The organism is Bacillus sp. TCT6, assembly GCF_056033845.1.
This window is the reverse complement of the sequence record NZ_JBVYHX010000001.1, coordinates 218015-265000: the sequence shown is the minus strand read 5'-3', so window position 1 is coordinate 265000 and position 46986 is coordinate 218015. Positions and strand designations below refer to the sequence as shown.

Annotated in this window: 48 protein-coding genes and 1 pseudogene (1 of these 49 running past the window's edge); 16 read left to right on the top strand and 33 right to left on the bottom strand. The window is 35.5% G+C overall.

From position 1 onward, the window contains the following. Nucleotides 1-151 precede the first annotated feature (151 nt). Nucleotides 152-508: a YgzB family protein gene (locus AC0ONG_RS01210; RefSeq protein WP_000025067.1), complete on the top strand. Its 357-nt coding sequence runs from the start codon at nt 152-154 to the stop codon at nt 506-508. A gap of 106 nt (nt 509-614) precedes the next feature. Here AC0ONG_RS01210 and AC0ONG_RS01205 read toward each other — a convergent pair whose 3' ends face one another. The 7 genes from AC0ONG_RS01205 to AC0ONG_RS01175 form a co-directional block, all read right to left on the bottom strand. Further along, nucleotides 615-1034: a GNAT family N-acetyltransferase gene (locus tag AC0ONG_RS01205; protein WP_000759743.1), complete on the bottom strand. Its 420-nt coding sequence runs from the start codon at nt 1032-1034 to the stop codon at nt 615-617. A 170-nt stretch (nt 1035-1204) separates the two neighbouring features. Continuing rightward, nucleotides 1205-1633 carry a peroxide-responsive transcriptional repressor PerR gene (perR, locus tag AC0ONG_RS01200; protein WP_000237831.1) on the bottom strand — a complete coding sequence of 143 codons (429 nt, stop codon included), beginning with the start codon at nt 1631-1633 and terminating at the stop codon, nt 1205-1207. A gap of 299 nt (nt 1634-1932) precedes the next feature. Next, a complete protein-coding gene (bcp, locus tag AC0ONG_RS01195) occupies nt 1933-2388 on the bottom strand; it encodes a thioredoxin-dependent thiol peroxidase (protein WP_000633712.1) in 456 nt (151 codons plus the stop codon). 44 nt (nt 2389-2432) lie between these two features. Further along, on the bottom strand, nt 2433-2837 hold the full coding sequence (locus AC0ONG_RS01190; protein WP_000964360.1) for a potassium channel family protein: 405 nt from the start codon (nt 2835-2837) through the stop codon (nt 2433-2435). Nucleotides 2838-2909: 72 nt separating this feature from the next. Further along, nucleotides 2910-3695, bottom strand: a complete 786-nt coding sequence (locus AC0ONG_RS01185; RefSeq protein ID WP_000639350.1) for an ABC transporter permease — start codon at nt 3693-3695, stop codon at nt 2910-2912. A gap of 4 nt (nt 3696-3699) precedes the next feature. Further along, nucleotides 3700-4491 carry an ABC transporter permease gene (locus AC0ONG_RS01180; RefSeq protein WP_000521515.1) on the bottom strand — a complete coding sequence of 264 codons (792 nt, stop codon included), beginning with the start codon at nt 4489-4491 and terminating at the stop codon, nt 3700-3702. After that, nucleotides 4484-5497 carry an ABC transporter ATP-binding protein gene (locus tag AC0ONG_RS01175; RefSeq protein ID WP_474203507.1) on the bottom strand — a complete coding sequence of 338 codons (1014 nt, stop codon included), beginning with the start codon at nt 5495-5497 and terminating at the stop codon, nt 4484-4486. Before AC0ONG_RS01175 ends, AC0ONG_RS01180 begins: the two co-directional genes overlap by 8 nt. A 121-nt stretch (nt 5498-5618) precedes the next feature. Here AC0ONG_RS01175 and hemL point away from each other — a divergent pair, with 121 nt between their 5' ends. The 3 genes from hemL to AC0ONG_RS01160 all read left to right on the top strand — a co-directional run bounded on the left by hemL (nt 5619) and on the right by AC0ONG_RS01160 (nt 13003). After that, on the top strand, nt 5619-6923 hold the full coding sequence (hemL, locus tag AC0ONG_RS01170) for a glutamate-1-semialdehyde-2,1-aminomutase (protein WP_000260533.1): 1305 nt from the start codon (nt 5619-5621) through the stop codon (nt 6921-6923). 198 nt (nt 6924-7121) lie between these two features. Then, a complete protein-coding gene (locus tag AC0ONG_RS01165) occupies nt 7122-11558 on the top strand; it encodes a glutamate synthase-related protein (RefSeq protein ID WP_098437571.1) in 4437 nt (1478 codons plus the stop codon). 356 nt (nt 11559-11914) lie between these two features. Then, complete coding sequence (locus AC0ONG_RS01160) at nt 11915-13003, top strand: aromatic acid exporter family protein (RefSeq protein ID WP_000765787.1); 1089 nt, start codon at nt 11915-11917, stop codon at nt 13001-13003. A 14-nt stretch (nt 13004-13017) separates the two neighbouring features. Here the strand turns inward: AC0ONG_RS01160 and AC0ONG_RS01155 are convergent, their stop codons facing one another. The 4 genes from AC0ONG_RS01155 to AC0ONG_RS01140 form a co-directional block, all read right to left on the bottom strand. Next, complete coding sequence (locus AC0ONG_RS01155) at nt 13018-14778, bottom strand: ABC transporter ATP-binding protein (protein ID WP_001161591.1); 1761 nt, start codon at nt 14776-14778, stop codon at nt 13018-13020. 55 nt (nt 14779-14833) lie between these two features. Next, on the bottom strand, nt 14834-15364 hold the full coding sequence (gene ntdP, locus AC0ONG_RS01150) for a nucleoside tri-diphosphate phosphatase (RefSeq protein WP_000506625.1): 531 nt from the start codon (nt 15362-15364) through the stop codon (nt 14834-14836). A 385-nt stretch (nt 15365-15749) separates the two neighbouring features. Further along, nucleotides 15750-16010, bottom strand: coding sequence for a YgaB family protein (locus tag AC0ONG_RS01145; protein ID WP_000997574.1), 261 nt, complete (start codon nt 16008-16010; stop codon nt 15750-15752). Between the two features lie 187 nt (nt 16011-16197). After that, the gene (locus AC0ONG_RS01140) at nt 16198-16479 is read right to left on the bottom strand and encodes a gamma-type small acid-soluble spore protein (RefSeq protein ID WP_000039034.1); all 282 of its coding nucleotides are present in this window, start codon (nt 16477-16479) and stop codon (nt 16198-16200) included. Nucleotides 16480-16604: 125 nt separating this feature from the next. Between AC0ONG_RS01140 and AC0ONG_RS01135 the strand changes: the two genes are divergently transcribed. Beyond that, on the top strand, nt 16605-16829 hold the full coding sequence (locus tag AC0ONG_RS01135) for a hypothetical protein (RefSeq protein WP_000275441.1): 225 nt from the start codon (nt 16605-16607) through the stop codon (nt 16827-16829). 34 nt (nt 16830-16863) lie between these two features. Here the strand turns inward: AC0ONG_RS01135 and mutY are convergent, their stop codons facing one another. Continuing rightward, a complete protein-coding gene (mutY, locus tag AC0ONG_RS01130) occupies nt 16864-17961 on the bottom strand; it encodes an A/G-specific adenine glycosylase (protein ID WP_000171380.1) in 1098 nt (365 codons plus the stop codon). A gap of 149 nt (nt 17962-18110) precedes the next feature. Between mutY and AC0ONG_RS01125 the strand changes: the two genes are divergently transcribed. Then, on the top strand, nt 18111-19091 hold the full coding sequence (locus AC0ONG_RS01125; RefSeq protein WP_000379114.1) for a metal-dependent hydrolase: 981 nt from the start codon (nt 18111-18113) through the stop codon (nt 19089-19091). 24 nt (nt 19092-19115) lie between these two features. On the opposite strand, the gene AC0ONG_RS01120 is transcribed toward AC0ONG_RS01125, so the two are convergent. Next, on the bottom strand, nt 19116-19382 hold the full coding sequence (locus AC0ONG_RS01120) for a YfhJ family protein (protein ID WP_000998159.1): 267 nt from the start codon (nt 19380-19382) through the stop codon (nt 19116-19118). Between the two features lie 122 nt (nt 19383-19504). Here AC0ONG_RS01120 and AC0ONG_RS01115 point away from each other — a divergent pair, with 122 nt between their 5' ends. Together AC0ONG_RS01115 and AC0ONG_RS01110 are read left to right on the top strand one after the other, a co-directional pair. After that, nucleotides 19505-19663: a small, acid-soluble spore protein K gene (locus AC0ONG_RS01115; RefSeq protein ID WP_000517891.1), complete on the top strand. Its 159-nt coding sequence runs from the start codon at nt 19505-19507 to the stop codon at nt 19661-19663. A gap of 46 nt (nt 19664-19709) precedes the next feature. Continuing rightward, on the top strand, nt 19710-19862 hold the full coding sequence (locus AC0ONG_RS01110) for a YpzG family protein (RefSeq protein WP_000122093.1): 153 nt from the start codon (nt 19710-19712) through the stop codon (nt 19860-19862). A 64-nt stretch (nt 19863-19926) separates the two neighbouring features. Here the strand turns inward: AC0ONG_RS01110 and AC0ONG_RS01105 are convergent, their stop codons facing one another. Further along, on the bottom strand, nt 19927-20244 hold the full coding sequence (locus tag AC0ONG_RS01105; RefSeq protein WP_001057028.1) for a YfhH family protein: 318 nt from the start codon (nt 20242-20244) through the stop codon (nt 19927-19929). A gap of 13 nt (nt 20245-20257) precedes the next feature. After that, nucleotides 20258-21070: a recombination regulator RecX gene (gene recX / locus AC0ONG_RS01100; RefSeq protein WP_000268512.1), complete on the bottom strand. Its 813-nt coding sequence runs from the start codon at nt 21068-21070 to the stop codon at nt 20258-20260. 81 nt (nt 21071-21151) lie between these two features. Between recX and AC0ONG_RS01095 the strand changes: the two genes are divergently transcribed. The 4 genes from AC0ONG_RS01095 to AC0ONG_RS01080 all read left to right on the top strand — a co-directional run bounded on the left by AC0ONG_RS01095 (nt 21152) and on the right by AC0ONG_RS01080 (nt 24355). Then, nucleotides 21152-22057, top strand: a complete 906-nt coding sequence (locus tag AC0ONG_RS01095; RefSeq protein WP_000684386.1) for a TIGR01777 family oxidoreductase — start codon at nt 21152-21154, stop codon at nt 22055-22057. A 139-nt stretch (nt 22058-22196) separates the two neighbouring features. Further along, on the top strand, nt 22197-23327 hold the full coding sequence (locus AC0ONG_RS01090; RefSeq protein ID WP_000698293.1) for an amidohydrolase: 1131 nt from the start codon (nt 22197-22199) through the stop codon (nt 23325-23327). Nucleotides 23328-23568: 241 nt separating this feature from the next. After that, the gene (locus tag AC0ONG_RS01085) at nt 23569-24126 is read left to right on the top strand and encodes a GNAT family N-acetyltransferase (protein WP_000914737.1); all 558 of its coding nucleotides are present in this window, start codon (nt 23569-23571) and stop codon (nt 24124-24126) included. A 109-nt stretch (nt 24127-24235) separates the two neighbouring features. Then, on the top strand, nt 24236-24355 hold the full coding sequence (locus AC0ONG_RS01080; RefSeq protein ID WP_000358482.1) for a YfhE family protein: 120 nt from the start codon (nt 24236-24238) through the stop codon (nt 24353-24355). Between the two features lie 368 nt (nt 24356-24723). Here AC0ONG_RS01080 and AC0ONG_RS01075 read toward each other — a convergent pair whose 3' ends face one another. The 13 genes and pseudogenes from AC0ONG_RS01075 to AC0ONG_RS01015 form a co-directional block, all read right to left on the bottom strand. Next, nucleotides 24724-25890, bottom strand: a complete 1167-nt coding sequence (locus AC0ONG_RS01075; protein WP_000594686.1) for a diglucosyl diacylglycerol synthase — start codon at nt 25888-25890, stop codon at nt 24724-24726. A gap of 413 nt (nt 25891-26303) precedes the next feature. Further along, nucleotides 26304-27035, bottom strand: a complete 732-nt coding sequence (gene pflA / locus AC0ONG_RS01070) for a pyruvate formate-lyase-activating protein (RefSeq protein ID WP_000238468.1) — start codon at nt 27033-27035, stop codon at nt 26304-26306. A gap of 69 nt (nt 27036-27104) precedes the next feature. Then, nucleotides 27105-29354, bottom strand: coding sequence for a formate C-acetyltransferase (gene pflB / locus AC0ONG_RS01065; protein ID WP_000195467.1), 2250 nt, complete (start codon nt 29352-29354; stop codon nt 27105-27107). A gap of 152 nt (nt 29355-29506) precedes the next feature. After that, nucleotides 29507-29727 (bottom strand): annotated as a pseudogene (locus AC0ONG_RS01060) (hypothetical protein). After that, the gene (locus AC0ONG_RS01055) at nt 29696-31240 is read right to left on the bottom strand and encodes a glycosyltransferase family 2 protein (protein WP_012614731.1); all 1545 of its coding nucleotides are present in this window, start codon (nt 31238-31240) and stop codon (nt 29696-29698) included. The pseudogene AC0ONG_RS01060 and the gene AC0ONG_RS01055 overlap by 32 nt, the downstream one beginning before the upstream one ends. Continuing rightward, nucleotides 31233-32198, bottom strand: a complete 966-nt coding sequence (locus tag AC0ONG_RS01050) for an NAD-dependent epimerase/dehydratase family protein (RefSeq protein ID WP_000037052.1) — start codon at nt 32196-32198, stop codon at nt 31233-31235. Before AC0ONG_RS01050 ends, AC0ONG_RS01055 begins: the two co-directional genes overlap by 8 nt. Then, nucleotides 32195-33439, bottom strand: coding sequence for a nucleotide sugar dehydrogenase (locus AC0ONG_RS01045; RefSeq protein ID WP_000994266.1), 1245 nt, complete (start codon nt 33437-33439; stop codon nt 32195-32197). The genes AC0ONG_RS01050 and AC0ONG_RS01045 overlap by 4 nt, the downstream gene beginning before the upstream one ends. Continuing rightward, nucleotides 33429-34976, bottom strand: coding sequence for a glycosyltransferase family 2 protein (locus AC0ONG_RS01040; RefSeq protein WP_012614730.1), 1548 nt, complete (start codon nt 34974-34976; stop codon nt 33429-33431). Before AC0ONG_RS01040 ends, AC0ONG_RS01045 begins: the two co-directional genes overlap by 11 nt. A gap of 13 nt (nt 34977-34989) precedes the next feature. Continuing rightward, nucleotides 34990-35184, bottom strand: a complete 195-nt coding sequence (locus tag AC0ONG_RS01035) for an LSm family protein (RefSeq protein WP_000899475.1) — start codon at nt 35182-35184, stop codon at nt 34990-34992. A gap of 16 nt (nt 35185-35200) precedes the next feature. Continuing rightward, on the bottom strand, nt 35201-35602 hold the full coding sequence (locus AC0ONG_RS01030) for an LSm family protein (RefSeq protein WP_000335512.1): 402 nt from the start codon (nt 35600-35602) through the stop codon (nt 35201-35203). A 155-nt stretch (nt 35603-35757) separates the two neighbouring features. Beyond that, nucleotides 35758-37002: a serine hydrolase domain-containing protein gene (locus AC0ONG_RS01025; RefSeq protein WP_000371815.1), complete on the bottom strand. Its 1245-nt coding sequence runs from the start codon at nt 37000-37002 to the stop codon at nt 35758-35760. Nucleotides 37003-37253: 251 nt separating this feature from the next. Further along, a complete protein-coding gene (gene nagE / locus AC0ONG_RS01020; protein ID WP_000938888.1) occupies nt 37254-38747 on the bottom strand; it encodes an N-acetylglucosamine-specific PTS transporter subunit IIBC in 1494 nt (497 codons plus the stop codon). Nucleotides 38748-38889: 142 nt separating this feature from the next. Beyond that, the gene (locus AC0ONG_RS01015) at nt 38890-39003 is read right to left on the bottom strand and encodes a hypothetical protein (protein WP_003276512.1); all 114 of its coding nucleotides are present in this window, start codon (nt 39001-39003) and stop codon (nt 38890-38892) included. A 69-nt stretch (nt 39004-39072) separates the two neighbouring features. On the opposite strand from AC0ONG_RS01015, the gene glsA reads away from it, so the two are divergent. Next, on the top strand, nt 39073-40002 hold the full coding sequence (glsA, locus tag AC0ONG_RS01010; protein WP_001149844.1) for a glutaminase A: 930 nt from the start codon (nt 39073-39075) through the stop codon (nt 40000-40002). Between the two features lie 158 nt (nt 40003-40160). Then, the gene (locus tag AC0ONG_RS01005) at nt 40161-40502 is read left to right on the top strand and encodes a DUF3969 family protein (protein WP_000766603.1); all 342 of its coding nucleotides are present in this window, start codon (nt 40161-40163) and stop codon (nt 40500-40502) included. A gap of 23 nt (nt 40503-40525) precedes the next feature. On the opposite strand, the gene AC0ONG_RS01000 is transcribed toward AC0ONG_RS01005, so the two are convergent. Both AC0ONG_RS01000 and ytaF read right to left on the bottom strand, forming a co-directional pair. Next, nucleotides 40526-40684, bottom strand: coding sequence for a hypothetical protein (locus AC0ONG_RS01000; RefSeq protein ID WP_000532409.1), 159 nt, complete (start codon nt 40682-40684; stop codon nt 40526-40528). Between the two features lie 114 nt (nt 40685-40798). Next, nucleotides 40799-41410, bottom strand: a complete 612-nt coding sequence (ytaF, locus tag AC0ONG_RS00995; RefSeq protein ID WP_000100730.1) for a sporulation membrane protein YtaF — start codon at nt 41408-41410, stop codon at nt 40799-40801. Between the two features lie 130 nt (nt 41411-41540). Between ytaF and AC0ONG_RS00990 the strand changes: the two genes are divergently transcribed. Then, complete coding sequence (locus tag AC0ONG_RS00990; RefSeq protein WP_001262777.1) at nt 41541-42194, top strand: DUF1232 domain-containing protein; 654 nt, start codon at nt 41541-41543, stop codon at nt 42192-42194. A gap of 99 nt (nt 42195-42293) precedes the next feature. On the opposite strand, the gene AC0ONG_RS00985 is transcribed toward AC0ONG_RS00990, so the two are convergent. The 3 genes from AC0ONG_RS00985 to AC0ONG_RS00975 form a co-directional block, all read right to left on the bottom strand. After that, nucleotides 42294-43568: an acetylornithine deacetylase gene (locus tag AC0ONG_RS00985; protein ID WP_001067752.1), complete on the bottom strand. Its 1275-nt coding sequence runs from the start codon at nt 43566-43568 to the stop codon at nt 42294-42296. Nucleotides 43569-43663: 95 nt separating this feature from the next. Beyond that, entirely contained in the window at nt 43664-45085 is a 1422-nt protein-coding gene (locus AC0ONG_RS00980; RefSeq protein ID WP_000969252.1) for an amino acid permease, read from the bottom strand. 105 nt (nt 45086-45190) lie between these two features. Continuing rightward, nucleotides 45191-45445, bottom strand: coding sequence for a biotin/lipoyl attachment domain-containing protein (locus tag AC0ONG_RS00975; protein ID WP_000859489.1), 255 nt, complete (start codon nt 45443-45445; stop codon nt 45191-45193). A 292-nt stretch (nt 45446-45737) separates the two neighbouring features. Here AC0ONG_RS00975 and AC0ONG_RS00970 point away from each other — a divergent pair, with 292 nt between their 5' ends. Beyond that, nucleotides 45738-46986: the 5' portion of a sigma-54 interaction domain-containing protein gene (locus AC0ONG_RS00970; protein WP_001258425.1), read on the top strand. 155 nt of this gene lie beyond the right edge of the window; the window shows 1249 of its 1404 coding nt (coding positions 1-1249); its start codon is at nt 45738-45740; its stop codon lies off the right edge, out of view.

Genomic DNA, 46986 nt, shown 5'->3' with positions numbered 1-46986 from the left:
ACTTAAAAATTGCTGTAAAAATCATTATAGCACCCATTCATTCTTCATCGCTCCCCTCCTATCCATTTCATATCTTATCCCTTTATCAATTTACACGAGAGTGAAAATTCTAAATTTTATGTTATATTATTATTATAGGAGTGTGGTGAGAATGAGCATTAAGTATTCAAACAAAATCAATAAAATCCGGACCTTTGCATTAAGTTTAGTATTTATCGGCCTCTTCATTGCATACTTAGGTGTCTTTTTCCGCGAAAACATTATTGTTATGACAACGTTTATGATGGTTGGCTTTTTAGCTGTTATCGCTAGCACTGTCGTTTACTTTTGGATTGGTATGTTATCTACTAAGACTATCCAAATTATTTGTCCAAGCTGTGATAAGCCAACAAAAATGCTCGGCCGTGTCGATGCATGTATGCACTGCAATCAACCTTTAACACTAGATCGAGATCTAGAAGGAAAAGAATTTGATGAAAAGTATAATAAGAAGAGTTATAAATCATAAGTATCAAGGGAAATACGAGTTTGCAACACTACAAACGTTTCAACTCATTAAAAAGTTGATTTCTTAAGAAATCAACTTTTTAATTGTTTTATTAAATTTATTACACCTATTTTTTCGAAATAACAGTAAACATCCCTGTCATGTTAGGCGAATAATCTTTAAAATCATATTTTTCGTAGAATGACGTTTTACCTTGCGACGCAAACAAACCAATGAATGCTTTATCTGGAGCATTCTGATTTAAGTATTCTACTAAAGTATTCATTATTTTCTTTCCAATACCATTCTTTTGATACTCTGGATGAACCACTATATCTTGAATATAGAAATAGATAGCCCCATCACCAACAATTCTCCCCATGCCGATGATTTGATTATTATCCTTGACTGTTATACAGTAAATCGAATTTTGAAGTGATATTTCCGCCACCTCAAAGTTCATATAATTAGTCCATCCCACAGAATCACATAAATATTTATATTCTTCCAATGTTGGAATGTCACTTTTAATCTCATATTTCTTCAAAATGTCCCCTCCAAGAATTCATTTCCACCAATACAAAGTAAATTCGACAAACTTTTATCTAACCCTTCTTACTAACTTAGCACTGTAAATCCCGATTAACCTCACGCTAATCCTTATATAATAAAGAAAGAGGCTGACGTATAGCCGTCAGCCTCTTTCTTTATTATATATTACGCCTTATGACACTCTGGACAAACGCCATAAATTTCTAAGCGATGACTATTAATAACGAAGCCTGTCGTTTTTGCAGCTTCCTCTTCAAGTTGTTCCAAACCTCCATAAGGAAAATCAACAATCTTACCACATTTTTCACAAATCACATGATAATGTTGACTTGTAACATAATCAAATCTACTTGAAGCGTCTCCATAAGTTAATTCCTTTACAAGTCCAACCTCTTTAAATACACGTAAGTTATTATAGACAGTTGCAACACTCATATTTGGAAACTTACCTTCTAATGCTTTATAAATGTCATCCGCTGTTGGGTGCGTCATTGATTCCACAAGGTACTCTAAAATAGCATGACGCTGTGGAGTAATGCGTACACCCGTATTTTTCAGCATTTCTAGCGCTTCTTTTAATTCTTCTTTGACCACCGTCATGCACCCCGATTCTATACGGATTATTATTTTATAATTCTTATAAAGAGTGTACTCCTTTTCTTATAAATCGTCAATATTTCTACTATAAGTATGTGGTTTATTTTTATATTCAGAGCTTGTTTTTATGTATCTTTCCCTTTTTCTTCATATATTACATAGAAAAAAGTGCGACATAATCGCACTTGGAATACTATCATCTGAGGAGGTATGCCCTACACTTCCACTTTATGTAAGGCAGTAAAATATGTATAGACACTTGCCTTGTTTCTGCATATTTTATCTCCACTATAGATTTATTTTATATAAGAAAGAACATCCTCAACATGTCCTTTCACTTTCACTTTACGCCACTCTTTTACAAGTTCACCGTCTTTATTAATAAGGAATGTAGAACGCTCGATTCCCATATACTCTTTCCCAAAGTTCTTTTTCAGCTTCCAAACATCATATAACTCTGCTACTTTATGATCTTCATCTACTAAAAGTGTAAATGGCAATTCATGTTTCTCAATGAATTTCAAATGTCTATTCGCTGAATCAGGACTTACTCCAAGAATAACCGTATCCTTCTCTTGAAATACTCCATACGCATCACGAAAATCACATGCTTCAGTTGTACATCCTGGCGTCATATCTTTCGGGTAAAAATAGAGAACTACATTTTTACCGCGGAAATCAGCTAGGCTAACTTCTTCTCCGTTACTTCCCTCTAATGTGAATTCTGGTGCCATTTCTCCTACTGTAATCATAGTTATCACTCCTACTCTTTTCCTTTACTATAACAAATGCTTCCTTATTTTTCATTGTCTATTACAGACCTCATCACAAAAGCAAAAGGGAGTGTATATCCAATTAGCGCTTCTGCAATTGCAATCCATCGCCCAATTCCAATCGGAGATATGTCACCATATCCAACAGACAATAAAGTAACTGCGCTAAAATATAAACAAACTTCAACGAGTTGAAAAGAATGAGCGTTCAAACTTTCTCCGTCCTCTTTCAAAACTGCGAAACCCATTTCCTCTAATACAACGTAACTTAATCCAAACGCGATCAGTACTGTTGTATAGATTAAAAATAATGTGGCCAAATTATACAGCGAAAAAAAACGCGTTGAATCTGAATAGGAACTCCATAATAATTGGACACTTTTCAAAATAGCGATTGCTGCAAGTAATAGAATAAATCCCCATAACATGTCCTCCACCTCATTTTATATGTATGAGACGACCATTGGATTTATCCCTTAGAAACAAACAAGCTTCTATAATTAATTCCCAGCACCACGGTACCTTTTTACCCCTTGATTCCAAAGAGTGATTGCAATCGTAAAACAGATAACACCAACAATTGGCGTCGCGAATGCATAACTATTCCATTCTGTTTTTCTTAAAAAGTATGCAGCTGGATATACTCCAACAAACGCAAACGGTAAAACAAACGTTAAAATGAAACGAATTACACGATTATAAATATTAACAGGATAGCGCCCGTAATTACCTATGTTATACATAAGGGGCATAATTGAACTTTTCGCATCTGACCAAAAACCAAGGCTCGCAAGCGTAACAAATATCCCTCCATATACAAGTGCGCCTCCTCCTACCATCAATATAAATAAGAAGAAATCATACCAGTAAAAAGATAATTGTAACTCTACAGCTGCATATCCCATTACAATCATTCCTGTAATGGCCCCAATTAAAGACTCAAGTTCCATTCTTTCTAATATAATTTGAAACAAGCTATGAATCGGTCTCGTTAATATACGATCCATCTCCCCTTTAATAATGTAACGATCATTAAAGTCCCATATGTTAAAGAAAGCTGAGAAAATGGCAAACGGCACTAAAAAGAAACCATAAATAAAGATTACTTCTTCTCTACTCCAGCCTTTTAATGCTTGTGTATGCCCAAACACAACTAGAATAAAGATTAAATTAACAGCCTGTAGTGATAAATCAGAAAGTAATCCAACGATAAAATCGCCCCGATACTCCAATTTTGTTTTTATATATTGGCTTGCATATTGCAAAAATAGTTTTATATATATCATCTCATCATCCCCCTTGTACAATTAGACGTTTTCTCGCCGTTCTCCACATAAGTACAATTGGAATAATAAGGACAATCGCCCAAATTACTTGGAATAATAATGCCTCATACAATTTATTTCCTTGTATACCTTCTGAAAAAATCATACTCGGAATATAACTAATGGCTTGAAACGGTAAAAACATCATTGCCTTTTGGGCCCATAACGGATAAAAACTAATCGGTAATAATAGACCAGAAAATAAATCAATAACAACGCGTTTTGCATACATAATTCCACTATTATTAAATAGGAAGAACGTGAGCATTCCCGTCATTAAATTAATTTGTGTATTAATAATAAAACTAAATATTAGAGACAAGAAGAAATATAACCACGTTTGAAAATTCGTTGTAATTTGCAATGAAAATAATAACGTAACGATAACCATACCTGGAATTGAAAAAAATGCAAAACGAAATATCCCTTCACCAAGACCTTGCATCACTTTCATCCCTAAATAATTATATGGACGAATCAGTTCTACCGCTACACGTCCTTCTTGAATCTCCATCGCAATTTCCCTATCTATATTATTAAAATAAAAGGCACGTGCCATCCACGCAATTGCGATATACGTAGTCATTTGCGAAATAGATAAACTTTCAATGTTCTCTTTTCCGCTATAAATTGCTTGCCATAAAAAATAATACGCACCGATATTAATCGTATAAATTAAAATCCCGCTATAATAATTTGTGCGATACGCAAGCATCATTAAAAAGCGAATTCGAATCATTTCAATATACTTACCCATGTTTAATACCTTCTTCATAAATGTTACGAATAATTTCCTCTGTAGACACTTCATTAATTTTTAAATCTTTAATTTGAAAGGCTTGTACTACTTTAGAAATAAGCATTGAAATAATAACTTCTTCATTCGGTATTTTTGCAACCCACGCGTTTTCCTCTTTCGCTTTCGACCAAACGACATGACTATCTGGCATAACCATTGATAAAGCCTGATAGGAAACTGGTGCAATAAACTGAAAATGTATTTCCTTCTCTGCTCCCCACTGCGTACGAAGATTATTTAAAGAACCGTCATACATAATATTTCCTTCATCCAGCATGATAACACGCTCACATAATGCTTCAATATCAGTAATATCATGGGTTGTTAATAAAATTGTTGTTTTATAACGTTCATTCATTTCTTTTAAAAATTCACGTATTTTCAATTTCACAAGTACATCTAGCCCAATTGTTGGTTCATCTAAAAATAATAACGGTGGGTTATGAATTAATGCTGCCGCTAATTCACAACGCATTCTTTGACCTAGAGATAACTTTCGAACTGGCTTATCTAATAAAGGATCAATATCTAAGGTTTCAATCACGTGTTCCATATGCTCTTTATACTGAGCGTCTGATACACCGTACACTTTTTTTAATAAACGAAAAGATTCTTGTACAGCAATATCCCACCAAAGTTGTGAACGTTGACCGAAAACAACACCAATGGTTCTTACAAATTCTTCTCTCTGCTTATGTGGGTTCATCCCATTTACTAAAATCTCTCCTGATGTCGGAGTCAAAATCCCCGTAAGCATTTTAATTGTTGTTGATTTACCAGCACCGTTCTCACCGATATAACCAACCATCTCACCTTGTTTTACAGTAAAAGATACATCATTTACTGCTGGTACTATTTTATAATTACGATTTAATAAATCGCGAAATGCACCCTTTAAACCCGGACGACTTGAATAGGCTGTAAATTCTTTACGTAACCCTTGTACCTCAATTACCGATTTCATAATCGGACCCCCCTCCTAAATGTCACAACGAATAGTTTACCCAACTGCCTTCTCTATCACAAACAATACGTCTTTTCGAAAAACATGTTAGAATAATACATAGATTTTTGTAAGGAGATGAATGGTAGTGAAATTCACAAAATCAGAAGCATTACATAAAGAAGCTTTAGAACATATCGTTGGCGGCGTTAATAGTCCTTCTCGTTCTTTTAAAGCAGTTGGCGGTGGCGCTCCTGTTGCTATGGAACGTGGAAAAGGTGCTTATTTCTGGGATGTAGACGGAAATAAATATATCGATTATTTAGCAGCATACGGTCCTATTATTACTGGACATGCTCACCCGCACATCACAAAAGCAATTACAACAGCTGCTGAAAATGGTGTACTTTACGGAACACCAACAGCGCTAGAAGTAAAATTTGCAAAAATGTTAAAAGAGGCAATGCCTGCTTTAGATAAAGTACGCTTTGTAAACTCTGGTACTGAAGCAGTAATGACGACAATTCGTGTTGCTCGTGCTTACACAGGCCGCACAAAAATCATGAAATTTGCTGGTTGTTACCACGGTCATTCTGATTTAGTACTTGTAGCAGCTGGATCTGGTCCTTCTACACTAGGAACACCTGACTCAGCCGGCGTACCACAAAGTATCGCTCAAGAAGTTATTACTGTTCCATTTAATAATGTAGAAACTTTAAAAGAAGCGTTAGATAAATGGGGACATGAAGTAGCGGCTATTCTTGTAGAACCGATTGTTGGAAACTTCGGTATTGTAGAGCCAAAACCTGGATTCCTTGAGAAAGTGAATGAACTTGTTCATGAAGCTGGCGCACTAGTAATTTATGATGAAGTTATTACCGCTTTCCGCTTCATGTACGGTGGTGCTCAAGATTTACTTGGCGTAACACCAGACTTAACAGCTCTTGGTAAAGTTATTGGCGGCGGACTTCCAATCGGTGCTTACGGTGGTAAGAAAGAAATTATGGAACAAGTTGCTCCGCTTGGCCCTGCATATCAAGCAGGTACAATGGCAGGAAATCCTGCTTCTATGGCCTCTGGTATTGCTTGTCTAGAAGTTCTTCAACAAGAAGGACTTTATGAGAAATTAGATGAACTTGGTGCCATGCTTGAAAAAGGAATTTTAGAGCAAGCTGCAAAACATAATATCGATATTACATTAAACCGCCTAAAAGGCGCTTTAACTGTATACTTCACAACAAATACAATTGAAGATTACGATGCAGCACAAGATACAGACGGTGAAATGTTCGGTAAATTCTTCAAGCTAATGCTTCAAGAAGGAGTTAACTTAGCACCTTCAAAATACGAGGCATGGTTCTTAACGACAGAACATACAAAAGAAGATATTGAATATACAATTGAAGCTGTAGGCAGAGCATTTGCTGCTTTAGCAGATAGCAAATAATCTCGTCATTAAAAGGAAAAAAGAAAGCACATCTTTCTTTTTTCCTTTTTTCTATTTCATAAATCCCACATTAATAGTATAATTATTCATAATTATCTGTTTTATATTCTTTTACATCATTACTATCTCTGTGTACAAGGTGATTCACACCTTAAATAGTAAGATTATTCTAACTTTTACAAGAGGGGGGATTGACGGATGCTCAATAAAACAAATACATGGACACCGTCTTTATTTCGAGATTATAGAAATGCAGAACATGATGCGTGTGGAATCGTTTCCGTTATGGAGAAACGAAAAATTCCTACAAAAGAAAACATTGACCTTTGCATACAATCACTCGTCAAAATGAATCATAGAGCTGGTTTCATTAATGGCGAGGGCGATGGCATCGGCATTCACATTGATGTACCAAAAACGCTTTGGAATGAAAAACTAAAAAGTAGTGGATATAATCCAACGATTGTGGATCATCCCCACTTTATCGTTGGACATTTTTTTCTAAATAAAAAAGAAAACATTACTGCCTTAAAAGATTATATTCGTACGCAATTAAACAACAAAAACTTTACTATCATTTTCGAAAGTGATGATGTAACAAACTCAGATGCGCTCGGTCCACTCGGTAAACAAGAAGAACCTTTATTTTGGCAAGTTGCCCTTATCGCAGAAAATGAAATTACAAATATTGAGCAAACATTATTTTCTGTCACAATAAAAATAGAGGAAAACGAAGCAATTCATGTTGCTTCATTAAGTCGTGATCATGTTGTATATAAAGTTCTAGGTGCTGGTGATACACTTGTTGCCTACTATAATGATTTACAACATCCACTTATCGCTTCAACTATGACATTAGGACATAACCGCTACTCTACTAATACATTATCTAATTTTTTTCGTGTACAACCATTTAGTATTCTCGGACATAATGGTGAAATTAACACAATCGCAAAATTACGCGATCAAGCTGAAATGATTGATGTACCACTTACTGCTGGAGGCAGTGACTCTCAAGATTTAAACCGCACCTTAGAAACCCTACTTGTTCAATACGACTACAGTTTATTTGAAGCAATGGAAATACTATTTCCACCAATTATTAATGAAATTAAACTTTATGAAACACCTTTACAAGATTTATATACGTATATACGTGAAGCATGGGGACATTTTGCACAAGGACCAGCTGGCATCATTTCCCGTTTTAAAGATGAAGCTGTTTTCAGCGTTGATTCCCTTGGATTACGCCCAGTATGGAAAGTAGAGACAGAAAGCTCTTATATTTTCTCTTCTGAACCTGGAGTTGTATCACCAACTAAATATGTAGCAGAACCAAAGCCACTCGCCCCTGGAGAAAAGGTCGGATTAAAATGGAATGAACAAGATGAACTTGTTCTTTATGAATATGACAAATATCAAATCCAAGTATATAACCGTTTTAAAAAGCGAATTGATACTACCAATTATCATTTAAATTTATCTATCCCTGAAACGCAAAAAATCCAAGGGCTATGTGATTTTGTTCAAGTTGAAACGAAACAATACGTCGCTTTCGGATGGGACCGAGAACATATTCAGCTTCTTGAACAGATGGCAACAAAAGGTGTTGAACCAATACGCTCACTTGGGCATGACTCACCACTTGCCGCACTTGATACTGATAGACGAAATATCGCTGACTTTATTAAAGAAAGTGTAGCTGTTGTTACAAACCCAGCAATTGACCGTGACCGTGAAATTGAACACTTCTCTACACGTACTGTACTTGGAGAGCGTCCAAGTTTATTAAGCGGCGCAAAACGGCCATTTGTAGTTGAAATGCTTTCACCAATTATTTTAGAAGGCAGCGTGGCACAACCTATTGCAGAGGAATTACACACAATTACGTACGAACAACTCACAGCGTTATTTAGGACTCATAACTCTATTGCCACAATCTCTGCTACATTCAGCTCGTCAGAAACCCTGCAATGTGCATTAAGCCGCATTAGTTCTGAAGCGATAGCTGCTGTTAACAATGGTGCTTCCCTACTAGTATTAGATGACGCAAAAGCCCATCTAAATGAACGCTTGTGGATTGATCCACATTTAGTTACCGCGAAAGTACATCAAGAATTAAGTGAAAATAAATTACGCCGCAATTGTTCTCTCGTTATACGTTCTGGTGCCCTTCGCTCCTTACATGACATTGTCACGCTATATGGATTAGGAGCAGATAGTATTAATCCATATTTATTATTCGCGACTGTAAGTGATGGAACAAAAATACCAATTACGAATCTGTATAATGCACTTAATAAAGGATTAGAAAAAGTCATTTCAACAATTGGAATTCATGAGTTACGTGGTTACGGACGTCTCTATTCATCTATTGGGTTACATGAGGAAATTGCAAATATATTACAAATCACAAATTTCTTCGGTTCAAATGATTTAGCTTTTTCACTTGAATCACTTGCTGAAGATGCAAAAATACGAGCAGAGGATTATAACAATCCTAAAATTAGAATGCGAAAATCATTTCATATATTCCCGCGAATTTGGAAAGCAATCGGCGATGTTGCAAAAGGAAATCCTTATGATGACTACCGTGACAAGTTAAGTGAACTAGAAGAGAATAATCCAATCGCAATCAGACACCTTGTTCAAACGAAACAAACAAAACATGTCGTTCCAACTGAAGAAGTATCTATCGGCATTCAAAATCATAATTTACCATTTATTATTAGTTCTATGTCATTTGGTTCTCAAAACGAAATTGCCTTTCGCGCATATGCAGAAGCGGCCGATCAGCTAAATATGATTAGCTTGAACGGTGAAGGCGGCGAAATTAAAGATATGATCGGGAAATACCCACATACACGCGGACAACAAGTGGCATCTGGGCGATTTGGAGTAAATGCCGAACTACTAAACTCATCGAATTTAATTGAAATCAAAATCGGTCAAGGCGCAAAGCCTGGTGAAGGTGGGCATTTACCTGGTTCAAAAGTGACAGCCAAAATCGCTGAAGCACGTAATGCGACAATCGGCTCAGATTTAATTTCACCTTCTAACAACCATGATATTTATTCAATTGAAGATTTAGCTCAAATGATTACGGAAATTAAAACAGCTAATCAACTTGCCAAAGTAGCCGTGAAAGTCCCTGTTGTTCCTAATATCGGAACAATTGCTGTCGGTATCGCCAAAGCTGGTGCTGATTTTATTAACATTAGCGGATTCGATGGTGGAACAGGTGCTGCACGTATTCACGCCTTGCAACATGTAGGTCTTCCTGTAGAAATTGGTGTTAAAGCCGCTCACAACGCTTTATTAGAAGCGAGCATGAGACATAAAGTAGAGATTTGGGCAGATGGTGGTATTCGAAGTGTAAATGATGCCTTGAAAATCATGCTCCTCGGAGCAAACCGTATTGGATTTGGCACACTGTCAATGATTGCAATCGGCTGTACTACTTGCCGTGGGTGCCATCTAGATACTTGCCATGTTGGAATTGCGACACAAATTGAGTCTGAAGCACAGGCAAAAGAACATGGATTACGCCGCTTCGTCCCACGCGAATTAGAAAGCGCAGTTGCTGGCCTGCTAAATTTATTCACCTCTTTCGGTGTAGAACTAAAACGATTAACAGGACAGCTTGGGTATACAAATTTACAAGCAATTGTCGGGCGTTCTGATTTATTAGAGCAAGTTCGGGGCGAAAATTTATTAAACTTATGTAATTTACTACAAATAATAGAACATCCATCTGTTACAACAACAAAAGACGTACCAGAAAAACAATTTAAAACAGTTCATTCCGCTGACTCAAAAGAATTAGTAGGCGTTGGTGTAGAGCAACGCGTTATGGGCGGTCTAGAATCATGTTATCGCGTTCGCAGTAAACTATATGAAGCTACTCAACTTGAACCACTTACATTAAAGTATACGAATGGTTCTATCCCTGGAAATGGGTTAGGTGCTTACAATAGTGAAAATTTATTTATACACGTAAATGGCGGCGCACAAGATGGCATTGGTAAAACTTCCTTTGGTGGTGGTATTTATATAACGAAATCAAAAGGAAAAGACGGAGTATATTATAACGGTTCTGTCGGAAAAGGATTTGGATATGGGGCACAAAAAGGGGCACTATACGTGCAAGGGAACGCTGATGCTCGTGCTGGCATTCGCCTTTCTGGGGCAGACATGATCATTGGAGGTAGAATAACAAAACCACTCCGTGAAAAAGAGCAAGGAAATATAGGTGCATACTCCAATATTAAAGGTTTTGCTTTTGAATATATGACAAATGGGCGAGCGCTTGTTTTAGGTGACCCTGGTCCATGGATTTGCGCTGGCATGACTGGCGGTGTTGTTTATTTGCGTCATGATTCAAACTTAGGCTTAACAGAACAGGCCTTAAAAAGAAGAATTGCAAAAGGGGCAAATGTTACATTACAATCAATTAGTAAAAATGGTTTGAAAGATGTAACTGAATTATTGCTAGACTATATTCGTGTACTAAACGAGCATGAGCAATATGAGGAAGTTGCTTTGTTAACCCCATTATTAGATGATATACAGAACCAGTTTTTTGAAATTATCCCAAAAAAAGAACAGGCAGATCCATCTATCTCAACAGAGTAACATGAGTAATTTTCATTATTAAGAAAAAATTGACGAAGTACACTTCTCATAGTAATCTATAGTAACAATTTGAGACCTGCTGAAATTCAGCAGGTCTTTTTACTAAAAACTGATGTTTAAAAGAAATTAGGAAAAATTATAAAGTGAAACTTTAATTAGCCTACAGCAATTGAGCGTTTACCGGCATCCAGCTACTGAATTTAGAGGCGGGAATCTTACTGTTCACAATTAGCCGGATAAAATGAATACTAATTTCTTTTAACGTCACTAAAATATCACTTGCTAACATATTGTAATGAATGTATAGTATCATGTTGTACATTCATTATGACAAGAGAAAGGATCTTATTAAGGGTATGAAACTTGGTGCTCGCATTTTAAAAACGGGTATTGCCATCACGTTAGCTTTATTTGCTTGTATTTTACTTCAATTACCGAGTCCGGTATTTGCGGGAATTTCAGCTATCTTTGCTGTTCAACCGTCTGTATACCGTTCTTATTTAACCGCACTTGAACAGATTCAAGCAAATGTAATCGGTGCGATATTTGCTATCGCATTTGCTACTGCTTTTGGACATAATCCTTTTATTATTGGATTAACATGTATATTAGTAATTGCTCTTACACTGCAATTACGATTAGAAAACACAATATCAATTGCTTTAGTAACAGTTATCGCCATTATGGAGTATCAAGGCGAAGACTTCTTTAGTTTTGCCTTACTTCGATTTGCGACAATTATGATTGGTATTATTGCGGCTTCACTTGTAAATTTAGTATTTATGCCGCCGAAATATGAAACAAAACTTTATCATCGTATCGTTGATAATACAGAAGAAATTGTAAAATGGATTCGAATGAATAGCAGGCAGGCTTCTGATTTTACAACGCTAAAAACTGATATTGATCGTATGAAAGAAAAAATGATCAAACTAAATCATTACTATTTGCTGTATAAAGAAGAAAGAAGCTACACGAAAAAAGTAAAGTTCGCAAAAATTCGTAAGCTCGTTTTATTCAGACAAATGTTAGCGACAACAAGCCGTGCTTTAAGTACGTTAAAATCATTACACCGTACTGAAAATGAACTACGCTACATGCCGGAAGAATTTCAGGAATCTATCCAAAACGAACTTGATTCATTAACGCATTATCATGAACAAGTTTTATTAAAATTCATTGGTAAAGCAAAAAAACAACAATCAGTTGAAATGCTTGATGAAGTTGAAACAGGTAAACAAGAATTAATTGATATCTTTATGGAATATCAAAACAAGGACGATGAAGAAGCATATAAAACATGGTTACATCTCTTCCCTCTTATTTCTTCCATCATTAACTATAGTGAAGAAGTAGAGCATTTAGATTTACTTGTAGATAGCTTCTACACATACCATAAACCAGAAAAAGAACTCCAAATCGATGATAAAAAAGAAGACGAATAAAAAAGCAGCTCCTTTTATGCTAAAGGAGCTGTTTCTGTTATATGTTGAAGTTGATATAAATTATAATAAAATCCTCTTTTTCGCATTAACTCTTCATGAGAACCGGTTTCTTTAATCTGACCGTCTTCAATGTAAATGATCGTATCAACATGCGTAATTGTCGCTAATCGATGTGCAATTATAATCGTTGTCCGGTCAGCAGCTAACGTCTGAAGCGCCTCTTGAATATACCTTTCATTTTCTAAATCTAAAGCCGAAGTTGCTTCATCCAATATAAGTACCGACGGATTCTTTAGAAATACGCGTGCAATTGCCACGCGTTGCCTTTGCCCACCCGATAGCTTCACACCACGTTCTCCAACGACAGTATTATAACCATCTGGTAAATCTATAATAAAATCATGAATTTGCGCAGCTTTGGCAGCTGCAATCACTTCTTTCTCTGTAGCTTTCGGATTTCCATATAAAATATTAGCTTCAATTGTATCGCTAAACAATAAATTATCTTGCAGTACAATTCCAATATTACTACGTAAATTTCTCATATTATACTTCCTTACATCTATGCCATCTACATAAACCGTGCCTTCAGAAACATCATAGAAACGCGGGATCAAACTAGCAAGAGATGACTTCCCTCCTCCACTCGCTCCTACAAGCGCTACTTTCTCTCCAGACTGCATAGTTAATGACAAGTTGTGTAATATCTCTTTTTCATCTGCATTATAACGAAAAGAAACATTATCAAATACAATTTCTCCATTTAATTTTTCCGTTTGTATCGCATTTGGCACATTAACAATATCGTATTTTTCATCTAACAGTTCAAACACACGATCCATCGATGCAAAAGATTGTGTCAATGTTGTAGATGAATTAACAAGGCGGCGAAGCGGACTATATAAACTATCCATATATCCAACAAAGGCTACCATCGTCCCTAGCGTTAACTGCCCCTGAATTACTTCATATGCTGCAAAACCAATCACAAGTAACGGACCTAAATCGGTTAACGTATTTACTGCCGAAAATGTTCTCGCCGTCCAACTTGTATGGTTTAATGCTTTCGTTAAAAATTCATTATTTCTTTTTTCAAACTGCTTCCCCTCATACTCTTCTAACGCAAAGCTACGTGTCACTTGCATTCCTTGAATACGTTCATGCAAATACCCTTGCATCGTCGCTAACGCTTGTGAACGCTCTTTCGTCAATTTCCGAAGACGTCCGAAAAAATATTTCACTGCTATTACATAAATAGGTAAAATCAATAACGCAACAAATGTTAATTTTATATTCATAGAAAACATAACAATGATAGCGATAGCAATTGTTGCAGTATCTAACCAGACGTTCATCAAACCTGTAATTACAAAATCTTTCGTTTGTTCTACATCATGGATGACCCGTGAAATAATCTCCCCTGTTTTCGTATTCGAATAATAACGTAAGCTTAACTTTTGTAAGTGACCGAAAATATGCTTCCGCAAATCATACAGTATTGTATTTGCGATACGTTGCGCGAAATATTGACGATAATATTCAATCGGTGGTCTTAATACCGCAAAAATAAAAAAAGCAATTCCAATCGCTGTTATTAATTGAGATGTTTTATCTTGAAGTGAACCCGCCCCTTGAATTACATCATCGATAATATACTTTAATAACCACGGCATAATAAGTGGAATACCGAACTTAACTAGTCCAATAATAATTGTAATAGCAATAAGCCATCGATATGGTTTAACAAATTGTAAATATCTTTTTATGCCCTGCACATAATCCCCCCCTCTAATAGGACAAACCTGCCGGGAAATTCCCTGCAGGTTTGTTTTAATTTCTGTACATTAAATATCGTTCATACCACATATCTACGAAATCTGGTGCGAATGGACCTTTTCTTTGATGAATCCACTGTGTTAAATGTGCTACATTTCGTTTTAAAATTGTATCTATAACAGGTGGATACTGCATAATTTGACTATGTTTTTCATACTCATCTTCATCTAGAAGCGTATATGTCATATCTGGATACACTTTAATATCTAAATCATAATCAATATACTTTAATGCTTCAGAATCATACGCAAAAGGTGAGCTTAAATTGCAATAATAATATACGCCATCCTCCCTAAGCATCCCAATCACATTAAACCAATAGTTAGCATGAAAATAACAAATTGCTGGTTCGCGCGTAATCCATGTTCGACCATCTGATTCTGTAACTACTGTACGATCATTCGCTCCGATCACAAGACTCTGTGTCCCTTTTAAAATTGTTGTTTCTTCCCACATTCTATGAATGGAGCCATTATGTTTATAACTATGTATTTGTACTTTTTCTCCTTCTTTGGGAAATCCCATATATGCTCCCTTCTTTCAACTGCAAATGCCCTTTGAACGGCATTCACTTTTTTTCTATTATAACTTTTTTGTCAAAATTTTAAAACTAAAGGGATAAGACTCTATTTTCCACACTGAATATGCAGGAGGTTTATCGTTGAATACAATAATCCCCAATCTTCTCAGGAAACAAGGATTGTATTGTATTATTTATAAAGTGAAACTTTAATCAGCCCTCACCAATCGGGCTTTTACGGGCAGCCCGCCCCCCACCTAACTTCTTTGCTTTCGCTGAATTTTGAGGTGGGGGTCTTATTGCCCGGCAAATAGCGGGATAAACGAGGACATGTAATAAAAAAAGCCCTTCTCTATTTGAAGGACTTTTCACCTGAGACAATGATATATCTTATCCTAAATTTGAAATCATTTTTTCAGTTGCAAAAGATTGGATTACACTATTTGTTTGTTCTTCAAATTTCTCATGTAACATCTTCAACGCTACTTCTGTTCTATATATTTCCTGACGGATAAAATGCAGTTCCTTTTTATCGCACATATCTTTTTCATTCATTTCAATTTGTTGATACTTCTCTAGATGTGCTTGTAACTTTAACAACTCATCCATCGTTTCTAATTGCTCCCCTACCAACTTATCAAAATCGTTCATTACTTACCCCCTTTGGACTTATTCATCAGTTATTATTCCTAATTACATATTTCTAATTGTTAACTTCCTTTTCCTTTGACTACATTTGTTGACTTATTAGAAGTTATGTCGTTCATTTTCTTTTCATTACAAAGATCCACACACAAAGAAAACACTTCTCTCGAATTGGAGAAGTGTTTTTCTTTCATTACTCGTTTGAACTAGAAGATTGTGATTGTTTTGCAGCTGACTTAGCATTTTGTTTTTTCACAGCATGCACGTCTGTTTCAGTTGCAAATTCTGTACCATAGCTAGCGTTTGCACTTTGTGCACCAGAAGCTTGTGCTTTCTTTGCTTCTGATTGTGCGTTTGCTTGTTTTACTGCTTGTACATTTGTTTCAGTCGCAAACTCTGTACCATAACTAGCATTTGTACTTTGAATGCTAGCACCAGAAGTTGCCTTGTTATAACCTTGTTGTTTTTTACTCATCTTTCTCACCTCCACAACCAATAATGTAACCAATTCACTTAGAGGCTATCCGTAATTTTATTTTGAATAATTTCCGCATATATCTTTTGTTACTTATTCAAACTATAAGAAATGGAGGTGGAAATATGTATATAGGACGCGATATGACTGAACTAACAATGGTTTCAAAACATGAATGGAAAGAAGATGAATTAGCTTATTTTCATCACTCACTACAACAGATTCTGCCTTATTTAAATGCAGAAGGTCAAAGTATTTACAAAGAAATTGTAGTAGAAATTGAATCAAGAGGCGGCTTACAAGAAGGTGAAGCTAGTTGGACTCATGGGACAAAAATTTCTTACGACTAAAAAAGTGTTCCCTAGATTGGGAACACTTTTTTATTTATTGTATTGTAATTTTCTCCACGCAATTTTCGTAAATAGTACGATGCGATTTCGAAAAAGGTAATTGCTCAAATGCTTCTTTCGATACAAATTTCAATGTATCTGTATCAACAATATTGCCAGTTACCTTTCCATAAAATACAAATATATCCCAAGTACGATGTGTAAACGTATGTTGTACATTCATTGCATATTCATCAATAGAAACCGCGAGTTCAAATTTTTCTTTCATATAATCTATAAGCTGTTCCTTCTGATTTCGAATACCTTCTCCAAGTTCAGCATTAGGAAACTCCCACATATTAGCTAACAAACCTGTACTTGGACGTTTATTAATAACGTAACGACCGTCTTCAGTTTGAAGTACTCCTGCAACAATAGGTACCATTTTAGGAGCTTTCGCTTTACTTTTTACTGGTAATTCTTTTTGAACACCTTCAGCATATCCTCTGCAATGCTCACGTACAGGACAAAGTAAGCACGATGGATTTTTAGGAATACAAATCAGTGCACCTAATTCCATCAATCCCTGATTAAAATAAGATGGGTTTTCTACTGAAATAATTTCACGCACAATCTCTTCAAAAACTTTTCGAGTCTTCGGTTTTGCAATATCATCCCATACTGATAAAATGCGAGATAATACACGCATAACATTTCCATCAACTGCCGGCTCTGGTATACCATATGCAATACTTAAAATAGCACCTTTTGTATATGGTCCGACTCCTTTTAACTTTTCAATTTTCTTTACATCACTTGGTACAACCCCGCCGTATACTTCTTTTACCTCTTTTACTGCCGCATGTAAATTACGTGCTCTAGAATAATATCCTAAACCTTCCCATGCTTTTAATACTTCTTCATCATCTGCGTTCGCTAACGCTTCAAGTGTAGGAAACTTCCCCATAAAATTTGCGTAATATGGTTTTACGGCTTCTACTCTTGTTTGCTGTAACATAATCTCAGAAACCCAAACGCGGTATGGATCTTTATTTTTTCTCCATGGTAAGTCGCGCTGCTCCTCTTCAAACCAACCAATTAAATCATTTTGAAACTGCTCTATATTAAATTTTTTTAGTATTTCAAGTGTCAAACTTGATCCCCCTCATTTTTTTGCATATAAGTACTATTATAAAGATTTTAGGAAAAAATTTAAGTAAGATGACATAGGAAATTGAAGGCAAAGGACTTGAGGTATCGAATAAAAAGAGTTACATTAATAAAAAACGGAGGTGGATTTTTATGGACACAGCCACTCACCTTGTTATGGGTATCACTTTAGGTAGCTTAGCAACATTAGATCCAGCCATAGCACAAAGTGATATTGGCCCACAAGCTGTTATGCTTGCTACAATTGCTGGTTCCAACATTCCTGACATTGACACAGTTTTAAAATTGCGTAATAACGCTAAATATATAAGAAATCATCGCGGAGTTACTCATTCCATTCCCGCGGTAATTCTTTGGTCATTTCTTATAAGTGGCATCTCTTTCGCCTTCTTTTCAGACGCTCCATATCTTCATCTACTACTTTGGTCATTTATTGCAGTCTTCCTTCACGTCTTTGTCGATATTTTTAACGCCTATGGTACACAAGCATTACGGCCTTTCACAAAAAAATGGGTCGCACTCGGCGTGATTAATACATTTGATACCGTAATTTTCTTTATCCATATACTTGCAATTGCTTGCATGCTCGTCGGTTCTCATAAAGGATACACAGCCTTAGCAGCATATATATTAATGATTATTTACTATATCGGACGGGTTATGATGCACCGAAATATAAGAAGCGTTGTACACAAACGTTTCAAAAATGTCGAAAAGATTATCATTTCTCCTTCTTACCGATTTTATCATTATCATTTAGCAGTCGTTACAGCTGATTATTACTACGTTGCGAGATGGCACCGTGGTAACATCATGATATATGACAAATTCGATCGGGTACCGTTCCCAGAAAATGATATTATGCGAGCAGCTAAACAAGATGAAAACATCTCGGCCTTCCTATCTTTCTCTCCTGTATATCGCTGGGATATTTTTGATCATGATCATTATTATGAAGTACGATTCATTGATTTACGGTATCGCAGTAAAGATTATTATCCATTTGTCGCGATTGTTCAGCTCGACCATAATTTAAATATTATTAGTTCCTATACAGGATGGATTTTTAGTGAAGAAAAACTTCGAAAAAAGCTGGAATTACTTCCACATTAAAAAAAGCGACTTAAGTCGCTTTTTTTAATGTTTCAAATGATCTTCTTGATTAATTAAATGGCTATACTTCGGATTATTTGTACGCATTTCATGAAGGCGTACACCATGATTATTAATCCATGATCGTACCACTTGCTCAGTCATTTCCTCACCTTGATAACGCCCTGATTTTGCATAAGTTGTTTGAAAATCTTCCCAAAGTAATTCAACCCACGCACGTGCTTGTCCGTAAGAAAGCTTGTCATTCTTATCTAATAATTCTTTCGTTAATGCTTCATAAATATCATTCATGTTCTAATCTCCTTTTCCCTATTTATCCCTTCATTTCTAAAGGATAGTTTCTTCTGTTTTGCACATTCTATAAGTGATACTTCTTAAAGAGGTATCAACTGATGATGAGGAGGGCGTTCGCAATGGGTAAACAAGCCGAATTTTGGTCTGAGTCAAAAAACAACAGCAAAATCGACGGTCAGCCGAAAGCGAAATCACGCTTCGCTTCGAAGCGACCTAACGGCACAATTAACACGCACCCACAAGAACGTATGCGTGCTGCAAATCAGCAGGAAGAGTAATACAGTTACAACCTAAAAAATTAACTTCCTACACGAGGTGATAAAGATGAGCTACCGTGATCGTTTAGATAGTCGTTCTGAATTATTTAACCATACGTGGACTCGTCCGAAACATGCGAAAGCGCAAGTTAACGGACAGACGCAGCAAACCCAGTCTCTCATTATATTGGCCAACGAATGTAAAAAACGCCAATTTTAGAATCTCCTATCTCCTTTAACGCCTACCAAAGATGAAAACCAGAGAGATATTTGCTCTCTGGTTTTTATTTTTCTTGCAATAAGGAAATTGGTATTCCAATCTCTTCATTATCATTTTGTTTATAACCCCAAGCGAATACCCCATTGAAGTAAGTAATTTTAAATAATATACCAGGTTCTTCTATTAATTCATATGTTTCACCAATATGGAATTTGTTTATATCAGTCATATAAGCGCGAGCCATTGCCATCTTTCTCATTAATACATCGAACTCATTTACAATTCCAAGCTGTTCAGCCTTTATTGCTTGCTCCTTCAAATCCCCAATTTCTTCTCTAAGCTCATGTGGTGTCATTTCACTGTAGCGTTTTGGCATATTCATCTCATTATTCCCCTCATCCCTCTTCACGTTTCATTTGTAAAAATATCTCTATCTCATCAATAGAGAATCCTTTTCGATATAACGCTTGTTTCATCTTGTTTTCAAATGTCCATCCATCATACTTCTTATATTTCTCATAATACTTATTCCCATGATAGTGTAACGCTTCTTGTTGCTTTTCGTCATCTCTTTCGTCTTTCAATTCTTCCAAACAAATTTGAATTACTTCTCTAGAATACCCTTTTCGAACAAGCATCTCATCCAACTTTAGCTTCATTTGTAAAAAAGAATGCTTTTGATAAGATTTTTTTTTCTTTTCTATGAGAAACAAGGCATTCTCAATTTGCTTTTCCTTCGGATATTCTTGTAAACTATGCATAATAATTAAATCCTGAACACCTTTATTTAACAACTCTCTTTTAATAACAGTTGGACCTTTTCGATTCACATTACTTTGCGTTCGCGTATATAAAACCGCGTACTCTTTATCATTAATATATCGGTCATGTAATAATTTCGAAACGACTTCAGAGATGATGGCCTGTCCCACTTCTTTTTTTCGTAAAAAATCTTCTATTTCTTGTTTTGTTCTCATTTGATAGGATAAATAGGAGATTGCTTGTAAATATGCTTTTTGTACCTCTTCATTGTACAAAATATTTCCTAACTCTATTTCATCAATTTCTAAGCCTTTTTGTAATCCATGTTTCATTAAGATTACTTGATCCACACTAAACCCGTACTCTTCACCTTGGCCTTTATCAATATAAATATTAAATCGTTCTTTCGATCGCTTTTGTACTTCTATTTTTGTAATGACAGCCATACTCTCACCTCCCTATTATTTTAACATAGTCGAGGAACATTTTTTCTTTTCAAGAATATATATAATGAGGAGGAAATGATTATGAAAATCGCAATTTCTGGTGGCACTGGTTTTATTGGTAAATACCTCTCTACTTTTTTTATTCAAAAAGGATATATGGTCTACATTCTTACTCGAAAGAAAACTACTAGAACCTCAAACCATAACCTTCAATACGTACACTGGACACCAGATTTATCTACCTTTCCACTCTCCTCTATCGATGTAGTCATTAATCTAGCTGGAGAATCTATCAATAGTAGATGGACAAAAAAACAAAAAGAAACAATATTAAACAGTAGAATTCAAACAACAAAAGGACTTATTCAACAACTACAAGTAATGGAAACAAAACCACATACATTTATTAATGCAAGTGCTATTGGATACTACGGAACATCTGAAATAGAGTCTTTTACTGAGCAACAAGAAACTCCCGGAAATGATTTTTTAGCAGAAACAGTATTTTTATGGGAGCAAGAAGCAGCTAAAGCATGTTCTCTCGGAATAAGAACAATTTACACAAGATTTGGCGTTGTATTAGGTGCAGATGGCGGAGCCTTGCCAAAGATGTTACTTCCCTATCAATTCTATATCGGCGGCACCATTGGTTCTGGGAAGCAATGGTTATCATGGATTCATATAGACGATGTCGTTCGTATGATGGATTTCATCATACACAAAAAAGAAATTGATGGCCCTCTTAATATGACAGCACCAACACCTATAAGAATGAAGGAATTTGGAAAAACCATCGCTGCCGCAACGAGAAAACCACATTGGCTGCCTGTCCCTTCATTTATGCTTCACGCCTTATTAGGTGAGATGAGCATACTTGTACTAGAAGGGCAACATGTATTACCTAGTAAAGCAATTAAACATGGATACCAATACACATTTCCGGCAATAGACCATGCATTACAAAATATACTTTCGCATACAATGTAGTACTTCTAAAACAAAATTTTACATGGGCCCTTTTAAAACTTTCATTTTCTAGGATCCGAAGCATTACCATACAAATAACCTTTCAGTTACTTTCCCTTAACTTCCATTAGCATTATAAAGTAACAGAAATGAGGTACCTATGAAAATATTGCTCAAACAAGCCATTGTATACCCTATTACATCTCCAAAGTTTCAAGGCGATGTACTCGTTACAGAAGAGCGAATTACCGAGGTCAAACCTTTTATTCAACCTACTCAAGATATGACCGTTATAGATGCACGGGCACTCCATCTCTTACCTGGCTTTATTGATGTCCATACTCACCTTGGTCTCTATGATGAAGGTACTGGTTGGGCTGGAAATGATGCCAATGAAACATCTGAAGTTTCAACACCACATATTCGTTCTTTAGATGGTATCCACCCTTTCGATATTGCCTTTCAAGACGCTGTGCAAAATGGAATTACAACCGTTCACGTTATGCCTGGTAGTCAAAATATTATCGGGGGTACTACTTGTGTAATAAAAACAGCTGGAACTTGTATTGATCATATGATTATTCAAGAACCTGCTGGTTTAAAGATTGCCTTTGGAGAAAATCCTAAAAAGGTCCATAGTAATGGAACGAAAGAATCCATAACACGTATGGGGATTATGGGGTTACTACGGGAATCATTCTATGAAGCACAACACTACGGGCACGAAGCTGATTTTCGAATGCTTCCTATTTTAAAAGCATTACGTCGTGAAATACCCGTACGTATCCACGCTCACCGAGCAGATGATATTAGTTCTGCGCTACGCTTTGCAACGGAATTCAACCTCGATCTACGTATTGAACATTGTACAGAAGGACACTTTCTTGTTGAAGAGCTTTCGAAACACAATTTGAAGGTTTCAGTTGGTCCCACTCTGACACGCCGTTCTAAAATCGAACTAAAAAACAAGACATGGGATACTTACCATATATTATCCAAAAATGGTGTGGAAGTTTCTATAACGACAGACCATCCTTATACACCCATTCAATATTTAAATATTTGTGCTGCTGTTGCAGTAAGAGAAGGGTTAGATGAGAAAACAGCACTAGAAGGAATCACCATATTCCCAGCGCGAAATTTGCGTTTAGAGGATAGAATTGGAAGTATCGAGGTTGGAAAAGACGCCGATCTCGTGTTATGGACTCATCATCCTTTTCATTATTTAGCCAAGCCTGTACTAACTATGATTGATGGAAAAATAATTTACAAAAAAAATAAAAAAAACTAGTTTATTTTTTTGACTAGATAAAGTATTATACGATTATAAACTGAATGAAACCATAATCAATTTGTGTCGTGATTATCATTTTCAAATTGATGAATGGGGAAGGCAAATGGTGCGCCACCAGCGTTAGAAACTGGTTCTAGTGGGTTCGATTCCCACCCCGAAATTTTTTAAAGATTGATATAAAAATTTCGAGGGTGGGGTGTTTTTTCGTCATGCTACCCTCGTGTGAGGAGGAGTTAGTATGTTGAAAAAACGCGACTTACACGACAGCCACGTTCTATACGAGTTAATGGTGGATCCAGCTGTCTTCCCTTTTGTGCGTCAAAAGGCTTATTCTTATGAAGAATATTTATTCTTAACGAAACAAACAATTGAAGCTGAAGAGCGTGGTGAATTAATTTCACGCACAATTTTAGATGAATGGGGTAACCCCATCGGAACAATTACTTTATTTGATGTGCAAGAAAAAGCTGGGTTTCTCGGGACATGGCTCGGCAAACCATATCATGGAAAAGGCTATAATAAATTAGCAAAAGATTCATTTTTTAGTGAACTTTTCTATGAATTAGATATTGAAACAATCTTCATGCGTATTCGTAAAATAAATATTCGTTCTATTAAAGCTGCAGAAAAACTGCAATATGTAAATCTAGCAAACGAAACAAGAAAAGCCGTATATGATGAAATTAACGCAAACGAAGAAGTATATAACTTATATGAAATTCCAAAAGATCAATACACACTTGCTACAATGCGAGATACAACCTTCCAAGATGCTCATCAATTAAAAGAAGCATAATCTAAATTTTCTGAAATGATAATCAATCATTAACATTTTCCATATGCGTATATCCCCTCATGTCTTTGGAAACGATAAATAGTAACTTTAAGACACGAGGTGATTTGTAATGGATAAAAAGAAACGTGATAAAGCAAAAAATACATTATCTAGTACACAAGAAGTTCTCTATCAACGAGAATTTCAAAAAGCAGATCGTGCAGCAGGATATCGCTCGAAAAGCATTTAAAGTGAAAATGAATAATTAGAAGTTTCCCCCCTAATTATTCATTTTCATTACATAATTTTCTCGACTGATAGAAGTAAGCAAAAAGGACCCTTATACATAAGGGTCCTTTTTGCTGTGGACAACTTTATCCACAAAACCAACGAAATTGTTAGTAATTTTCAAAAACATTTAATATTTTTCTATATTAAAGTATATATCAGCTGTTTTAATTGTGGGTATTTTTCTAAAAATTGTGGACAATGTGGATATAGTTGTTAATATTCCGACTTTACTGTTTAATGAAAGCGCAATCCTTTTGTGGATAACTAGCTGAATTTTCTTTGAAAATAATAAAGAACCCTCTTTACATATACAAAGAGGGTTTCATATTAAGTAAAAGATTGTGCAAGAGCAGGTGATTTAATAGGTATATGCCGCGGTTCTGCATGATTTTCTGCCAAAATTGCATCTACAATATGACCAGCTGGCTCTGGAAGATAGATGCTTTTCATTGCTTCTTTCATTTGAAGAAGCTTCACATCATCTTGTAATAATGCCTCTGTTTTTGCAAAAACCTCACTATCATCGCGAATGACAACTGCTGCTCCTTTTTTTTCAAAGTACATCGCATTTTCATTTTCTTGTCCTGGAACAGGTTTATATAAAATGACAGGTACTTGCAACGCTGCTGCTTCACTTAATGTTATTCCGCCTGGCTTCGTAATCATACACGAAGTAACTCGGAATAATTCATCAATATTTTCAACATACCCAAACACTTTTAATGCATCGGAATTTTGATTCTGTAAACTTAATAAATCCTGTTTTAAAGCTTCATTTTTCCCACAAACGACAACTACTTGTAAATTAGGCACTGACATAAATGATTGGCATAGTTCTTTTACATTTCCTAATACCCCATGAGCACCTGCTACAATTAGTAAAATCTTTTTATTCTTACATAACTGATATTTATTATATATGATGTCTGGATTTACCTTTAACTCAAAACTACTCCGAATTGGAATTCCTGTTTCAACAATTTGTTCCGCAGGTACACCGATATCAACCATCAATTCTTTCACGTGATCCGTTGCAACAAAATAACGATCTACTTCTCGATGAATCCATATTTTGTGCACGCAAAAATCAGTTAATACGTTATAGACAGGAATTGAAATCCCTGTTTGTTTCTTCAATTCTGGTACAGCGATAATTGGAAATGTATTAATTACAATATCTGGTTTCTCCACCTGTAACAGTGTTTTCAAACGTTTTCTTCCAAAGTTCGCATACCAAGATGCTATTTTCTTATCATAAATTTTTTCTACCCCGTAATAAAACAAACGATATAATTCTTTTCCTATTGTATAACTTTTTAAATATAGATATTTTGTAATGTCAGTTATAAATGGATGTGATTCTCCAAACAAGTCGCATACAATAACATCTTCAATTCCTTTTTGGCGAAATGTTTGTTCTAATGTTTTTGCTACTTGCACATGACCATTACCGTAATGTGCAGTTAATATTAAAACCTTGGGGTTTTTTATCAAACAAATCCACTCCTAGCTTTTTGTTTCTCCATATTGCATATACGACAATAGGAAAAACATTTTCCTTAAAAATTACATAAACAGATTCTAATAATTCCCTTTTCAGCTATGTACCTGTCGTGGATATGCAAAGCATATAAGATTGACCCCTTAATCCTATCTGTGCTCATATCTTTACATTATACTTTCCTATAAGAGCTTTCGCAATAACTTACAAATGTTCTCTATTCCATGATACTCACTCTTTTACTTCTTAATTCTTTTTACTATTTTGATTTCCCTTTACAATTATGTAAATTTCTCCACTTATTCCGTACAAAATTATGGATATTCTACTTTCAGTATACTCTTTTATCAATATATACTCTAGATTTTATTGTAAAGAAAGCAAAAAGCCTAATCCAATATTTGGATTAGACCGCTTGTAAAATATGTTTAGCATGTTCTACATTTTTCTCAGTAGGTGGTTCTACATTTGCGAGTGGATACTTATGTCCAAGCGCCTCCCATTTATATACACCAAGCTTGTGATATGGTAACACTTCAACTTTTTGAACATTAGACAGACTTTGAATAAAGCTAGATAGTTTTTGTAGATCCTCTTCATTATCCGTAACACCAGGAACTAATACGTGTCGTACCCAAATCGGTTTATCCTTATTCGATAAATAACGAGCGAATTGTAAAATATGTTCATTTGGTTTCCCTGTTAATTTACGATGCTTTTTGGAATCGATATGTTTCAAATCCAATAAAACTAAATCTGTATAATCCATTAAAATATCTAGCTTACTTTGGAATTCTGGTTCCTCAGAATAACAACCACCAGAAGAGTCGATTGTTGTATGGATACCAGCCTCTTTACACTTTTTAAACAACTCAATTAAAAAGTCTAGCTGTAATAATGGCTCTCCACCGCTAACTGTTATACCGCCTCCGGAGGCTTCAATAAATGGAAGGTAACATGTCACATCCTGCATCACTTCTTCAACTGTTATTTCTTTACCTTTACCGATTTCCCAAGTATCAGCATTATGACAATATTGACAACGTAATAAACACCCTTGTGTAAATATGACATAACGAATCCCTGGGCCATCAACAGTACCACAAGACTCTACAGAATGTATTCTTCCTTTTACCATGTTACTTCCTCCTTTATTGAAACAGCCTCCCTTCGCTATATATTAAGAGCGAAGGGACACTTTTTTCATTTACATGCTTTCATGCATTGTACGGTTAATTACATCAATTTGTTGTTCACGAGTTAATTTAATAAAGTTTACAGCGTAACCAGATACGCGAATTGTTAATTGTGGATATTTCTCAGGATGTTCCATTGCATCCATTAATGTTTCACGATTAAATACGTTAATATTTAAGTGATGGCCTTCTTTTACTGCATAGCCATCAAGCATAGATACTAAGTTACGTACTTGTACATCATCTTCTTTACCAAGTGCTTTTGGAATAATAGAGAATGTATTAGAAATACCATCTTGTGCATCTTCATATGGTAATTTAGCTACAGATAATAATGAAGCTAATGCACCTTTTGTATCACGTCCGTGCATTGGATTTGCACCTGGTGCAAATGGTTCTCCAGTACGGCGTCCATCTGGAGTGTTACCAGTTTTCTTACCGTATACAACGTTAGATGTAATAGTTAAAATTGACATTGTATGAACGGAATTACGATATGTTTTATGTTTACGAAGTTTATTCATAAATGTTTTCACGAGATTTACAGCGATTTCATCTACACGATCATCATTGTTACCGTATTTAGGGAAGTCTCCTTCAATTTCGAAGTCCACTGCAATACCGTTTTCATCACGGATTGGTTTTACTTGTGCGTATTTAATTGCACTTAATGAGTCTGCTACTACAGATAGACCCGCGATACCTGTTGCCATTGTACGAAGAACATTCGTATCATGAAGTGCCATTTCAATACGTTCATAGCTATATTTATCATGCATGTAATGGATAACATTTAGTGTGTTTAAATATAGACCCGCTAACCATTCCATTGTCATATCAAACTTATGCATAACTTCTTCGTAATTTAATACTTCAGAAGTAATTGGTGCGTACTCAGGACCAACTTGTGCTTTTGATTTTTCATCTTTACCACCGTTAATCGCATATAATAATGCTTTCGCTAAGTTTGCACGAGCTCCGAAGAACTGCATTTGCTTACCGATTCTCATTGCAGATACACAACAAGCAATTCCGTAATCATCGCCGTAATCAGCACGCATAATGTCATCATTTTCATATTGAATTGCTGATGTTTTGATGGACATTTTCGCACAGTAGTTTTTAAAGTTCTCTGGTAATTGTTTAGACCAAAGAACTGTTAAATTCGGTTCTGGAGCTGGTCCTAAATTATCTAATGTATGCAAGAAACGGAATGAGTTCTTTGTTACTAATGGACGACCATCTAATGCAATACCACCGATAGATTCAGTTACCCAAGTTGGGTCACCAGAGAATAATTCATTATAATCAGGTGTTCTTGCGAATTTCACAAGACGTAATTTCATAATGAAGTGATCTACAATTTCTTGTACTTCTTCTTCTGTTAAAGTACCATTTGCTAAATCTCTTTCAATGTAAATATCTAAGAATGTAGAAGTACGTCCAAGACTCATTGCAGCTCCGTTTTGCTCTTTAATCGCCGCAAGATATGCGAAGTATAACCATTGGAACGCTTCTTGTGCATTTGTTGCTGGTTTAGAAATATCGAAACCATGAGAAGCAGCCATTTGTTTTAGTTCTTGAAGTGCACGCATTTGCTCAGATAATTCTTCGCGTAAACGCATTGTATCTTCGCTCATTACACCACCAGTTAAATTCAAATCAGCTTTTTTCGCTTCAATTAAATGATCAATACCATATAATGCTACGCGTCGATAGTCACCGATAATGCGTCCACGACCGTATGCATCTGGAAGACCAGTAATAACGCCTGATTTACGTGCATTTCTCATTTCTGGTGTATAGGCATCGAATACACCTTGGTTATGAGTTTTTCTCCAATCTCTAAAAATACGACTAAGTTCTTTGTCCATTTCGTATCCATAAGATTCACAAGCTTGCTCCGCCATACGAATACCACCATATGGTTGTAAAGAACGTTTAAATGGTTTATCAGTTTGGAAACCGACTACCTTTTCAATATCTTTATTTAAGTATCCTGGGTCATGTGATGTAATAGAAGAAACAATTTTTGTATCCATATCAAGAACGCCACCGTTTTCACGTTCTTTTGTTGTTAAATCCATTACTTGATCCCAAAGTTGTTTCGTTGCTTCAGTTGCTTCTGCTAAGAAAGATTCGTCTCCTTCGAAAACGTTTACATTATTTAAAATGAAATCGCGAACATCAATCTCTGCTTTCCATTTTTCACCTTTAAAGTTTTCCCATGCGTTTTTAACATTTTCTAATACTTGAGTCATCCTAATCTCCTCCATTTTTGATTAGTACAGGACTAAGATTTTTTATATAACAGCTTACACACTTAGAATACTACTTTTTTAAGAAAGTGAACGAAATAGTTGTGACATGTTTGTGAAAAGTTGAGCAAACCACTATATATATAGTGGTAACTTCATTTAAAAGTCTTTAAAATTAACCCTTTCCTTAATTGTATTTTTTTGGTATTCTTATATACGAGTCCTATTTTGTAATATAAGAACAATACCCATTGTAGAACTGTAATACTCTTATCTCCTAATCTGTTATAGTTTTTATAACAGAACAAAAAAGTGTACACATGTTGTACACTTTTTTGTTACTTCTATAAAACATCTCTTTTTCTATTGCCATCATAGAATCCGCCACGATTGTCTGTTAATGCAATTATTTGCTCTAGTCCCTCTATATGATCACCTATAATTCGAAGTACAGCTGGAGGATGACCTATTTTTGCAAAATGTTCACTGGGACGAATACGGTTCATCTTATCAACCTCAACACGATATACACACGCAATTTCAAATCCAGAAAGAAGAGCCTTCACTTGTGCTACACAAGGTGACAATAAAGATTTATACCCAATTGCTTTCAAACACTTGTGGCTAAATGCATTAGGTACCGCAATAAGTGATCCTACCCCTAAATCCTTTCTATCACAAGCTAAATTTAGTGCATACTTAAACGCAGTTACAAGATGAAGTGGTACTCTTAGATCTAAATAATGATTTAAATCATTTAATGCGACGTCCTTTCCATCTGCAATAGCTTTTGCAAAAGGATATAGCTCCCTAGCTGGAATAACAAAATCACCATCTATAAATAACACAATTTCTCCTTTTGCAAAATAAGTTCCAAGTGAACGCCCTACATCGTTTCCAAGGGCTTCTTTATATACAATTGTCGTTGCGCCCTTGTCTTTTGCAATCGTTGCTGTTTTATCTGACGAACCATTTACGACGACGATGATTTCAAAAGGTTCAATTTTACGAAGCTCTTCTATAACGTTTCCAATTGTTTTCTCTTCATCTTGTACAGGAATAACAACCGATAGTTGCTTTCCTTTATACAAATTGGATGTAACGCCCCATCCTTGATAAAAATCTTCGAAATTTAAAGTATGATAGACGCTATTCCTTTTCCTATTTCCATCATAATATCCCCCGCGTGTATCACTGCTTACTATCCGTTCCGCAACAGCTTCTATATGATCACCTATCATTCTTCTTTCAGATTGAGAAAGGCTCGTGCCATATGCAGCATGTTCAACCGGTCGAAATTTATTCGGCGTAATAACATCAATAGCACAATGACGGCTAATTCTCCATTTACTTTGTGCTATACGTAAATGAGCTACAATAGGATTAACTAAACATTCGTATCCAATACTCTGGACGACTTCTTTCGTCAACGCATGAGGTACAGATAATAAAGAATCTATTTTTAATTCTTCACGCTCTAACATTGCATTTAATATTTGACGCCACACTGTAACAGAATGGGGTTTTTGTTTCTTTAAAAACAATGCGTCCAAATTATTTAAAACGATGTCAGTCTGATCATGTAAAATCGGATTAAGAAACAATTGTAATTTTGAAGTTGGAATAGCAAAGTCCCCATCTATAAATAGTAATACATCACCTATCGCATATTTTGCGCCAACTGCACGTCCAACATCGTTTCCTAATAGTTCTGTATGCCTGATTACTTTACATCCTAACCGATTAGCAACCTCTTCTGTACCATCATTACAACCATTTGCTATTACAATAATCTCTACTGGATTTAACGGTTTTACCGATTGAATAACGTCTGAAATTGTATCCACTTCATTACTTGCAGGAATAATAACTGATAGCGACTTAGCCATTGTTTTCTTCATGAAACCACTTAATAGTTTCTTTCAATCCTTGTTCCCACGTTACTGTCGCTTGAAATTGAACAAGCTCTCTTAACTTCGTTACGTTCGGCCTTCTATTTGGAATTTCTTCAAAGCCATGTGGATATACTTCCTCAAAAGGAACTTGTATAATTTTTGAAGAAGATTTCGTTAGTTTTTTAATTGTTTCTGCTACTTCTTTTATACTCTTTTCGTTCTCGGAACCTATATTAATAATCTCACCATTTACCTTCTCATCCATTGCTCGAATCGTTGCCTCTACCGCATCACTTACATACGTAAAGCAACGTGTCTGCTTTCCATCTCCATATACGAGAATATCTTCTCCTTGCAGGGCCGCACTGATAAATCGCGGGATTACCCCTGCATACGGACCATCTTTCGCTCTTGGACCATAAATATTAAAATAACGAACAATTGTTACCGGTAAACCTTCTAATGCGTAGCCTAAACATAATGTTTCTTCTAATGTTTTACACACTGCATAACTCCAACGTATTTTAGAAGTTGCCCCGTACAATCGGTCCCCTTCTTCTGAGAAAGGCGGTTTGCCCTTGCCATATACTTCGGAAGTAGATGCAAAAACTACTTTCTTCTTTCCTTTTAATGCTGCTTGTAAAATGTTTCTCGTTCCATCAAAATTCGTTTCAATGAGCTCTATACTTTTTTCCATTGTCGTTTTAACACCTAAAATTGCTGCTAAATGAAACACTACATCATGTTGATTTACTAACTCATAAATAGAATTTTTGTCTAAAACACTTATTGGAATAACCCGCATCTCTCTCATTAGCTCATTATGATACTTATTTTTCCCTTTATAGAAGTTATCCACAATCGTGACTTCATAACCCCTTCTCACCAACTCTTCAGCTAAATGAGATCCAATAAATCCGGCCCCACCTGTAATTAAACATTTCTTACTCATACACTCACCTTCTTTATAATTCCCCTTGTATCTATTACTCGGTTCATTCCTTTAAAAAGCTTCCAATCGATATTAGAATGATCAGTTAAAATTAAAATACAACCTGCCTCTTTAACTGTTTGTTCATCCAAGGCAACGGATTGATACACCTTATCTCCAATTTCTGCAGAAGAAATATATGAATCATGGTATTTTATCTTGTATCCTTCTTTTATTAGTAATTGAATAATTGGCAAAGCCGGTGATTCCCTCAAATCATTTACATCTTTCTTATACGCGATTCCTACAATTAAAACTAGTCCGGGTGATTGCACCATGCCCTTTACTTTCCGGACAATTTTCTCTGGCATTTCTTCATTAATTACATGTGCCGCCTCAATTAATTGACTAATTGCCCCATTCTTTTTTATTCTCCATTGAAAATATAAAGGATCTACGGGAATACAGTGCCCCCCTATCCCTGGTCCTGGCCAATACGGAGTAAATCCAAACGGTTTTGTAGATGCCGCTTCAATAACCTCATAAAAATCAATCCCTAAACTTTCACATAGTGTGTTTAACTCATTTACTAAAGAAATGTTAACTAAGCGCTGAATATTTTCAAATAGCTTACACATCTCTGCTACTTTCGGAGAGCTAACAGGTACAACTACGTCAAAAATGCTACTATATAAATCCTGTACTTTTTGTTTGCACTTTTCTGTTTGTCCACTAATAACTTTTGGAATAGCTTGAACTGAATATTGACTATTTGCTGGATCAATTCTCTCAGGAGAATATCCAATATAGAAATCTTCTCCTACCTTTTTGCCGGCTTGAGAAATAATAGGAATAATAACTTCCTCAAGTGTGCCTGGGTATGTGGAACTTTCAAAAATGAAGGTTTGTCCTTTTTGGAGATTTTGTTGTATATAATGCGAAGCTGAAATGAGGGCACTTAAATCTGGTTCTCTTCGTTCATTAATTGGAGTTGGAACAGTAACAATAACATAATCACTATTTTGGAAATCAGTAATACCTTTATCTGGTGTATTTACTATTAATTTATTTTTAGTCAATAAACTTTGTAACACTTTAGAAGAAACATCTGGAATATAACTTTCTCCTTTTATAATCGATTCTATTTTTCTAGTATCTTTATCTAATCCTAGTACGGTATATCCTCTTTCTGCAAAATGGACTGCTAAAGGAAGACCAACATACCCTAATCCAATAATAGCTACTTTACTACTAGCATTCATCTGTATTCTTTTCTTCCTTTCTCAATTGTTGAATAATGTCTCTATCGCGATCTCCATCCGTAAAACTCCCACGTTCGTCTGTATATTGTAATAGATAAGCAATCGCCTCAAGTTGATCACCGAAAATACGGTCAAATGCCGGAATACGTCCATTTACAAACCCATGTTGCTCCGGGCGTACCCGATTGGTTTTTATAACATCTACAAATTCTACTGCTGTAATAGAAAAAACCTCCAAAATAGCTTTCATTTGGGCTAATGGCGGAATAACAAGCGAGTCATATCCTATTTTCTCTATTACCCTTTTATGCATAGCATGTGGTACTGCCGTTAATGAGTTATTCCATAAATCCGGTCTTTTCGCTACTAAATTCACAAAATATTTCCCCATACTAATTGGATCTGCAGGATGAAACATATCTAATAAGCATTGTAAATCATTTAAAACCACGTCACTTCCATCTTCAACAGCTTGCAAAAATGGAGTGAGTTTTTTTGCTGGAATAACAAAATCACCATCAACGAATAAACAAATATCTGCCGTAGCATGCATGGCACCTATCGCTCGTGCTACATTATGTCCAAGCGCCTTCGTAAATTCAACAACAATAACATTTTCTAGCTTTGCGTGTTTAACAGTCTCAAAATCTGCGCCATTCGCGACAACAATAATTTCATCTACCCCTGCTTTTTTCACTTCTTGTATAACAGATCTTATCGTCATTTTTTCTTCTGACACTGGTATAATCGCACTATATTTCGCTTTTTCCTTCTTTAATACAACGGGTTTATAGTTCCCTATAAACTCTCTATCCCTGTTTCCCTCCGAAAAACCGCCGCGTTTACCATATGTTTCGATTACGTATTGTAAAGCACGTAAATGATCACCCATAATACGGCTAGTCGCTTTCGGATAAGGAGAACCAGGTGATGTTCCCGTATGCACAGGACGAACCTTATTTGTGTGAATTACATCGACCGAAGCCGTATCAACAATATCTACTCCTCTAGACATCGCCATCGCTTGAAATAGTGCTGGATCTGCTAAATTCCACCACCCAAGTTTCTCGATAACTTTCCTGTTCATCGCATGTGGAATTGCGATTAAAGATCCAACAACAAGCTCCTTTTTATTCAAATAACGATTCAACATGAACTTTCCAACTGTCGTATAATGTGGTCTCATCTTTAAATAAACCGACCATGTTAAATTATTCACAACAATTTGATGCCCTTGTTGAATCCCTTTCACGAAACGTTGTAACTCTTTACTATCAATAACAATATCACCATCTAAAAACAAGACAATTTCACCTTTTGCTTCTCTAGCTCCAATAGCCCGTCCAACATCATTGCCAAGAGAATGTTTATAATAAATCATGTGACAATGATGTTGTAACGCTATTTTTTTCGTCCCATCTGTTGACCCATTATCTACCACGATAATTTCGTAAGGCTCGAGCTTCTCCACTTCTACTAAAACTTGCGATAAAGTACTCGCTTCATTGTGCGCTGGAATAACAACTGATACTCTCATACTTGTATCACGCTTACCCTTCCAATCGAACATAAGCAATAATAGGAGTACGCACAATTACATCTTCCGGTGGTCCATAAGAAGGAGAAGTACGCACAATTATCGCCCCATCTGTCACAGATAAAAGAATGCCTGTAACAATTTCTACAGCTGTCACAACTTGCACTAGCTCACCAACATGGTTACGTAATTCATCAGTAAATAACATATATAACTCTCCTTTCTTACACTTCTTTAATTGATATAATGCTTGTAAATGGTAATAAAACTTCAGTTCCTATTCCTTCTTGCAATGTTAAGAAATCATCACCAACTGCTACAATAACGCCTGTTAATTGTCCAACCGTCACCGTAATTTCTACGTTTTTACCTAAATACTGCTTTGCAATTTCTTTAAAAGGTGATGTATTGCATTCTTTTAAAATATTACAAATAATAGATTGAAATTGGCTTGATTTTATAAATTCTTCCGTAGCTTGCTTAGAGTTTCTTTGAATAAACCTTGCAAAGTTTTGCGAAAATAAAAGTCGTTCCACAGCAGGCAATAATTTGTCATCTAAAAAATAGCCTAATTGTCTATTAAATAATCTTGATAACTTATGCCAATATTTTCCGAACAGACACATACACTTCTCCTCCTATTATTTTTAGATTACAAAATTTTACATCCATACATCTTAATGTATACAAAACAGATATTTTTGTGATAGGTAAGACATACATTTTCTAAAAGAAATATTTGTTTAAGGGCATAAAAAAAACTATCCAAAAGGATAGTTTCTTACACTTCAATATTCCGCAACATTGTATAAATGTCGTTATTCACTTTACCAAACGATTTAATGTTGTTTTGGATGTTAGATAATAAAACGACATACACACTTCCGCTTTTACTAAATCCATTTAAGCAATTCCATCCTGGCATTACACCGTGATTCGAATAACTTCCTGGGTCTACGTACCATCCAAATCCGTAATCTTTTTTTCCGCCTGTAAACATTTGATCATAGCTCTCTTTTGAAATTAACTTTCCAGAGAAGAGTGCTTCGTTAAATAAATATAAATCATGTGCACTCGTATATATATCACCACAACCATATAGTTGTGACATGCTCGGAATATTAGGTGTTGTCATATTGTTATTTACTATTTTATAACCCGTTGATGGGAATCTTGTTTGTTCTAATTCTGTGCCAAAACCAGAATGTTTCATACCCACAGTAGCAAAAATATGTTGTTTAATATATTCTTCGAGCGGCTGTCCACTTACCTTCTCGGCAATGTATGCAAGTATAGAGTAGTTCGAATCGGAATACTTCCACTTCTCTCCTGGACCACCAATACGCTTTTGATTTCCTATTCGCTTTATCAGTTCTTCATGAGAAATATCTTCTTTTCCCTGCTCATATTCTGGAATCCCTGATGTATGTGTTAATAGATGTTTTAGCTGAATACTATTACCTTGTGGAAAATCTGGAATATACTTCGCAACAGTATCTTCTACTTGTAATTTTTTTTGATCTTTCAACTGCATAATAGCGGTTGCTACAAACGCCTTTGAAATAGAACCAATATAAAAAGTCGTCTCTGAATTATTGGGTACTTGCTGCTCTTTATTTGCCATACCGTACCCTTTATTCAGAAGAACTTTTCCGTTCTTCACAATAACAGCTGTCCCGCTAAATCCTGCGTTTTGTAAATACTGGTCCAATTGAGCGTTTTCATTAATTTCTTGAGGTGGTCCTTCAGTAGGCTGTTCCGCAGCTTGCGCTTGCTTCACTTGTTCTTCCTGCTCTTTTTGTTTTTGTTCTTCTTGCTTCTTTTTTTCTTCTTCTTTCTTTTTTAGCTCTTCTTGTTTCTTCATTTCTGCTGCCGCTTTTAAAGTTTCTTCTTTCTTATTATGCTCAACAATTTTTGTATACATGAAATATACAAGTGATAATAGTAAGACGAGAATGATTGTCCTTTTTATGTATACAATCGGCCGATGTGCTTTCCCATTCGCATTATTTTTTTCCTGATCCATAATTGCTTTTTTCCCCTTACTCACCAATAATTTAATTCCTCTACTAAAGATTTATTTTAGTAGATTATGGATAATCCATTCTATATCATCCCTACTTTATCACGCACTGCAGATATTACCAACCCATATGTACAAAAAAGAAAAAGAAAATTTACAAAAGTAAGATTCCCTTTAAATTATTAAAAAAAAAGAGGATATCCTGTAAAAAATTGATGTTATCAATCTTTTTGGACATCCTCTTATCTCATTATTTATACGTGTTTTTTCATATCATCGGCAACAGATTCAACATTTGTACCTACGATAACTTGTACACTTGTGTCACTTAATTTCATAACGCCTTTTGCACCGGCACGTTTTAATGCTGCTTCGTTTACTTGACTAGCATCTTTTACTTGTAAGCGTAGACGTGTTGCACAGTTATCAATAACTGTTAAGTTTTCTTTTCCACCTAGAGCTGCTACGTAAGTTTCACCAATTGAACCTGCAACTGGTGCATCCACATCTTCAACTAACTCATCGTCATCTTCACGACCTGGAGTTTTTAAGTTGAACTTCTTAATTAAGAAGTAGAATACTGCAAAGTAAATTGCTGCATAAATTAAACCGATACCTGCTAATAATACAGGTTTTGTTGCAATACCAAAGTTAATAACATAATCAATAGCACCTGCGCTAAATGTGAAACCATCACGAATGCCAAGTGATGTTGTTATGAATAAAGAAAGACCTGTTAATACTGCATGCACACCATATAATACTGGTGATAAGAACATGAATGAGAATTCGATTGGCTCTGTAATACCAGTTAAGAATGAAGTTAATGCTAAACCAGCTAACATACCAGTAACTGCTTTGCGTTTTTCTGGTTTAGCAGCCGCAATCATTGCGAAACACGCTGCTGGTAAACCAAACATCATAACTGGGAAGAAACCAGTCATAAACATACCTGCTGATGGATCTTTTGCAAAGAAACGAGCAATATCACCATGAACAAGATCACCAGCTGCATTTGTAAAGTCACCAAGTACAAACCAGAAATAAGTGTTCATTACGTGATGTAAACCGATTGGAATTAATAAACGGTTTAATAATCCGAATAACCCTGCACCGATTGAACCTAGGTTTACAATACCGTGTGACACTGCATCAATACCAGTTTGGATTGTTGGCCAAATTTGACCAAATAATAATCCTAAAAGAAGCATTACAATAGACGTAATGATCGGTACGAAACGTTTTCCAGCGAAGAATCCTAACCATTCTGGTAGTTTAATCTTATGGAATTTGTTGTATAGTAATCCAGCGATAACCCCGGCAATAATACCACCGAGTATAGCCATATTTATTTTTGGTGTCAAAGCTGCTGCTTTAGAAACTTTATTCATCGTATCTGCTAATTTAGTTGGATCTACTGAACCGACTAAATCTTGAACACTTTTTAATTTATCATTTAATTCTGCTGTTGAGTAAGTAACACTTAAAGCATTAGTTGTATTCTTCATAACTAAATAACCAATTGCACCTGCAAGACCAGCTGCACCACTACCGTCAACAGATAAGCCGATTGCAACACCAATTGCAAAAATAAGTGCTAAATTATCAAAAATTGCTGCACCGGCCTGTGCCATAACAGGAATGTTTAATACGTCTTCTTGTCCTAGACGAAGCAATAATCCTGCTGCTGGTAGTACTGCGATCGGAAGCATTAAAGCTTTACCAATACGTTGTAAAAACTGCAACATTTTAATTCCCCCTAATTCAATTTATGAAATCGTTATCATTATAAGTACGCCTTAGAAAACGCTTTCTATTTACATAACCATAATAACATATAGTTGTATAGATGTGTAGTTTTTATTTTTGGATTTTTTATGGATAAATCTCCTATTTCCAAACTGTTATATAAAAGGGAAATTCTCCTTTTTTAATACAGAGGACGCGAAACGAACGACCTACTATAGAACATGTAACTTTCGTTTTATCATTCCACTTTTTCATGTTATTATTTATTTCCGAGCATATCGGGAAAAGTAAACTTAGTTAATTCGAAATAGGAGCGTTGGTACTATGCAGTGCATTGAAACAAACAACTTACAACAGTTGTTAGAACAAGTAAAACCATATACAAAAAAAGGAAAACTTGCTACTTATATCCCCGAACTAGGAAATGCAAATCCAGACGATTTAGGGATTGCCATTTTCCATAAAGAATCAGAATATATCCATGCAGGCAACTCACAAACACTATTTACTCTTCAAAGTATTTCCAAAGTAATTACACTTGCCCTTGCCCTTTTAGACCGTGGCGAAGAATATGTATTTTCTAAAGTTGGAATGGAACCAACGGGTGACCCATTTAATTCTATTATTAAGTTAGAAACGACAAGTCCGTCCAAACCCCTTAATCCAATGATTAATGCAGGAGCATTAGCTATTACAAGCATGTTAGCAGGAAAAGATAACGAGGAAAAAATGGAGCGTATCCTTCATTTTGTACGTGAAATAACAGATAATCCTACTATTAATTATTCTTCTAAAGTTGCCAATTCAGAATTAGAGACAGCTTACTTAAATCGTTCACTTTGTTACTATATGAAACAAAACGGAATTATCGATTGTGACATCGAAGAACTTATGGATTTATACACTCGTCAATGTGCAGTTGAAGTAAACTGTATTGATTTAGCACGTATTGGCTTAATTTTTGCAATGGATGGATATGATCCATATAAAAAGAAACAGATTATCCCTAAACATATTACAAAAATTTGCAAAACATTTATGGTCACATGTGGTATGTATAACGAATCTGGTGAATTTGCAATCCGTGTTGGTATCCCTGCAAAAAGTGGTGTAGCCGGTGGCATTTTCGGCTGCGTAAAAGGTGAAATGGGAATCGGTATTTTTGGGCCAGCTTTAGATGCAAACGGAAATAGTATCGCTGGTTTTAAAATTCTTGAACTTCTTTCTGCTCAAGAAGGCTGGAGTATTTTTTAATGGAAAGTTATCCTGCTAGTATAGCGGGATTTTTTTATTTGATCTGTTATCAATATCCATACAAAAACGGTATTGAAAGTTTCTCTTTATTATGCATATTTGCTCCCCCCTCCCGAATAATATAGTACAACCTAGCGCTATATGTGGAGGTGTGAAAGATGAAACTAATATTTCAAATGGGAAAACAACCTGTTCTTGAAAAAACAATTCTTCTTTTTATATTGAGTATTGTAGAAAGCTTAAAGCTAAAAGTTGTTTCACTCGACGAAGCTCACCGATACATATTCAATTTAGAAGTACTTGAACTATTAATGGACCGGAACATCGATGATCAAGTACTTGAACTTATTCATTTCGGAATGGGACTTGAAGACATTCACCATGTGCTTCCTGAAGAACTTGAGCATACGATCGAAGAATTAAAGTGGCTTTGCATTCAAGTATTAAGTGAGTACAGTATGCATGAAGAATCCGAACAATTAATTGAAGATATACGGTAAAAAAAGCACCTATGTAGGTGCTTTTAATGTTTTTTTAAACTATTTTTATACGCCTCAATATTTACTGGTAGCTCTTCCTCTTCCAAAGTATGTTCATTTACATCTTTATGAATGAACGCACCTTTAGGTGGTTGATGATCATGCCCTTTTTTCTTATGATCAAATGCTTTCCCGCGTCCCATACAAATCCCCCTTTCTTAAAAGAAATCCGTATTAGTATGGAGAAAAGTACGTCGATATATGCAATCCCTTGCTGTATTTCCAAGGAAATACTCGAACCTTGTTTTCTACTCTCCTTACAACAACTGATCGATCCCAATAAGAATTAATAACACTCCTGCAATAACCGTCGCCCATTTCCCTAAGTATTCTGCTAAATATCGTTTTCCTACATACCCAAAACCACTTATGCAAATAAAACTAAACACCCCAGAAATAGTCGCTGTAAGCCAAAGGTTTAAATTTGTTACTCCAGCATCGAACCCACCTGCGATATTATTAATAGACAATGCAACCCCTAAAACAAGTGCTTCAGAAAAACTAATTGTTTTAGATCCATCGAAATCTGCTTTTTCTGGATCACGTAAAATTCCCATAAGTACATTATCATCTTTAGAACCTGCTGTATTTTTTTGACTCAAGAAAGGCTGGCATAAAATAAACACCCCGATTATCCCTAAAACGATTGCTCCAATCAAGTTTGCTGTAAACTCTGAAATAAATAACGCAATCCAGTTCCCAAAAAATCCCGCTAATAAAGTAAATAAAAATCCAAAGAATGCGATGATAAAATTGTTAAACCACGAAATACGAATTTTACGAATGCCATACGCAATTCCAACACCTGCATTATCTAAATTAGAAGCGATCCCGATTAAAAAAATTGAAAATAAGCCTGCCGTACTCATAAATAGTCACCCCTTTTTCTCACTTTTCAATGCATATTATGAAAATGTTGAGCAACTGTGCCTGTCTGTTTCATATACTTGTAATAAATGCTCAACATTTTTTCAACACTAAAAAAGGAGTGCCTACACTATGGCTAATGAAAACCCGAATGATCGGCTTGGTAAATTAATAAAAAAACTTTTAAAAGAACGCGCCCTATCTATGCGCCAACTAGGAATACTTACAAATATTGATCCTGCAACGGTCTCAAGAATTATTAATGGCAAACAACCGCCGAAACAAAAACATCTACAAAAATTTGCAGAATGTCTTCAAGTTCCACCCCAATTGTTATTTGATGAAATGTACCCTGATTCTCCTCACATAAATAAAGAAAAAACGGATATGTACACATCTCTTGATACCATTCAGCAAACTTTACAATCCTCTAACTTATTCGATTTCGATTACACTACAACTCGCGTAAAACAAGAACTCGAAAATTACGAACGCTATGCCCAGACAACAGAAGGCGAAAATCGTATTCGTGACAGTTTCGCAAGCAAATTAGAGCAAATTGATAGTGCTGGTCCTTTTATTGAACAATTAACAGATATGTATCAACAATTTTGCAATGAAACCATTTCAAAAGAAGAACGTGCAGTTCTTGGGAGCGCATTACTTTATTTCATTTTATCGACAGATATTATTCCCGACTATCTCTTTCCAATTGGCTATTTAGATGATGCGATTGCCGTTGAATTAGCAAAAGAGAAATTACTTGAAATGAAACGAAAGACATAGCAAAATAAAGAACTATTTCAGTTGTTTCTATTTAACTCTGAAATAGTTCACTAAAAAATAGTACAAGTATACATACCTGTACTATTTCAACATACTAATCTATTTTTTCATATGACACCATTCATATATAAATGCTGTTATTACTTTTGTAAATTCAATTAACTGCTCTACTTCTACTTTCTCATTTATTGAATGAGCTTCCTCTAATGTGCCTGGTCCGTAAATAACAGCCGGAATATGAAATTCACTAAACCAACCACCATCCGTTACCGTTGCAGACATATCTAAAATTGCGTTTTTAGAAAGAATTGATTCATGTACTGAGCTAAGCGTTTTTACAGCTGTATGTTCACTATCTATTTCTAAAGAAGGAAAAATTTCACCACGATCTACAATCATTGATTCTCCGCCCCACTTAAATTGTGGCGGATTTTCACTTAACCATGGATCGGCAGCTGCCACCTTTCCAATATACTCTTCAATTTCGTTTATTATTTGTTCATGTGTTTCATTCGGATAGAAGTGCACTGTTATCCACAATCGGCACTCATCCGCAATGAACGCCGCATGCCTTCCTCCCTCAATAACAGCTGGATTAATTGTTGTTGTTCCAGATGGATAGCCTTCATATGTTTTCATGACTGCCCAGTGGCGCTCTAATTCTTGTAAGCTTTGCACAATTTTCATCATTTTTTCAATCGCACTCGCTCCAAATAAACGTCCTCCAGCATGGATCATTTGTCTACGCGTTGCATCATGAAACGTTTGCGGACTTTTCACTGTAATCCATCCAGTAATGACACCGCCTTGCCCTTGCATATGTAAATCACTCGTATCCACTACGACTGCAAAATCAGCATCGTAACCCCTTTTGCAGCATTGAAGTGTACCTGCTTCTCCAACTTCTTCTCCAATTACTGATTGAAAAGTTAAATCTCCAGGTAATTCAATACCAGCTTCTTGTAAAAGTTGAATGGCAAATAGCGCTCCAGCCAACCCACCTTTCATATCTGCTGCGCCACGTCCAACTAACCAGCCATCTTTTATAAATGGATTAAATGGATTTGTTTCCCACGCCTCATCTGCTGAAACTTCAGCTACATCCATATGCCCATTAATAATAAGACTTTTATATGAGTCACTTTTTATTCCTTTTTTTACTCCAACAACGTTCGGATCATTCCGATATACATCCCATTTATCAATACTAAAATTTCGTTTTCTTAAAAACTCTGCAATAAATTCTTGCGCTTCATTTGTATTTCTCGCTGGTGGTGCTGGTGTTTCAAAACGAATTAAAGTTTTTGTAAGTTCTAGTAATTCCTCTTTCCTTGAATCTATTTGTTTTAACAACTGCGAAACTTCTGGATTCATCGCTAATTCCCCTTTGCATACATAGTATGTTTCCAGCTTTATTTTCACAAAAAAAGAGACTGTTTACAATTTTACAGTCTCCTAATTAATCACTATTATAAATTCTCTACTTCCGTTGTATTTGTCTTTTCAATATGCTCCACATTACTTCCCTTATTTCTTGTAGCACGATAAAACAGTAAACAAACAATCATAAATGGAATACCACAATACAATGCCATTCTTTGTTCTGGAATAAAGGCCATGCCAACGATTACTGTTAAATTTAATACTAACGCAAGAAGTGGTACAAATGGATACAATGGTGTTTTAAATTTCAAGTCCTTAACATCCCCGCCCCGCTTCATGTATGACCTTCTAGCTAATAAATTTGATAAAGCAATAGATGCCCAAACTAGTATCGCTCCGAACCCAGCGATAGAAAGCAGCCATAAATAAACTGTATCTTCCGCATAAATACCTGATAGTAGTGAGAGACACCCTACAATTGTGCTTACGATTAATGCATAAATAGGAACACCGTTTTTAGATAACTTGCCAAAAATTGGACTAATCATTCCTTGATTAGACATAGACCATAGCATACGCGAAGTTGCATATAATCCTGAATTCGCAACGGATAGTACTGCTGTAATAATAACGAAATTTATAATATCTGCTGCATAAGGAATACCAATTTTATCAAATACAACTACGAATGGACTTTCTATTACTCCTGCTTGCTGCCAAGGGAATAGTCCAGCAAGAATAAAAATAGATAGTACAAAGAAAACAAGTATACGCCAAACTGTATTGTTAATTGCCTTCGGGATCGTTTTCTCTGGATTTTCACTCTCACCTGCTGCAATACCAACTAATTCTGTTCCTTGGAAAGAAAAATTAACTGCAATCATTGTAATTAAAATGGCTGATAATCCATTTGGAAACAATCCACCATAATCAGTAAAGCTAGAGAACATTGGCGCTGGTTCATTTCCTTTCATATCTAGAAAACCAAACATTGCTGCCCCGCCCAAAATAATAAATGCAATAATTGTAATTACTTTAATACTTGCAAACCAAAATTCCACTTCCGCAAAACTTCTTGAAGATAACGCATTAATAGCAAAGAGCAGTACTGCGAACACTACACACCAAATCCATGACGGTACATCGGGAAACCAGCGTTTCATCAAAATACTAACTGCAATTAATTCAATGCCTATCGTAGCAGACCAGTTTAACCACGACATCCATCCCACTACATAACCCGCTGCAGGGGAAATGTGCTTTGTCGCATACGTTTGATAAGACCCTGCGTCAGGCATCGCAACAGCTAATTCTCCTAAACAGAGCATCGTTAAATACATTACAAATCCACCGACAAGATACGCTACAATTGCTCCTCCAGGTCCAGCTTCATGAATCGTATAACCTGACCCTAAAAAAAGTCCTGTACCAATAACTCCACCGAGTGCAATCATAAATATGTGCCTGCTTTTCAATTCTCTTTTTAATCCTTGGTTTTGATCCATCATATAAATCCCCCTTTTCACTTTGCCAACCCATTTAATGTAAGCGTTTTTAAAATTATTCACCGTAAAAATAATGAGTTAAAAGAGCAAAATTACACGTCACTTACATTAATCACTGCCTGTTACTAAAAGGTCATCCCTTACTGTTATTAATAACTTTTGATCAGCAATAGCTTGTCCTTCTACTACTTCTAATGATTCAATATAACCACTGATCCCTATCTTAATTTCTACTTTCTGTTTATCTATTGTTTCAATTAACGCTAATTTCTCCCACTCGTATACGTAAGAACTTTCCGTAACAAATAACTTCTCTACTTTTCCATAACAAGGACTATACACACCTTCTATAACTGTCTTCACTTTATAAATTCCCCCTCTTATTAATTGACACCGCAACGTTGTATATCCTATAAAAATTCATATTCTCCCCTCTAGAGATTTCGAATATTATTTATGCAAAATACGTACCAAGTCTCTGATTCATATATTAAATGAGAGTTTCACACAAAAAAGCGTGCACAACCGCAAAATTTTTCTATCATTTGAGAAGTTTTAAAAGGAAAATAGCAAAAAAATTTTGCGGTTTTATAAGAATTTTAATAAAATTATAAAAAGTCAGTCTTCATAGGGTGAAATGAGGAGAAGATAATCTATGCGTACAGAAGACATTAATTTTAAACAGATCATTGAAATGAATATGCTATATGAAACTTTACTCAATGAACTCGATATCGGGATTCATATTATTAATGAGGAAAGTAAAACGATTGTCTATAACCGCAAAATGATGGAAATTGAATCAATGGATCGCTTAGATGTGCTATATAAAAGTCCTTTAGAGGTATTTGCATTTGAAGAAAATAAAAATAGTACTCTTATAGAGGCATTAAAATTTGGAAAAACAAAGAAAAATATAAAACAAACGTATTTTAACAATAAAGGACAAGAAATTACAACGATTAACGATACTTTCCCTATAATAGAAAATGGAAAAATTAAAGGTGCCATTGAAATATCAAAAGAGATCAGTCACTTAAAGCAAACAATAAGAATAGGCCCTTCTCGAAAACAAAGCACTAAATTTACCTTTGATCACATAATTGGTGATTCTGAAGCAATTCAATCCATTATTACAGAAGGAAAAAGAGTAATTCGTACATCTTCCTCCATACTTCTCGTAGGAGAAACAGGTACTGGTAAGGAACTATTTGCACAAAGCATCCATAATGAAAGTCAGCGTTCAACAAAACCTTTTATTTCACAAAACTGTGCCGCTATACCTGATACCTTAATGGAAAGCCTATTATTTGGTACAAATCGAGGTGCCTTTACAGGAGCAATAGATAAACCAGGTTTATTCGAAGAATCAAACGGAGGAACTTTGTTATTAGATGAAATCAATTCATTAAGCCCAATTCTTCAAGCTAAGTTGCTACGGGCTATACAAGAAAAAACAATAAGAAGAATCGGAGGTACACACGAAAAAGAAATTGATGTTCGTATTATAGCAACTATTAATGAAGATCCCTTCGAAGCCATCGCACATGATCGATTAAGAGAAGACTTATATTACCGATTAAGCGTCGTTACTTTATGTCTTCCGCCTTTACGGGAAAGAAAAGAAGATATTCCAGCTCTTGTTCAGCACTTTATTAAAAAATATAATACTCAATTCGTGCTCAACGTAACCGATGTAGATGTAAATGTAAGTGAATTTTTCTATGCATACGATTGGCCTGGAAACGTACGGGAATTGGAACATATAATTGAAGGTTCCATGAACTTGATAGAAGATGAAACCATCATTACAGCTTTTCATCTTCCTACTCGCTTTCGCGAACAAATAAAAAAAGAATTCAACATGCAGCATACACTAACTAATCACAATACTGATGCACCTA

What these genes read in the sequence shown, in the direction of transcription:
- AC0ONG_RS01210 (WP_000025067.1), top strand. Translation starts at nt 152, where the DNA reads ATGAGCATTAAGTATTCAAACAAAATCAATAAAATCCGGACCTTTGCA.
- bcp (WP_000633712.1), bottom strand. Translation starts at nt 2,388, where the DNA reads ATGATTACAGTAGGAGAAATGGCACCAGAATTCACATTAGAGGGAAGT.
- AC0ONG_RS01190 (WP_000964360.1), bottom strand. Translation starts at nt 2,837, where the DNA reads ATGTTATGGGGATTTATTCTATTACTTGCAGCAATCGCTATTTTGAAA.
- AC0ONG_RS01185 (WP_000639350.1), bottom strand. Translation starts at nt 3,695, where the DNA reads ATGATATATATAAAACTATTTTTGCAATATGCAAGCCAATATATAAAA.
- AC0ONG_RS01180 (WP_000521515.1), bottom strand. Translation starts at nt 4,491, where the DNA reads ATGGGTAAGTATATTGAAATGATTCGAATTCGCTTTTTAATGATGCTT.
- AC0ONG_RS01175 (WP_474203507.1), bottom strand. Translation starts at nt 5,497, where the DNA reads ATGAAATCGGTAATTGAGGTACAAGGGTTACGTAAAGAATTTACAGCC.
- hemL (WP_000260533.1), top strand. Translation starts at nt 5,619, where the DNA reads ATGGTAGTGAAATTCACAAAATCAGAAGCATTACATAAAGAAGCTTTA.
- AC0ONG_RS01165 (WP_098437571.1), top strand. Translation starts at nt 7,122, where the DNA reads ATGCTCAATAAAACAAATACATGGACACCGTCTTTATTTCGAGATTAT.
- AC0ONG_RS01160 (WP_000765787.1), top strand. Translation starts at nt 11,915, where the DNA reads ATGAAACTTGGTGCTCGCATTTTAAAAACGGGTATTGCCATCACGTTA.
- ntdP (WP_000506625.1), bottom strand. Translation starts at nt 15,364, where the DNA reads ATGGGATTTCCCAAAGAAGGAGAAAAAGTACAAATACATAGTTATAAA.
- AC0ONG_RS01145 (WP_000997574.1), bottom strand. Translation starts at nt 16,010, where the DNA reads ATGAACGATTTTGATAAGTTGGTAGGGGAGCAATTAGAAACGATGGAT.
- AC0ONG_RS01140 (WP_000039034.1), bottom strand. Translation starts at nt 16,479, where the DNA reads ATGAGTAAAAAACAACAAGGTTATAACAAGGCAACTTCTGGTGCTAGC.
- AC0ONG_RS01135 (WP_000275441.1), top strand. Translation starts at nt 16,605, where the DNA reads ATGTATATAGGACGCGATATGACTGAACTAACAATGGTTTCAAAACAT.
- AC0ONG_RS01125 (WP_000379114.1), top strand. Translation starts at nt 18,111, where the DNA reads ATGGACACAGCCACTCACCTTGTTATGGGTATCACTTTAGGTAGCTTA.
- AC0ONG_RS01120 (WP_000998159.1), bottom strand. Translation starts at nt 19,382, where the DNA reads ATGAATGATATTTATGAAGCATTAACGAAAGAATTATTAGATAAGAAT.
- AC0ONG_RS01115 (WP_000517891.1), top strand. Translation starts at nt 19,505, where the DNA reads ATGGGTAAACAAGCCGAATTTTGGTCTGAGTCAAAAAACAACAGCAAA.
- AC0ONG_RS01110 (WP_000122093.1), top strand. Translation starts at nt 19,710, where the DNA reads ATGAGCTACCGTGATCGTTTAGATAGTCGTTCTGAATTATTTAACCAT.
- AC0ONG_RS01105 (WP_001057028.1), bottom strand. Translation starts at nt 20,244, where the DNA reads ATGAATATGCCAAAACGCTACAGTGAAATGACACCACATGAGCTTAGA.
- recX (WP_000268512.1), bottom strand. Translation starts at nt 21,070, where the DNA reads ATGGCTGTCATTACAAAAATAGAAGTACAAAAGCGATCGAAAGAACGA.
- AC0ONG_RS01095 (WP_000684386.1), top strand. Translation starts at nt 21,152, where the DNA reads ATGAAAATCGCAATTTCTGGTGGCACTGGTTTTATTGGTAAATACCTC.
- AC0ONG_RS01090 (WP_000698293.1), top strand. Translation starts at nt 22,197, where the DNA reads ATGAAAATATTGCTCAAACAAGCCATTGTATACCCTATTACATCTCCA.
- AC0ONG_RS01085 (WP_000914737.1), top strand. Translation starts at nt 23,569, where the DNA reads ATGTTGAAAAAACGCGACTTACACGACAGCCACGTTCTATACGAGTTA.
- AC0ONG_RS01080 (WP_000358482.1), top strand. Translation starts at nt 24,236, where the DNA reads ATGGATAAAAAGAAACGTGATAAAGCAAAAAATACATTATCTAGTACA.
- pflA (WP_000238468.1), bottom strand. Translation starts at nt 27,035, where the DNA reads ATGGTAAAAGGAAGAATACATTCTGTAGAGTCTTGTGGTACTGTTGAT.
- pflB (WP_000195467.1), bottom strand. Translation starts at nt 29,354, where the DNA reads ATGACTCAAGTATTAGAAAATGTTAAAAACGCATGGGAAAACTTTAAA.
- AC0ONG_RS01055 (WP_012614731.1), bottom strand. Translation starts at nt 31,240, where the DNA reads ATGGCTAAGTCGCTATCAGTTATTATTCCTGCAAGTAATGAAGTGGAT.
- AC0ONG_RS01050 (WP_000037052.1), bottom strand. Translation starts at nt 32,198, where the DNA reads ATGAGTAAGAAATGTTTAATTACAGGTGGGGCCGGATTTATTGGATCT.
- AC0ONG_RS01045 (WP_000994266.1), bottom strand. Translation starts at nt 33,439, where the DNA reads ATGAATGCTAGTAGTAAAGTAGCTATTATTGGATTAGGGTATGTTGGT.
- AC0ONG_RS01040 (WP_012614730.1), bottom strand. Translation starts at nt 34,976, where the DNA reads ATGAGAGTATCAGTTGTTATTCCAGCGCACAATGAAGCGAGTACTTTA.
- AC0ONG_RS01035 (WP_000899475.1), bottom strand. Translation starts at nt 35,184, where the DNA reads ATGTTATTTACTGATGAATTACGTAACCATGTTGGTGAGCTAGTGCAA.
- AC0ONG_RS01030 (WP_000335512.1), bottom strand. Translation starts at nt 35,602, where the DNA reads ATGTGTCTGTTCGGAAAATATTGGCATAAGTTATCAAGATTATTTAAT.
- AC0ONG_RS01025 (WP_000371815.1), bottom strand. Translation starts at nt 37,002, where the DNA reads ATGGATCAGGAAAAAAATAATGCGAATGGGAAAGCACATCGGCCGATT.
- nagE (WP_000938888.1), bottom strand. Translation starts at nt 38,747, where the DNA reads ATGTTGCAGTTTTTACAACGTATTGGTAAAGCTTTAATGCTTCCGATC.
- AC0ONG_RS01015 (WP_003276512.1), bottom strand. Translation starts at nt 39,003, where the DNA reads ATGAAAAAGTGGAATGATAAAACGAAAGTTACATGTTCTATAGTAGGT.
- glsA (WP_001149844.1), top strand. Translation starts at nt 39,073, where the DNA reads ATGCAGTGCATTGAAACAAACAACTTACAACAGTTGTTAGAACAAGTA.
- AC0ONG_RS01005 (WP_000766603.1), top strand. Translation starts at nt 40,161, where the DNA reads ATGAAACTAATATTTCAAATGGGAAAACAACCTGTTCTTGAAAAAACA.
- AC0ONG_RS01000 (WP_000532409.1), bottom strand. Translation starts at nt 40,684, where the DNA reads ATGGGACGCGGGAAAGCATTTGATCATAAGAAAAAAGGGCATGATCAT.
- ytaF (WP_000100730.1), bottom strand. Translation starts at nt 41,410, where the DNA reads ATGAGTACGGCAGGCTTATTTTCAATTTTTTTAATCGGGATCGCTTCT.
- AC0ONG_RS00990 (WP_001262777.1), top strand. Translation starts at nt 41,541, where the DNA reads ATGGCTAATGAAAACCCGAATGATCGGCTTGGTAAATTAATAAAAAAA.
- AC0ONG_RS00985 (WP_001067752.1), bottom strand. Translation starts at nt 43,568, where the DNA reads ATGAATCCAGAAGTTTCGCAGTTGTTAAAACAAATAGATTCAAGGAAA.
- AC0ONG_RS00980 (WP_000969252.1), bottom strand. Translation starts at nt 45,085, where the DNA reads ATGATGGATCAAAACCAAGGATTAAAAAGAGAATTGAAAAGCAGGCAC.